Source organism: Serpentinimonas barnesii (assembly GCF_000696225.1).
GTDB lineage: Bacteria > Pseudomonadota > Gammaproteobacteria > Burkholderiales > Burkholderiaceae_C > Serpentinimonas > Serpentinimonas barnesii.
In genome coordinates this window covers 55762-110477 of sequence record NZ_BAWN01000005.1, presented here as the reverse complement: position 1 = coordinate 110477, position 54716 = coordinate 55762, and the positions used below count along the sequence as shown (strand labels likewise).

The window sequence follows — 54716 nt, the reverse complement described above, 5'->3', positions numbered from 1 at the left end:
TTGCGGCTGTGGGCTGGCCGCGCCCTGCGCAGCCTTCCTTGGGCGCACATGAAAATACACCAGCCGCGCCCCCAGATGCTGGCGCTCCACCCATTGCGCCAGCGCCGGGTAGTGGGCCTCGGGCACCAGCAGCGCCAAGCCAAAGCCGCGCAGCAAGCGCTCGGCGGCCCCTTGCCAATCGCGCTCGTCGTCGCGCACCTGCATGAGCTCGCCCGCGAACGGCAGCTCGCCTTCGTCGATAGCCAGCGCCGCGCACAGCGCCTCGCGGATGCGAACCTGGGCGGCGTCGATGTTGCTTTTGCGCCGCTCCAGGCTCTCGATCTCGTCGGATAAGGCGGTGTGTTCCTCACGATCCTTGCGAAAAGCAAAGTCCTGCTCGCGTTCGCGGTTGTCCAGCTCGGCGATTTGCTCGCGCAGGCCTTCGGCACGCTGGGCGATGCCCTGCTGCTGGGCCAAAAAACCGGCTTCATCGCCGGGTGCCGCCTCGTCGATGCGGGCCAGCAGCTCGTGCAAGCGCTCGGAGCGCTTTTGCCGCTGCACCTTGTCCTGCTCCAAGCGGCGTATCTGCGCCGCCAGCTCCTCCAGCCGGTCGCCGCCGTTGTCGCGCAAGGCCCGCTCCAGTTGGCGGACTTCCAGGCGCTCGGCCTCGCGCTGCGCCTCTAGGCGCTCGATCTGGGCCTCGAGCCGGGCGGCATCCTGCGCCAGCAAGGCCAGACGGTGCTCCAGCAGCTCGCCCTTGAGCCGGGCAAAGTAGGGCCGCAGCGCCTCGCGCCCCTCGCGCCAACCCTGAATCTCGGCCAGCAGGGCGCTGTGGCGCTGGCCATCGGCCACCAGCGGTGTGAGCAGCTCCAACTGGCGCTTGGCCTTGAGCACGGCCTGGTGCGCGCGGTCCAGGTCGTCGAAGTGGCGGATCAGGGCCTCGATGCGACTGGCCACATCGAAGGGCTCCAGCATGTGGCTGCGCACAAAATCGGTCAGGTTGCCCACCGACTTCATCGACACCGTCTGATGGAACAGCTCCAGCGCCTGCTCGTGCTCGATGCCAAAGCGGCGGCGAAACCAGGCCCCGTAAGGCGGAAAGCCCTCGAACAGCTCGCAAGCTGCGCCGCGCAGTTGCTTGCGCAAGCCCGCGATATCGCTGCCAAAGCCGCTGAAGTGCTCGGCAATGGCCAGCGCCCGCTCGGCTGCCACGAACAGGCGCGCGGGCTGGCCTTGCGGGTCTTTGAGCCAGAACACCTGGGCCAGCGTCACGGCCTGGTCGTAGCCCTCGTTGCGAAACACCGCCAGGATGACCGAGTAGCTCGACGCATCGCGCAGCGCCACCGGCCTGCTGCTGCCCGTGACCTCGTTGCGCTCGCTCTTGTAGTGGCCCAGCACGTAGGAGCGCAAGCTGCGCTCGCGGGCATCGGCCCCGGCGGCCTTGTTGTAGGCCAGGCGCTGCGGCGGCACCAGCAAGGTCGTGACGGCATCCACCAAGGTCGATTTGCCCGAGCCGATGTCGCCCGTGAGCAGGCCGTTGCGGCCATCGAGCTCGTAGCGCCAGACGCGCTGGTCGAAGGTGCCCCAGTTGAGCACCTCCAGCCGCTGCAGCCTGAAGCCCACCCGGCTCTCGTCGTCCACGAAGTCCAGGCCCAGCGTCGCTGCCTCAAGCATGGGGCGCTCCTTGGTTTGCGGCGGGGCTTGCATCCGGTGCCGCATCGGCCACCGCGGACAGGGCGCTGCGATAGCCCTCCAGCCGCGCCTCGAACTCGGCCAGCCACTGTGCATCGACAAAGGCTTTGAGGATGCGCCGCACCTCGTAGTGGCCGCGCTCCTGCCGCGCTGGCTGGCTGCTGCCGGCCGTGGGCTTGAGGCGGCGCAAAAAGCCCAGTTCCACCACCTTGCCCAAGGTCGCGTCCACCTGGTCGATCAAGCGGGCCTCGTTCGTGCCATCGGGCAGGAACACGCGCACCAGCTCGGCGATCTCGTCGCGCGAGAGCACCAGCCGCGTGTCGCCCGCGCCGGCGTCGAACTCGGCCATGCGCTTTCTGAGCAGGGCCAGCATCAGGCTCACTGGGTAGGAGAGCGGCCGGCGCGCCACCAGCCTGGGCAGACGCGGCGCGCCCTCGGCTTCGTCCGGGTCTGGGCGGCTTTTGAGAAAGGCGTGGCCCTCGGCCTCGTCCAGCAACAGATCCAGCAACAGCACCGCGGCCTGCTCCCGCACCCGCGCCTGCAAGCGCAGCAGGCTGGCCCATAGGCGCTCATCTTCTTCGCGGTAGAGCACGCCCTTGAGCAAATGCAGCAAGAGTTGCGACAGCTCCGGCGCTGCGGGCGCTGCGCTGGGTGCGGCGGCCAGGGCCGAAGCGTGATCGAGTGGGTCATTCATGCTCAATTGCTCTCGATTTCAGCGCGTGAAGATCAAGCGCGGCAAGCGCGCCTGGCGCGTCACGGCAGCGCCTGCTGCGTTGCGGGCCTGCCAAGGGATAGGCTCTTGCACGGTTTCGTCCACCACGGCGCGCAGGCCACCCAAGGCGTCGTTGCCGGCATCGGCATGAGCCAGCTCCAAATAGGCCACCAATTCTGCCAGGCCTTGGCGCAGCGGCTCGGCGTGCAGCAGCTCGCGCAGCGTGATCTGCGGCTGGCGGCGCAGGGCGCCTTGCACGGCCGCGCGCAGGCGCGCCTTGTCCACCACGATCTGGTCGAACAGGCGCGCGGTGTCGATCTCGTCCGCACCCACCTCGAGCGCCAGTTGCGCCAGCAGCGGCTTGGCGCCCGGCGTGTGCAAGGGCCGCTCCAGCGGCAGCTCGATCTCTGCGCCCATGGCGTCGATGTGCATCACCGTGCCCACAGGCAGGGCCGCGCGCAAGCCCAGCGCCCGGCTCTCGATGCCGTGCAGCAAGTCCAGGATGCGGCGGTTTTCCAAAAAGGCGCGGTCGTCCAGAAAGCGGCGCATTTGCTGCGACAACTGCGCCACCGTGCGCTGCGTGTGTTCGCCCGCCTCCAGCCAGTCGTGGTGTACGCGGCGCATGCGCGGCTCGGGCTTGAGCGCCACCACCGCCGGCAGCGCCAGCGCCCGATCGAGCCGCTCGGCCAGCTCCTCTTGGCGCCGGCTGGACAAGAGAAAGTCCCAGAAGCCGCGAAAGCTGCGGCCCTGGTCCGAATCCGTGATGGCATCGCGCTCGCCCATGATCTGGTCCAGCAAGGCCCCTTTGCTGCCGTCCCAGAGCGCGATTTTTTCGCGCACCTTGCGGTCGAGCAGGCGAAAGTTGTGCTCCACCTCGCGAAAATCGGCCAGCAGCTCGCGCGCCAGTTGCTGGAACTGCTGGAAGCGGTCTTTCACCGCCGTGTCGTCGAGCAGCGCCACCTCGCCCGCCTGCACGCGGGCGATCTCGGCCTCCAGCGCGTCGCGCTTCTTGCGCAGCTCGTCGAGGCGCTTGACCGGGTCGGCCTCGGTGCCCTCGCTGATCTGCTCCAGCAGCGCAAACAGCGTGAGCAAGCGCGACTCGGTGCCCACAAACGGCCGCTCGGTGAGCGAGAGCAGCCAAGCGATGGCCTTCTCGGTCGCGGGCGTGAGCTCGAACTGCGCCTCGTCCGTGCCCGGCTTGTAAAACTTGCGCAGCCAGCCCTTGTCCGGGGCGGCCCAGTCGTTCAGGTACTCGCTGGCCGCCTTGGGGTAGGCGTCGGGGCCAAGTTGCTCGCGCAAAGCGTACAGCTCATCTTCCAGCGCCTCGGCCAAGTCGGCCTCGTTCATCACCCGCACATTGGGTGCCACAAACACCCGATGCAAAAAGCTCGCCACCAGCGCCGCATGCGCCGAGGCCAGCAAGCGCCAAGCCGGGTGGCGCTCGCGCAGCAGGGCAAGGGTGGCGTGGTCTAGTGACATCGAGAGATGGTGCGGGGCGCAGAGGGTCTCATTGCATCACGTCAAGGCGGCACTGAACGCAATGCCAGCCTGGCCCGACGGCTGCCCCAAGCCCCGTGTCACTCCCACTCGATCGTAGCCGGTGGTTTGCTGCTCACGTCGTAGGTGACGCGGTTGATGCCGCGCACTTCGTTGATGATGCGCCCCGAGACGCGCTTGAGCAGGCTGTAGGGCAGTTCGGCCCAGTCGGCGGTCATGAAGTCGCTGGTCTGCACCGCGCGCAGCGCCACCACGTAGTCGTAGGTGCGGCCGTCGCCCATCACGCCCACGCTCTTGACCGGCAAAAACACGGCAAAGGCCTGGCTGGTGAGCTCGTACCAGCTCTTGCCGCTGTGCGGCTCGATGGTCGAGCGCAGTTCTTCGATGAAGATGGCGTCGGCGCGGCGCAGCAAGTCGGCGAACTCGGGCCGCACCTCGCCCAGTATGCGCACCCCCAGCCCCGGCCCCGGAAAGGGGTGCCGATAGACCATGGCGGGCGGCAAACCGAGCGCCACGCCGAGCTCGCGCACCTCGTCTTTGAACAAATCCCGCAGCGGCTCCAGCAGCTTGAGGCCGAGCTGCTCGGGCAGCCCGCCCACGTTGTGGTGGCTTTTGATGCTCACCGCCTTTTTGTTCTTGGCCCCGCCAGATTCGATCACATCTGGGTAAATGGTGCCTTGTGCCAACCACTTGGCGCTTGTTTTTGAAGCACCACTTGCCGTGAGTTTGGCGGCCTCGGCCTTGAATACCTCGACGAACAGGCGGCCGATGATCTTGCGCTTTTGCTCCGGGTCGGACACCCCGGCGAGCTCGCGCAAAAACAAGTCGCTGGCATCGACGCGCAGCACGCGCACGTGCAGCCGGTCGGCGAACATCTCCATCACCTGATCGCCCTCGTTGAGGCGCAGCAGGCCGTGATCGACGAAAACGCAGGTGAGCTGCTCGCCGATGGCGCGCTGGATGAGCGCGGCCGCCACGGACGAATCTACCCCGCCCGAGAGGCCCAGGATCACCCCTTCGTCGCCCACCTGGGCGCGGATGCGCTGCACCGCTTCTTCGATGTGGTCGCGCATCACCCAGTCGGGCCGGGCGGCGCAGATGTCGAGCACGAAGCGCTCCAGCAGGGCGCGGCCCTGCACCGTGTGCGTGACTTCGGGGTGAAACTGCACGCCGTAGAAGCGCCGCGCCTCGTCGGCCATGCCGGCTATCGGGCAGGAATCGGTGCTGGCCATGAGTTTAAAGCCCGGCGGCAGCGCGGTGACCTTGTCGCCGTGGCTCATCCAGACCTTGAGCATGCCGTGCCCTTCGGGGGTGTGGAAGTCGGCGATGTCGCGCAGCAGGGCGGTGTGGCCGCGCGCGCGCACCTCGGCGTAGCCAAATTCGCGCTGCGCCGAGCCCTGCACCTGGCCGCCCAACTGCTGCGCCATGGTCTGCATGCCGTAGCAAATGCCCAGCACCGGCAGGCCGAGTTCGAACACCGCCTGCGGCGCCCGGTCCTCGACTTCATAGACGCTGGCGTGGCTGCCCGAGAGGATGATGCCCTTTAAGTGGCCGCTGGCGGCCTGCTGGCGCAACCACTCCTCGCTCACGTCGCAGGGGTGCACCTCGCAATACACGTGCGCCTCGCGCACCCGGCGCGCGATCAGTTGCGTGACTTGGGAGCCGAAATCGAGGATGAGGATGTGGTCGTGGAGCATGGGGGGTCTAGGGAAATGGGTGTCGGTGCCCAGAATCGGCGAGCATGGATTGAACGGCTTGCACCAGTTGGGGTAGTTGGTTTTCAAGCACGCGCAACACCGCCAGTGCATCAATCTCGCCCAAGTAGTTGTGCACGAGGATATTGCGAAAACCGCTGATTTCGCGCCAAGGTATTTGAGTGTGCGAATCCTTCAACTGCTGGGGCAAGGCTTGGGTGGCCTCCGACAGGGTTTGGAGATGCCGCAGCGTAGCCGCATAGAACACCTCATCGGTGAGCAAATCGCCACGATTTCTGATGCCCTCGATTTTTTGGGCTGCATCGAGAATGTGCAGCGCGTAGGTTTGCCAAGGCTTGCTCACAACTCGACGGCCTCCGCCAGCACGCGGGAGCGGATGTGGGGGCTGAGTTCGTGCTCCGGCACCACCTCGACACGGCGTTGCAGCAAGTCGCTCAGGTCTTGCGTCAGGGGCAGGCGCTGCGAAAAAATATCGTATCCACGCGGCAGAACCACCAGAAAATCGACGTCGCTTTGCGGGCTTTCTTCACCGCGTGCCACAGAGCCAAATACACGCAAATGCGAGCCGCCATAGCGCGATGCAAGGCGCTGCAACTCCGGGTTCATGGCTCGCAATTGCTCAAGCAGCATAAGGGCACCCAATCAATCAGCCCGGTAATTCGGCGCTTCCTTGGTGATTTGCACATCGTGGACGTGGCTTTCGCGCACACCGGCGGTGGTGATCTCGACGAACTCGGCTTGCGCGTGCATGTCGGCGATGCTGGCGCAACCGCAGTAGCCCATGGCGGCGCGCAGGCCACCGGCCATTTGGAACAGAATCGACACCACCGAACCCTTGTAGGGCACGCGGCCTTCCACGCCCTCGGGCACGAGTTTGTCGGCGTTGGGGTTGCCGGTGCTGGACTCTTGGAAATAGCGGTCGGCGCTGCCCTGCTGCATGGCGCCGATCGAGCCCATGCCGCGGTAGCTCTTGTAGCTGCGGCCCTGGAACAGCACGATCTCGCCCGGCGCCTCTTCGGTGCCGGCAAACACGCCGCCCATCATCACGCTGCTGGCCCCGGCGGCAATGGCTTTGGCGATGTCGCCGCTGTAGCGCACGCCACCGTCGGCGATCAGGGGCACGCCGGTGCCCTGCAGCGCCGTGGCCACGTTGTCGATGGCGGTGATCTGCGGCACCCCCACCCCGGCCACGATGCGCGTGGTGCAGATCGAGCCCGGCCCGATCCCGACCTTGACGCCGTCGGCCCCGGCTTCCACCAGCGCACGCGCGGCCGCCCCGGTGGCGATGTTGCCCCCAATCACCTGCACCTGCGGATAGTTTTGCTTGACCCAGCGCACCCGATCCAGCACGCCCTTGCTGTGGCCGTGTGCGGTATCGACCACAATGGCATCCACCCCGGCGCGCACCAGCAGCTCCACGCGCTCCTCGGTGCCGGCCCCTACGCCCACGGCGGCCCCGACGCGCAAATGCCCGGCGGCGTCGCGCGCGGCGTTGGGGAAGTTGAGCTGTTTGCGGATGTCTTTGACCGTGATCAGGCCCTTGAGCTCAAAGGCCTCGTTGACCACCAGCAGGCGTTCGAGCTTGTGCTTGTTGAGCAGCGCCTTGGCTTCTTCGGGCGTGGTGCCGTCGGGCACAGTGATGAGGCGCTCGCGCGGCGTCATGATCTCGCGCACCGGCAGTTCGGTGCGGGTCTCGAAGCGCAGATCGCGCCCGGTAACGATGCCCACCACCTTGCCGCCGTCGAGCACCGGAAAGCCCGAAATGCCCAGTTCTTCGGACAGTTGCAACACCTGATAGACCGTGGTCGTGGGTGTGATGACCACCGGGTCGCGCAGCACACCGGACTCGTAGCGCTTGACCTTGGCCACTTGGGCGGCCTGGTTTTGCGGCGTCAGGTTTTTGTGTACGATGCCGATGCCGCCCTCTTGCGCCAGCGCAATCGCCAACCGGGCTTCGGTGACGGTGTCCATGGCAGCCGAGACCAGCGGCAGGTTGAGGGTGATGTCGCGCGTCAGGCGCGTGGCCAGCGAGGTGTCTTTGGGCAGGATATTCGAGTAGGCCGGCACCAACAACACATCGTCGAAAGTGAGCGCTTTTCCGAGCAGGCGCATGGTAAAACTCCAAAACCGCTATTGTAGGCGGGCTGGGGAACGGTTATATTTCACGCCCACCATGAACAGTTTATCCACTGCGTTTTTTCCGTCGGCACACCTGCCCCAGCGTTTGGGCGCAAGACGTGTCCGCGCTTGGCCGGGCCTGCTCGCCCAAATCGGCGCCTTGGCCGCGGGCCTGCTGCTGGCCGCTGCCGCACAGGCCGGCCCGACTTGGGTCTGGCTCGATGAGAATGGCCGCCGTGTGGCCAGCGACATGCCGCCGCCTGCCGCAGTGCCCGACCAGCGCATTTTGCGCCGGCCTGCCGCCCCGGCGTCGGCCGCTGCGCCCACCGCCGCCCCAGCGTCCCCGGCCGACACCCCGGCCCGCCCTGCCCCCGCAGCCGGCGCGGCAGCGGGCCGCCTGACCGACGAGCAACTGCGCCAGCAGGTCGAGCTGCGCAACGCCCAGATCCGGGCCGACAACTGCCAGCGCGCCCGCGCCTCGCTCGAAACCTTGCAGGCCGGGGCCAGCCAGCCCCTGTTCATGGTCAATGAACAGGGCCAGCGCGTGACCATGGACGAAGCCATGAAGCGCGCCGAAACCGTGCGCCTGCGCCAGATCGTGCGCGACAACTGCACGCCGCCTGCGGCCGCCAATCAGGCCGGGGCTGGGGGGGCCGCTGCTCCCGCGGGCGCACCAGCGCTCAGCCCCACTCCCGCTCGGCCCTGAGACCCCCCGGCACCCCCTTTTGTGCGGGCTAGGCCAAGCCTCGAATTGGAGCCTGATCGGGCTTGACAACCGGTTTTGTGTTGCGCTGCCGATAGCGCTCGCGCCGCGCCACTTTGGGGTCCACGCGCAAGGGTCGGTAGATTTCGATGCGGTCGCCGTCGTGCAGCACGGTCGTGGCGGTGGCCGCGCGGCCCCAGAGGCCGAATTCGGCGGCGGTTACGGCGGCAAAGGGCCAATCTTCACCCAGCTTGTAGGCGGCATCAGCCACGTTAGCCCTGTTATCCAGGTCAGCCAAGTTAGCCACGGGCCCCTTGGTACCCTGCGGGCACCCGGACAGCCATAGCCGCTGCGCCTGCTCCAGCGCCTGCGCCAGCGTGCTGCCGGCGGGCAACTCGAGCGCGATTTCGCGCACCTGGCGCGCTGCGCTGGAATAAACCAGTGTGAGTTGAATCGTCATGGCCCATACACCTGATCGGCGCGCTTGACGAAGGCATCGACCAAGTTGGCGGCAATCTTGTCAAACACCGGGCCCACCAAGGCCGACAGGGTGCTGCTGGCAAAGCCGTATTGGAGCGTGAAGTCGATGCGGCAGGCGCGCTGGCTGCCGTCGCCCACCGGCTTGAAATCCCACGTGCCCTCGAGGTGCGAAAACGGGCCATCGACCAAGTCTAGGTGGATGCGCCTATCCTCGACATGGGTGTTGCGGGTGGTAAAACTCTTGCGCAGGCCCGCCATCGACATACCAATCGAGGCCACCATGCCGCTGGGCGTTTGTTCGAGCACCTCGCCCGCGCTGCACCAAGGCAAAAACTCGGGGTAACGAGGCACGTCGCTGACCAGCGCGAACATTTCGTGTGCGCTGTGCCAGATCAGGACCGACTTGTGGACGCTTTTCATACAATGCAAGGCCGTGCCCAGATTGTAGAGGTCTTGGCCGCCCCGCTTGCCCCTGCCCCATGTCCACCCAAAACAAAAACACCGCTGCCAACACGGCCCCCATCGCCGAGAACAAAAAGGCCGCCTTCAACTACTACTTTGAGGAGCGCCACGAGTGCGGCTTGGTGCTGCAAGGCTGGGAGGTGAAGGCGCTGCGCGCCGGCAAGGCGCAGATCACAGAAGGCTACGTGGTGATCCGCGACGGTGAGCTGTTCCTGATTGGCTGCCTCATCAGCCCGCTGCGCAGCACCAGCAGCCACCTGCCGGCCGACAGCGCGCGCACGCGCAAGCTCTTGATGCACAAGGCCGAAATCCAGCGCCTGATCGGCAAGGTGGAGCAAAAGGGTTTTACCTTGGTGCCGCTGAACCTGCACTGGAAAAACGGCAGCGTGAAATGCGAAATTGCGCTGGCCAAGGGCAAGGCCGGGCACGACAAGCGCGACACCCTCAAAGAGCGCGAGGGCAAGCGCGAAGTCGAGCGCGCCATGAAGCAGCGCCAGCGCTGAAGCCGCCCGCGCCCAAGTGAACCTTGGGCAAAACGGCCGCAGCGCAGCCCAGAATCAGGCGAAATTGGCTTCGGCAAAGCGCCAGTTCACCAGCTTGTCGAAGAAGGTTTCGACAAACTTTTGGCGCAGGTTGCGGTAGTCGATGTAGTAGGCGTGCTCCCACACATCCACCGTCAGCAGCGCGGTGTCGGCCGTGGTCAGGGGCGTGCCAGCGGCGCCGGTGTTGACGATATCGACCGAGCCGTCGGGCTTTTTCACCAACCAGGTCCAGCCGGAGCCGAAGTTGCCCACCGCGCTTTTCACGAAGGCTTCACGGAAGGCGCCGTAGCTGCCCCACTTGGCCACGATGGCTGCGGCCAGGGCCCCGCTGGGCTCGCCGCCGCCGCCGGGGCACATGCAGTTCCAGAAAAAGGTGTGGTTCCAGATCTGGGCCGCGTTGTTGTAGATGCCGCCAGACGATTTTTTGATGATCTCTTCCAGCGACAGCGCTTCAAACTCGGTGCCCTTTTGCAGGTTGTTGAGGTTGACGACGTAGGCGTTGTGGTGCTTGCCGTGGTGAAACTCGAGCGTTTCTTGGGAGTAATGCGGCTGCAGGGCATCGATGGCATAGGGCAGCGGGGGCAGGGTGTGTTGCATGGGCAGATGGCTCCAGTTGGGGGTAAACGAGGCGCGTGCCGCAGCGCTTGCCAAGGCGCTTGCTGCGGCCACCACGCATTGTAGGCAGAGGCGCTAGTTCCCCTTGGCGCTGACGGTCAAATCCAAATGGCCGTCGGCCAACCGGGCGCGCAGCGCCTGCCCCGGCTCGACACCGTGGCAGCGCAACACCGGCTGGCCGCTGGCGTCGCTGAGCAGGGCATAGCCGCGCAGCAACACGCTGTGCGGGTCGAGCGCCTGCAGCCGCGCCGCCTGGTGGTCGAGCCGCAACTGGCGCCGCTCAAGATCGCGCGCCGCAGCGGCCGACCAGTCTTGCTGCCAACGCTGCAACTGCGTGCGCTGCTGCGCCAAGTGGCGCGTCACGCCTTGCTGCAAGCGCTGCGCGCTGCGATCAAGCCGGCTCAGTTGGGCGTCGCGCTCGGGCGCGCAGAGTTCGGCGGCGGCGGTGGGGGTGGGGGCGCGCAGGTCGGCTGCAAAATCGGCCAGCGTGAAGTCGGTCTCGTGGCCGACGCCGCAGATCAGCGGCATGGGCATCTGGGCAATCTGGCGCACCAGCGCCGGGTCGTTGAAGGCCCACAAATCTTCCAGCGACCCGCCCCCGCGCACCAGCAGCAGCACCTCGCAGCCAGCGCCGGCTTCAAACTGTGCCGCCGCGGCCTGCAGCGCCTGGCACAGGGCCTGCGGTGCCCCCTCGCCCTGCACCCGGGCCGGATAGAGCCGCACCGGCAGATGCGGCACGCGCCGGCTCAGGGTGGTGCTGACGTCGCGCAAGGCCGCCGCGTCGAGCGAAGTCACCACACCGATGCGCGTGGGCCAGGCCGGCAGCGGGCGCTTGCGCGCCGGGTCGAACCAGCCCTCGGCCTGCAACTGCGCTTTGAGGCGCATGAACTGCTCGAACAGGTCGCCTTGGCCCGCGAGGCGGGCCGCCTCGACGATCAACTGCAACTCGCCCCGCGCACCGTAGATGTCGATCCGCCCTTGCAACTCGACCTGCACCCCGTCGCGCCAGTCGAGCGCCGCGGCGGCCGCCGCACGCCGAAACAGCGCACAGCGCAACTGGCCACGCTCGTCCTTGAGCGTGAAATAGCTGTGGCCACTGGCGGCGCGCACATAACCCGAGACCTCGCCCTTGACGCGCACCGGGTTGAACTGCGCCTGCAGCGCCTGCGCCAGCGCGGCCAGCAGCTCGCCGACCGCCCACAGCGGTGCCGATGCTGGGCGCCCCTCAAAGCGCGCCTCAAAGCGCCCTTCAGCGGCAGCCATACCACCCCGAGTTTTGAAACTGTCCACAAGCAGGGAAAGGCAGGGAAAAAACGACGCAATCCTTAAGACACCTTTGATTCATTTTTTAACCTTATGTTTTGAAATGATTTTTTAATTTATTCGGCAGACTTGAAAAAAATATCACAGCTGCAAGGCCGGGCAAATCTCCAAGCTTTCATGGAATTACCCACAAACTTATCCACAGGCCGCCAGAGGGCTGTGCATCGCCCTGCTGAGTGATAATCAAGGCCCTGCAAGCACCGCGCCGCGGCTGCAAGGAGACCCGCATTGTTTTCGATCATACAAGCCGCCGGCTGGCCCATTTGGCCGCTCATTGCCTGCTCGATCGTGGGGCTGGCATTGATCATCGAGCGTTTTTTGAGCCTGCGCGCCGTGCGCGTGGCGCCGCCGCTGTTGCTCGACGAAGCCATTTCGGTCTCGCAACTGGCCGTACCCACGCCTCAGGTGGTGCAGCAACTGGCTGACAACTCGGTGCTGGGTGAGCTGCTGGCGGCCGGCTTGCGCCAATTGCAACACAAACCGTCCAGCACCGAAGCCGAACTGCGCGCCAGCCTCGAAGCAGCCGGGCGTTTTGCCGCAGCCAAGCTGGAAAAATACCTCGGGGCGCTGGCCACCATTGCCTCGGTGGCCCCACTGATCGGCCTGCTGGGCACGGTGGTGGGCATGATCGAGATTTTTGCCTCGCAAGCCGGTCCGGGCGGCCTCACGCCAGGCGGCGGCAACCCGGAGCAACTCGCGCACGGCATCTCGATCGCGCTCTACAACACCGCCTTTGGCCTGATCATCGCCATTCCAGCCCTGATGTTCTGGCGCTACTTTCGCGCCCGCAACGAGGCCTGGCTGTTGCAGATGGAAGTGGCGGCCGAGCGCTTCGCCCAGCACCTGCTGACGCTGCGCCGTCCCTAAAGGCCAGGAGCCGAGAACATGGCCATCCGCTTCAAGCGCCGCGACCGGGAAGATCCCGAAATCAACCTGATCCCGTTCATCGACGTGTTGCTGGTGGTGCTGATTTTCCTCATGCTCACCGCCACCTTCAGCCGCTACACCCAGTTGCAGGTGCGCCTGCCCGAGGCCGACGCCGACGCGGCACAGGCGCAGGCGCGCGAGATCGTGGTCGAGGTCGGTCCCGATGGCCGCGTCGCCGTGTCGGGCCAAATGCTGGCCGCGTCCGGTGTGCAGGCGCTGACACAGGCGCTGCAACAGGCCGCCCAAGGCCAAACCGAGCCCTCGCTGGTGATCAACGCCGATGCGGCTGCCACCCACCAATCGGTGATTAATGTGATGGAAGCCGCCCGCAACGCCGGTTTGCAGCACATCACTTTTGCCACCCAACAGCCGCGTGGGCGCTGAACCCAAAGGCCACGCGGCGGCGCGCACGCAAGGTGCTTGGGTGCAGACGCTGCAACGCGCCTGGCTCGGTCGCGGCCCACTGGCCTGCCTGCTGTGGCCGCTTTCCCTGCTTTATCGGGCGGTGTGGATGCTGCGCACAGCGCTCTACCGCAGCGGCCTCAAAGGCTCGACCCGGCTGCCGGTGCCGGTGCTGGTGGTGGGCAACGTGGTGGTGGGAGGGAGCGGCAAAACCCCCACGCTGATCGGGCTGGTGCAACACCTGCAGGCCTTGGGCTGGCGGCCGGGTGTGCTCTCGCGCGGCCATGGGCGGCGCAGCACCGGCTGCCTGCCCGTGCAGCCAGACAGCCGCGCCGAGCAAGTGGGCGACGAACCGCTGCTGATTGCCCAATGCACCGGGGTGCCGGTGACCGTGGGCCGCCACCGCGCTGCCGCTGGGCGGGCGCTGCTGGCAGCGCACCCGGAGGTCAACCTGCTGCTGTGTGACGACGGCATGCAGCACTGGGCGCTGGCGCGCGATCTCACGGTGCTGGTCTTTGATGCGCGCGGCTGCGGCAACGGCTGGCTGCTGCCGGCCGGGATGCTGCGCCAGCCTTGGCCTGCGCCGGTCTGGGGCGGTGGACCACTGATCGTGCTGCAAACCGGGCTGCCTGCCGGTGCCCACCCCGACCCGGCGCTGGCCGCCGGGGCCCCGGTCTTTGCCGCCACGCGCCGCTTGGCCGATCAGGCTTATGACGCGCACGGGCAGCGGGTGGCGCTGCAGCACTGGGTGCCGGCGCCCATGCCAGCACGCGCCCAAAGTGAACTGGGGGCGGCTGCGGCTGATGCGCCAGTTCGAGGGCTTGGCGCTGCGCGCTGCGCCGCACTGGCCGGCATCGCCCAACCCGAAGCCTTCTTTGCCTTGCTGCGCCAGCGCGGGCTGCACCTGGAACACACCTTGGCCCTGCCCGACCACGCCGACAGCGCCACCTTGCTGCAGGCTCTTGCACCTTACCCGCCCGAGCTGATCTGGCTGTGCACCGAAAAAGACGCCGTCAAGCTTTTTGCCACGCTGCGGCAGCATGGCGGCCTTGCGCCCAAGGTTTTTGCCGTGGCGCTGGAGCAAGAAGCGCCCAGCGGCTTTTACGCGGCGGTGGCACACGCGCTGCGTCACCCCACCACGCCCTGAGCCCCGCCCGCGCAGGCAGAAAGCGCCCTAGGCAGCCTTGGGGCGCCTCTTCAAGCAAAGCGAACCCCTAAAATCCGCGCATGAGTTCCCGCCCTGCCCCACCCACGCCACACCCCGTCCAGCCACTCGCCCAGTCGGCCGAGGCCGGCTCCCCAACCGAGGCCAAGCCCAGCCACTTCCTGCGCCAGATCATCGAACACGATCTGCAAGCCGGCAGCTACGCCAGCCGGCGCTGGGGCGGCAGCCCCGGCGATGCGGCGCACCACGCGGCTGGCGCGCCCGACCCGGCACGCATCCGCACCCGCTTCCCGCCCGAGCCCAACGGCTACCTGCACATCGGCCACGCCAAGAGCATCTGCCTCAACTTCGGGCTGGCGCGCGACTACGGCGGCGTCTGCCACCTGCGCTTTGACGACACCAACCCCGAAAAAGAGGAGCAAGAATACGTCGATGCCATCGACGCCGCAGTGCGCTGGCTGGGCTTTGATTGGCAATCGGGCGGGGCCGCAGCTAGGGAAACGCACCGCTACTTTGCCAGCGACTACTTCGACTTCATGTACCGCGCCGCCGAATACCTGGTGCAGGCCGGGCACGCCTATGTGGATGAGCAAAGCGCCGAAGCCATGCGCGCCAACCGGGGCGACTTCAACCGAGCCGGAACCGACAGCCCCTACCGCAGCCGCAGCCCGGCCGAGAACCTGGAGCGGCTGCGCCAGATGCGCGCCGGCCAGCACCCCGACGGCGCCATGGTGCTGCGTGCCAAGATCGACATGGCCAGCCCGAATCTGAATCTGCGCGACCCGGCCCTGTACCGCATCCGCCGCGCCACCCACCACCGAACCGGAGACGCGTGGTGCATCTACCCGATGTACACCTACGCGCACCCGATCGAAGACGCGCTGGAGCAGATCACGCACAGCATTTGCACGCTCGAATTTGAAGACCAGCGCCCCTTTTACGACTGGCTGCTGGAGCGCCTGGCCGAAGGCGGCCTGCTGCAACACCCGCTGCCGCGCCAGTACGAGTTCGCGCGCCTCAACCTCACCTACGTGCTCACCAGCAAGCGCAAGCTGGCGCAACTGGTCAGCGAAGGCCGCGTCAGCGGCTGGGACGACCCGCGCCTGCCCACCCTGGCCGGGCTGCGCCGGCGCGGCTACACCCCGAGCGCGATCCGCCTGTTTGCCGAGCGCATCGGGGCCAGCAAGAGCGATTCCTGGATCGACTACGCCACCCTAGAGGGCTGCCTGCGCGAAGACCTGGAGCACAGCGCGCCGCGCGCCATGGCGGTGCTGGAGCCGCTCAAGCTGGTGCTGCAAAACTGGGACGAAATTTATGGCAGCCCGGATGCCACCGAAGGCTGCACCCTGCCCGCGCTGCCGCACACGCCCGAGGGGCAAGAAGCACCACCGCCGCGCCAGTTTCTGCTCGGGCGCGAGTTGTGGATCGAGCGCGACGACTTTGCCGCCGTGCCGCCCAAGGGCTATAAGCGCCTGTACCCGCCGCAAGCGGCCGGTGGCCCCGGCAACCGGGTGCGCCTCAAAGGCGCCTACGTGATCGAATGCACCGGCTACCGCGCCGACGCCAATGGCCACATCACCGAGGTACACGCGGTGCTGCTGCCCGGCACCAAGAGCGGCAGCCCGGGGGCCGACAGCCTCAAGGCCAAGGCCGCCATCACCTGGGTGGCCGCCGCCGACGCCGTGCCCGCCGAGGTGCGCCTGTACGAGCGCCTGTTCAACGCCGCCCAGCCCGAGGCCGGTGGGGCGGACTTTCTGCAAGCCCTCAACCCCGACAGCCTACAAACCGTGCAAGCCTGGCTCGAACCCACGCTGGCGCAGGCACAGCCCGAGCAGCGCTTCCAGTTCGAACGCCACGGCTACTTCGTGGCCGACCGGCTCGACCACAGCCCGGCGCGGCTGGTGTTCAACCGCATTGCCGCGCTCAAAGATTCCTGGGGCAAGTGAGGCGGCCGGCGGCGGCGCAGCCCTCAATAACCTTGAAACAAAAAATCCACTGCAGCGCAGATTTGCGCCTGCTCGTGGGCCAGCGAGTGCATGGCCGCCTTCAAAACCCGCCGTGGCACGGCAGCCATCTTGGGCGTTTCGAGCAAAAAGTCTTGGCCCTCGATGCGCAGCACCGGGGTGAGCCGCGTAGGCAGCCGCACCGCGGGAAAGTGTTGCAGGCTGCGCAGCGGGATCACCACCCGGCTGTCTAGGGCATCGAGCAGATCGCTCTGCACGTCCAGCAGCCAAGGGGTCGAATCGGCATGCGGGCCCTGATTGGCGTACACATCAAAGCGGGCCATCAAAAACTCCGCCACTGTTGCAGGGGCAGGCCTTCGGCCTCGAGCGTGGCGTTGTAGGCGGCAATGAAATCGGAATGCTCTTGGCACCAGCGGCGCTCCTGCTCGCGGCGCACCACTTCGCGCAAGTAGGCATCGCACAGTTGCGAGAGGTTGAGGTCGAGTTGCTTGGCCGCATCGATCACATCGCTGCTCAGGCTCAGATTGGCGGCGCGTTTACCGGCCAAGCCAGAATGGCGCCGCGGGGCTGCTTGAGTGGGTGACATGGTGGGCCTTTATGCGCATGTTTACACGCGCACATGCTAGCACACGGGGCCGCGTCACCGGTGTTGCAACGGGGCCCCACCGGAGCACCCCCGCTGAGCGACAATCCAGCCGATGCACCTGCCCATCGCCGCTGAATTCCTGCTCCTAGCCGCCCTGTGGGGCTCCTCGTTTTTGTTCATGATGCTGGGCGCGGCCGAGTTTGGGCCTTGGGCCACCGCCGGCTTGCGCGTGAGCGTGGCGGCGGCGGCGCTGCTGCCGCTGCTGCTGCTGGCCGGGCATTGGCGTGTGTTGCGCCAGCACGCCGGGGCGATTTTTGTTTCGGGGCTGCTGAGCTCGGCGCTGCCGTTTGCGCTCTTTGCTTGGGCGCTGCTGTCGATTTCAACCGGCTTGTCGGCCATTTTGAACGCCACCACGCCGCTGTTTGGAGCGGTGGTGGCTTGGCTGTGGCTGCGCGAGCGCCTGCCCGCCGGTCGGGCGCTGGGGCTGGCGGTGGGTTTTGCCGGGGTGCTGCTGCTCTCGTGGCCCAAGGCCGATTTTGGTGGCGGCGGCACCGGCTGGGCGGTGCTGGCTTGCTTGGGCGCCACGCTGTGCTACGGGCTGGCGGCCAGCCACCACCGGCGCTACCTGAGCGAGGTGCCGCCGCTGGTGATCGTGGGCGGCAGCCAGGTGGGGGCGGCGCTGGTGCTGGCGCTGCCCATGGCCTGGTTCTGGCCAGCGCAGACGCCCAGCCTAGGGGCTTGGGGCGCGGTGCTGGCGGTCGGGCTGCTGTGCTCGGCGCTGGCCTATCTGCTGTTTTTTCGCCTGATCGCGCGCGCCGGGGCCAGCAAGGCGCTCACCGTGACCTTTTTAATCCCGGTTTTTGCCCTGCTCTACGGCGCGCTGTTGCTGGATGAGGCGGTCACGCTGAGCATGGTCGTGGGCGGCGCCGTGATTCTGCTCGGGGTGCTGCTGGCCACCGGCGCCTTGCGCTGGCCGCGCCAAAAAATCGGCGCACAATCGGGTTTATGAAAAAAATCCTGCTCCTCAACGGCCCCAACCTCAACCTGCTCGGCACACGCGAGCCCGAGCTGTACGGGCACACCACGCTGGCCGACGTGGAGGCGGCGTTCCAGCACTGCGCCGCCAAGCTGGGCTATGCCGCCGAATGCCTGCAGAGCAACTGGGAAGGCGCGCTGATCGACAAGCTGCACGAGTACGGGCAGTTGCAGCGCGCCGGGCAGGCGCTGGGCTGCGTGTTTAACCCCGGTGCCTACACCCACACCTCGGTGGCGCTGCACGATGCCGTCAAGGGCGTGCCGCAGTTGCCGGTAGTCGAGTGCCACATCTCCAACGTGCACGCGCGCGAGCCCTTTAGGCACCACTCCTACCTCTCGCCAGCGGCGGCCGGGATCGTGATCGGCTTTGGCGTAGAGGGCTACCAGATTGCGCTGGAGGCGCTGGTGCGCAAATTCGGGGCTTCTTGAACCCCACCCACCCCACCCGGCTCAGCCCGGTGCCGCCGCCGCAATCGGCGCCTGTTCCAGCCGCACATCGCCGCACTGGGCGCGCTGGCGCAGCGCGTGGTCCATCAGCACCAGCGCCAGCAGCGCCTCGGCGATCGGCACCGCGCGCAGGCCCACGCAGGGGTCGTGGCGGCCCTTGGTGATGACCTCGGTGGGCTGGCCCTGCAGGTCGATCGAGGGGCGCGGCAGCAAGATCGAGCTGGTGGGTTTGATGGCCAGCGCAACCTCAATGTCTTGCCCGCTGCTGATGCCGCCCAGCACGCCACCGGCCTTGTTGCCCACGAAACCGGCTGGCGTGAGCGCATCGCCATGCGTGCTGCCCAAGTCGGCCACGCAGGCAAAACCGGCCCCGATCTCCACCCCCTTGACGGCGTTGAGCCCCATCATGGCGTAGGCGATGTCGGCATCGAGCTTGTCGTAGATCGGCTGGCCCAAGCCGGCTGGCACCCCCTGCGCCACCACGCGCAGCCGCGCGCCGCAGGAGTCGCCGCGCTTGCGCAGATCGAGCAGATAGTGCTCCAGCTCGGCCACATCGGACACCGGGGCAAAGAAGGGGTTGCACGCCACGTGCTCCCAGCCCTCAAAGGGGATTTCGAGCGCGCCCAGCGCCGTCAGGCAGCCCTTGAAAGTGACGCCGTATTGCTGCTGCAGCCACTTTTTGGCCACCGCCCCGGCAGCCACGGTGGGTGCGGTCAGGCGCGCCGAGGAGCGCCCGCCGCCGCGCGGGTCGCGCAGGCCGTATTTGCGCCAGTAGCTGTAGTCGGCGTGGCCGGGGCGAAAGGTCTGGACGATCTCGCCGTAGTCTTTGCTGCGCGGGTCGGTGTTGGGGATGAGCAGGGCGATCGGGGTGCCGGTGGTCTGTCCCTGATAGACGCCGCTGAGGATTTGCACCTGGTCGGGCTCTTTGCGCTGGGTCACGAAGGCGCTGCTGCCGGGGCGGCGCCGATCCAGCTCGGGCTGGATGTCGGCCTCGCTCAAGGCCATGCCGGGCGGGCAGCCGTCGATCACGCAGCCGATGGCCGGGCCGTGGGATTCACCAAAGTTGGTGACGCAAAACAGGGTGCCGAAGGTGTTGCCGCTCATGCGGCCAGATTATCCCAGATCGCCCCCTGTGAGCGCCCTCGTGGGCAATCTCAGGCCTTGTCGGCCGGCTGCGCCTCTTCCTCGGGCCAGTCGCGGATGTAGGCCTTGAGCATTTTGTTCTCAAAGTTTTGCGCTTCCACCACCGCCTTGGCCACGTCGTAAAAGCTGATCACGCCCATGAGCATGCGGTCGTCCATCACCGGCATGTAGCGGGTGTGTTTTTGCAGCATGAGCGGGCGCACCTGCTCCAGGTCGGTCTGGCTGGTGCAGCTCATGGGGTGGTCGTCCATCACGGCGCGCACCGTGCCCGTACCGCAATTGCCGCTGTTTTTGGCCACCGTGTGCAGCACCTCGCGAAAGGTCAGCATGCCCACCAATTCGCCGTGTTCCATCACCGCCAGCGAGCCGATGTCGAGCTCGGCCATGGTCTGCACCGCTTGGCTCAAGGGAACGTCGGGGGAGACGGTGTAGAGCGTGCCACCTTTGACACGCAAAATATCGCTGACCTTCATGGCAAAAACTCCTGTGCTGGCCGACTGGCTGACGGCCTCAAATATAGCCCACAATGGCAGCCCAATCCCCCCACACAAACCCGACCCCAGGAGCACCCCATGAGCGGCTTTGCCGACCCCGGCTTTGATACCCTGGCGCTGCACGCCGGTGCCGCCCCCGACCCCAGCACCGGAGCGCGCGCGCTGCCCATCCACCTAAGCACCTCGTTCGTGTTCGAATCGTGCGACCACGCGGCGGCGCTGTTCAACCTGGAGCGCGCCGGGCACGTGTACAGCCGCATCAGCAACCCCACCAACGCGGTGCTGGAGCAGCGCGTGGCCGCGCTCGAAGGCGGCGTGGGTGCCATTGCCACCGCCAGCGGGCAGGCGGCGCTGCACCTGGCCGTGGCCACCCTGATGGGGGCCGGTGGGCACCTGGTGGCGTCGAGCGCACTTTACGGCGGCAGCCACAACCTGCTGCAGCACACGCTGCGCCGCTTTGGCATCGAAACCACCTTTGTGGCACCGGCCGACCTCGATGGCTGGCGTGCCGCCGTGCGCCCCAACACCCGGCTGTTTTTTGGCGAGACGCTGGGCAACCCTGGGCTGGACGTGCTCGACGTGCCCGCCGTGGCGCAGATCGCGCACGAGGCCGGCCTGCCGCTGCTGCTCGACAGCACGCTCACCACCCCGTGGCTGATGCAGCCGCTGGCGCTGGGGGCCGACTTGGTGCTGCACTCGGCCACCAAGTTCCTCAGCGGCCACGGCACCGTGATCGGCGGCGTGCTGGTCGATGGCGGCAGCTTCGACTGGGAGCGCGCCGGGCGGCACCCGGAACTGTGCGCGCCCTACGCCGGTTTTCATGACATGGTATTCAGCGAGGAAGCCACGGTCGGGGCCTTTTTGTTGCGCGCGCGGCGCGAGGGACTGCGCGACTTTGGCGCCTGCCTGAGCCCGCACAGCGCCTGGCTGATTTTGCAAGGCATCGAAACCCTGCCGCTGCGCATGGCGCGCCACGTGAGCAACACCGAACAGGTGGTGCAATTTTTGGCGCGCCACCCCTTTGTGGGCCGCGTCGGTCACCCGCTGCTGGAGTCGCACCCCAGCCACGCCCTGGCCCAGCGGCTGCTGCCACGCGGGGCTGGCAGCGTGTTCAGCTTCGACCTCAAGGGCAGCCGCGCCCAAGGCCGCGCCTTCATCGAGGCGCTGCAAATTTTTAGCCACCTGGCCAATGTGGGCGACTGCCGCAGCCTGGTCATCCACCCGGCCAGCACCACGCACTTTCGCTTGAACGACGCCGAACTGGCGGCAGCCGGCATCGGGGCCGGGACGATCCGGCTCTCGATCGGGCTGGAAGACCCGGCCGACCTGATCGACGACCTCAAGCGCGCCCTGAAAGTGGCCGAAAAAGCTGGAGCCTAAACACCATGCGCATAGCCCTGCCCGACGGCCCCCTGTACGCCTACAGCGGCGGCCGCCCCTTCGACCCGGCCCGCCCCACGGTGCTGTTCATCCACGGCGTGCTCAACGACCACAGCGTCTGGATTTTGCAAAGCCGCTACCTGGCGCACCACGGCTACAACGCGCTGGCCATCGACCTGCCCGGCCACGGCCGCAGCGGCGGCACGGCCCCGGCCAGCGTGCAAGAAGCCGCCGCCAGCGTGCACGCCCTGCTGGATGCGCTGGGCATCGAGCGCGCGGCGCTGGTCGGCCACAGCTGGGGCTCGCTGATCGCGCTGCAAGCCAGCGCCGAAGCCCCGGCGCGCATCAGCCACCTGGCGCTGGTCGGCAGCGCCTACCCGATGCGCGTCGCGCCCGCCCTGCTGCAACTGGCCAGCGATGAGCCGCTGCAAGCCATCGAGCGCATCAACCAATACAGCCACAGCAGACTGGCCAGCGGGCCTACGGTGCTCGGCCCCGGCACCTGGCTGCGCGGCAGCGCGCGTGCGCTCATGCGCCGGGTGCTGGCCAGCAACGCGCAAACAAACCTGCTGCAGCGCGGCTTTACGGCCTGCGACCGCTACGACCAAGGCTTGCAAGCCCTGCAGCGCCTGAGCCGCCCGGTGCTGTTCATTCTGGGCAAGCTGGACCAGATGACGCCGCCCAAAGCCGCCCAGAGCCTGATCGACGCCGCCCCAGCCGGCAGCCGCGTGCTGCGCCTGGAGGCCGGTCACGCCCTGATGAGCGAAGCCCCGGATGCGGTGCTGCAGGGCTTGCGCGAATACCTCGCCCAGCCCTAATCAAACCGTGGGGTGCGGCAGCAGATCGGCCAGCCGCGCCTCGCTCCAGCGGCTGCGCTGCCACAGCGCCAGCGTGCCCGGCTCGACCGGCAGCAACAGGCTTTGCAGCAGCGGTGAGGCGGCGGTGTGCGCCGGGTCCACCAGCAGCACGAAGCGCTCGCCGCCCTCGTCGAGGCGCCCCACCCAATCGAGCGCCTGCAGCGCCTCCAGCGGGGCTTCGAGTTGCAGCGCATCCACGCGCAGCCGCGCCGCCAGCGCGTCCAGCGCCAGCCCGCGGCCACCGGCCTGGCGTTCGAGCTGCAACTGGGCCAGCGCCTCCAGCGCCAGTTGCATCGGCCAGCCGGGTGAGTCGCCGCGCCGCGCCACCCCGGCCAGCAAACTGGGCAGGTAAGCCGCCACCACCGCGCCCAGCAGCACGATCGACCACACCAGATAAACCCAAAACAGCAAAATCGGCAGCGTGGCCAGCGTGCCGTAAAGCAGCGAGAGCGTGGGCATGGCCACCAGATACCAGGCCAGCAGCCCCTTGACCAATTCCACCCCCAACGCGGCAAACAGGCCCCCGGCCAGCGCATGACTCCAGCGCACGCTGGCATTGGGCACGTAGCGAAACATGGCCCCAATGGCCAGCACAATCACCCCAAACTCCAACCCTTCCAGCAAGGTGAACAGCAAGCCATGCACGCCCGCCACCCAGCCCTGCGAGACCGAGAGCGCATAAGAAGTCAGGCTCAGGCTCAGGCCGATCAGCAGCGGGCCCAGCGTGAGCAGGCTCCAGTAGATCAGCAGCCGCTGCATGAACGAGCGCATGCGGCGCACGCGCCAGATTTCGTTGAGCTTCAAGTCGATGGACCAGACCATCACCAGCACCGTGAGCAGCAGGCCGATGGCCCCGACACCGCCCATCTGCGCCGCGTGCGCCGAAAACTGCGACAGATACTGCGCCATGGGCTCGGCAATGTGCGGCGGAATTAAGCCGCTGAGCAGCCACTGGCGCACCTGCAGCTCGATGCGGGCAAAGGCCGGAAACAGGCTAAACACCGCCATCGCCACGGTGATGAAGGGCACCAGGGCAAAGGCGGTGGTGAACGAGAGGCTGGCGGCGGCGTTGCTGAGGTCGTCGGCACGAAAGCGCTCGCGCAGCGTCTGCACCGTGGTGCGCCACGGAAAATGCCGCAGCCCATCCCACAGGGTCTGGGCCGGGCGGCGCAGAATATGGGCCGCACCCACGGCAGTCGATGACAGTTTCGATACCCGCATCCGGCTATCATGCCACGGTCTTTGCCCCCTGATTCATGAACCCAAGCACCTCCACCGATTACGAAGGCAGCGCCGACCACTTGGCGCTCACCTCCACCCCCCCCAGCGCGGCGGCGCGGCGCACCCGATTCATCGCGGTTGCCAGCGTGCTGGGCTTGATCGTGCTCGGCTTGGCCTGGGAGCTGTGGCTGGCGCCGCTGCGCGAAGGCGGCTCGTGGTGGGCGCTCAAGGTGCTGCCGCTGCTGCTGCCGCTGCCGGGCCTGCTGCGCCTGCGCATGTACACCTACCGCTGGGTGAGCCTGCTGGTGTGGCTGTATGTGCTCGAGGGCGTGATGCGCGCCACCACCGAAACCGGCTGGTCGCAGGCGCTGGCTGCGCTGCAGGTGCTGCTGTGCGTGGCCTTGTTTACGGCCTGCGCCATGCACATCAAACTGCGGCTGCAAGCGGCCAAGGCGCTGCGCGAGGCCGCCGCGGCTGGCAGCCCGCCTCCATGAGCCCCCCACCCGACCCCCTGCTCGACGCGCTGCGCGCCTGCGTCGGCGCCCCCTACGTGCTGGCGCCCGATGCGCCCCCGGCCGAACTCGAACCCTACGAGCGCGACTGGCGCGGCCGCCAGCGCGGTCGTGCGCGCGCCGTGGTGCGCCCGGGCAACACCGCCGAAGTAGTGGCCGTGGTGCGCGCCTGCGCCGCCGCCGGGGCCGCCATCGTGCCCCAAGGCGGCAACACCGGGCTGGTGCTGGGCGGCGTGCCCGACCCCAGCGGCACCGAGGTGCTGCTGTGCACACGGCGCCTGAACCGCATCCGCGCGCTCGATGCCGCCAACCTCACCCTCACGCTCGAAGCCGGCTGCGTGCTGCAAACGGCGCAGCAAGCCGCCGCCGACGCCGGCCTGTGGCTGCCGCTGAGTTTGGCTTCGGAAGGCAGTTGCACCATCGGCGGCAACCTGGCCACCAACGCCGGCGGCACCCAAGTGCTGCGCTTTGGCAACGCACGCGACCTGTGCCTGGGGCTCGAAGTGGTCTGTCCCAGCGGCGAAGTCTGGCACGGGCTGGGCGGCCTGCGCAAAGACAACACCGGCTACGACCTGCGGCATCTCTACATCGGCAGCGAGGGCACGCTGGGCATCCTCACCGCCGCCACGCTCAAACTGCAGCCGCAAGCAGCGGCGCAAGGCTGCGCCTGGGTTGGCGTGCCCAGTCTGCAAGCGGCGCTGGACTTGCTGGCGCTGGCGCAGCGCCAGCTCGGGCCGGGCCTAAGCGGCTTTGAGCTCATGGGCCAGTTGGCGCTGCAACTGGTGGCGCAGCACTTTCCCGAGCTGCGCCCGCCCTTGTGGCCGCACTGGCCCTACTGCGTGCTGATCGAGCTCAGCGAAAGCGCCGCGCCCGAGCAGGCGCAGGCCTTGGTGCACAGCCGCTTGCAGGCGCTGCTGCAAACCGCGCTGGAGCAAGGTTGCGCTGCGGATGCGGTGCTGGCCGAAACGCTGGCGCAGGCGCAGCGCCTGTGGCACATGCGCGAGTGCATCCCGCTGGCGCAGGCGCAAGAAGGGCTCAACGCCAAGCACGACATCAGCCTGCCGATCTCGCGCATACCGGCCTTTTGCGCCGAGGCCGAGGCCCTGCTGGCGCAAGCCCTGCCGGGTGCGCGCCTGGTCAACTTCGGCCACCTGGGCGACGGCAACCTGCACTACAACGTTCAGTGCCCCACCGGCGCCGACGCCGCCGCCTTTTTGCGCCAGCACGAGGCGCGCATCAACGCGCTGGTGTTCGACTGCGTGCAGCGCCACGGCGGCTCGATCAGCGCCGAGCACGGCATCGGCACCCTGCGCGCAGCCACCCTGCCGCGCTACAAAGACGCGCAGGCGCTGGCCCTGATGCGCCAGATCAAGCAGGCGCTGGACCCACTGGGCCTGCTCAATCCGGGGCGGGTGTTGGTGCGGGCTTGAGTGGCGCCGCCCGTGGCTTCGTCAGCGCTCAGGGTGAAGCTGCTCTGCTATCCTTTGCAAAATGGCCATCCCAGACTACCAAACGTGCATGCTCCCGCTCCTTGGGGCTCTTGCAGACGGCGCTGAGCACACTTTGCGCGTGGTCGAAGACCGTCTGGCCGAGCACTTCATGCTCACGCCTGCCGAGCGGGCCGAGCTGCTGCCTTCGGGCCAACAGGGTATCTTTAGGAATCGAGTCGGTTGGGCGCGAACGTACCTCAAAAAAGCCGCGCTCCTTGAATCGCCCAAGCGCGGCACCTGCAAAATCACCGCACGCGGATTGAAGACCTTGGCGTCGAGCCCAAGCCGGATCGACGTCAAGTTTTTGGAGCAGTTCCCCGAATTCGTCGAGTTTCGGATTGCCTCGAAACCCGAACAGACCCCAAGCGCTACCGAGGCCGCAGAGCTTGCTCAGGCTAAAACCACGCCCGAAGAAGCGATTGAGGACGCCCATCAAGACCTGCGGGCACAACTCGCTACCGAACTGCTCAATCGAATACTGGGCTGCAGCCCGGTATTCTTTGAACAACTTGTCGTCGAGCTGCTGGTCAAAATGGGCTATGGCGGCTCGCGCCGCGACGCCGGCGAGCGGATCGGCCAAACTGGCGATGGCGGCATCGACGGCATCATCAAAGAAGACCGACTGGGCCTCGACACCATCTTCATACAAGCCAAACGGTGGCAAGGGTCGGTGGGCAGGCCCGAGATTCAAAAATTCGTGGGCGCCTTGCAGGGCCAGCGTGCAAAAAAAGGCGTTTTCATCACCACCGCAAGCTACACCGCCGAGGCCACCGACTACGCCACGCGCATCGACACCAAAGTCGTTTTGATCGATGGCAAGCAACTCGCTGGTCTGATGATTGACTTTGATGTGGGCGTCGCCCCGGCCGCCACCTATGTGGTCAAGCGCATCGACTCGGATTACTTCGAAGAGTCTTAAGACATCGACCGCTCTCGGCCTTGACGGGCCCCAAACCAACCCACGCCAACCCCCTTATGGAACCGCTACCCAATCACGCCTGCCCCCTGTGCGGGGCACCCAACCGCTGCGCGGTAGCGGCCGAGGGCAGCTTCGCGGTCGATTGCTGGTGCGCCAGCGTGCGCATCAGCGCGCAAGCGCTGGCGCGGGTGCCCGAGCCTTTGCGCGGCAAAGCCTGCCTGTGTGCCGCCTGCGCGACCGGCGGCCGGGCGGCCGAGGCCGAGGCCGAGGCCGAGGCCGAGGCCGAGGCCGAGTCCAAGCCCAAGCCCGCTGCCTTGCCCGATAGATAATCCACCCCCATGAGCCCGCGCCCCATCCGCACCCAGTACGAAGACCTGCTGCGCCACGTCTACACCCACGGCGTGGCCAAGGGCGACCGCACCGGCACCGGCACGCGCAGCGTGTTTGGGCACCAGTTGCGCTTCGACCTGAGCGAAGGCCTGCCCCTGGTGACCACCAAAAAGGTGTTCCTGAAAGCCGTAATCGTCGAGCTGCTGTGGTTTTTGCAGGGCGGGCGCAATGTGCAGTGGCTGCAAGAACGCGGCTGCAGCATCTGGGACGAATGGGCCGGCCCCGACGGCGATCTGGGGCCCGTCTATGGCGTGCAGTGGCGCAGCTGGCCCACCCCCGGCGGCGGCCAGATCGACCAGATCAGCGAACTGGTGCAGCAGCTCAAGCTCAACCCCGACAGCCGCCGCCACCTGGTGAGCGCTTGGAACGTGGCCGACCTGCCGCAGATGGCGCTCATGCCCTGCCATGTGCTGTTTCAGTTCTACGTGAGCCCGGCCACGGCGCAGCAGCCGCGCCCGCGCCTGAGCTGCCAGCTCTACCAGCGCAGCGCCGATTTGTTCTTGGGCGTGCCCTTCAACATCGCCAGCTACGCCCTGCTCACGCACATGCTGGCGCAGCAGTGCGGCTACGAGCCGGGCGAATTCATCTGGTGCGGCGGCGACTGCCACATCTACGACAACCACCTCGAGCAGGTGCAGTTGCAACTGAGCCGCGCGCCCTACCCCTACCCGCTGCTGCGGCTGGCGCGCCACCCGGCTTCGATTTTCGACTACGAACTGGCCGACTTCGAACTGCTCGACTACCAGCACCACCCGGCCATCAAGGCGCCGGTCGCGGTATGAACCGAGATTGCCCATTAGGCGCACCTACCGGTGCTGTTTGGGTGCAAGCGGCGCATGGGCGGCCAGTTTTGCCCTTCATCGTTGTCCATAGCACCAGCTATGGACGCCTCTGTCAGGACAAAACTACCTCGCCCCTGCATCCGCCTGCCCGCCAAACCCTAATGGGCAATCTCGGTTGAATCCCCTGCCCTAAACACGCCCCCATGCTCAACCGCCAGCAACTGGTCGGCTTGGTTGCGCTCACACTCATGTGGGGCGTCAACTGGCCCATGATGAAGCTCTCGCTGCAAGAGCTCACGCCGCTGTACTTTCGCGCCTTCACCATGACCGGCGGCACGCTCTGGCTGGCGGTGTTTTTTTATATGCGCGGGGTGCGCATGCTGCCGCAGGGCAGCGAGTGGCGCAGCGTGGTCGTGCTGGGCTTGCCCAATCTGCTGGGCTGGCACACGCTCTCGATTTTTGGCGTGCAGGCGCTGGCCAGCGGGCGCGCCGCCATTCTGGGCTTTACCATGCCGGTCTGGACGGTGCTGCTGGGCGCGCTGTTCTTTCGCCAGCACCTGACCCGGCGCAGCGTAGCCGCCGCGCTGGCGGTGCTGCTGGCGGTTGCGTTGCTGTTGGCCGACGAATGGGGCAACCTGGCCGGCAGCCCCTTTGGCGTGGCCGTGATGCTGGGTGCGGCCATGTGCTGGGCCATCGGCACCCTGATGATGCGCCGCGCCCACCTGACGCTGCCGGTGGAGGCGCTCACGGTGTGGATGATGGCGCTCACCAGCGTCTGCATGTGGGTGCTGGCGGCCATGAGCGAGCCGTGGCCGCAGTTCCACTTTAGCGTGCCGATGTGGATCAGCCTGGCCTACGGCGTGGTGTTCAACTACGGCTTTGCGCAGATCATCTGGTTTTCGCTGGCGCGGCATCTGCCACCCGCCACCAGCGCCATGAGCGTGATGATGGTGCCCCTGATCGGCACCGCCAGCGCCACCCTGATCATGGACGAATGGCCGCGCTGGCAAGACGGCGTGGCGGTGATCTGCGTCATGGTCGCGATTGCGGCGGTGCTGCTGCCGCCGGGCAGCCTGCGCCGGCTTTGGCCGCGCTGAAGAGCGCAGGCACCGGCGGGCACCGGGGCTGGCTCAGGCGCGCCGCCGCCACGCCAACCAACGCGGCGTGATCAACACCAGCAGCACCACCAGCAGCAACGCCAGCGAGAGCGGGCGTTCGATGAAGACCGACCAGTTGCCCTCGCCAATCGAGAGCGCGTTGCGCAACTGCGCCTCGGCCAGCGGGCCCAAAATCAGGCCCACGATCACCGGCGCAATCGGGAAATCGAAGCGCCGCATCAGCACCCCCAGCATGCCCACGGCAAACATCAGGAACAGATCAAAAGCGCTCTGGCGCATGCCGTACACCCCGACCGTGGCAAACACCATGATGCCCGCGTACAGCATCGGTTTGGGCACCAGCAGCAGCTTGACCCAGAGCCGGATCAGGGGCAGGTTGAGCAGCAGCAGCATCACGTTGCCAATGTAGAGCGAGGCGATCAGCGCCCACACCAGCGCCTCCGAGGTCTGGAACAACTGCGGCCCCGGATTGAGCCCGTAGTTTTGCAGCGCCGTCAGCAGAACCGCAGTCGTGACCGAAGTCGGTATCCCCAAGGCCAGCAAGGGCACCAGGGTGCCGGTGGCGGCGGCGTTGTTGGCGGCCTCCGGGCCCGCCACGCCCTCGATCGCGCCGGTGCTGCCAAACTCGGCCCGGTGCTGCGGTGCTATCAGCTTGCGCTCGGTGGCGTAGCTCAAGAAGGTGGGAATCTCGGTGCCGCCGGCCGGAATGGTGCCAAACGGAAAGCCCATGCCCGCCCCGCGCAACCACGCCGGCCACGAGCGGCGCCACTCGCTACCGGTCATGCGCACCCGGGTCAGGCGGTTCATGGTGCTGGTGCTGCGGCCCTCGTACATGGCGTTGTAGATCGCCTCGGCCACTGCAAACAGGCCCACCGCCACCAGCACCACCTCAATGCCGTCCATGAACTCGAGCACGCCACCGGTGTAGCGCACCTGACCGGTGATCTGGTCCATCCCCACCAGCCCCAGCGCCAGCCCGAGAAATAGGGCGGTGAGGCCGCGCAGCGCGCTTTTGCCCAACACCGTGCTGACGGTGACAAAAGCCAGCAGCATGAGGGCGAAGTACTCGGGCGGCCCGAGCTCTACCGCCCAATTAGCGACTGCGGGCGCAAACAGGGTCAGCAACACGATGGCTATGGTGCCGGCCACGAAGGAGCCGATCGCCGCTGTGGCCAAGGCGGCTCCAGCGCGCCCGCTCTTGGCCATCTTGAAGCCCTCCAGCGCCGTCACCATGGTGCCGGTCTCGCCCGGGGTGTTGAGCAAAATGGAGGTGGTCGAGCCGCCGTACATGGCCCCAAGGTAAATGCCGACGAAAAAAATCAGCGAGCCGGTGGGTTCCACCTGGGCCGTGATGGGCAGCAGCATGGCCACCGTCACGGCCGGCCCCAAACCCGGCAACACCCCGATCGCCGTGCCCAGCGCGCAGCCCAAAAAGGCCCACATCAGGTTGGACGGGGTCGCGGCGGTGGCAAAACCGCTCATCAAGAGGTCAAAAGTTTCCATCGCGAATGCCGCTAGGCGCGGCCCAAAGGTAGGCTCAGATCCAACCGGTATCGGTCAGGCCGGGCAGGTTGACCGCCAGCAGTTGGGCAAACAGCCAGTACACCGGGGCCGCCAGCAGCAGGCCGATGGCTGCGTCGCGCAGCAGCCCCATCAGACCGCCAGTGGGCTTGCCTTCGGCAATGCGCAAGCCGCGCACGGCCAGCATGAAGCACAGGGCGCAACTAAGCACGAAACCGATGTGCTCGATCAGCGCCGCGTTGGCCAGCACCCCGGCCGAAACCCAGGCCCAAGCATGCCAGTCGGCGCGCGGCGCCCCCGAGGCCTCGTCGAGGTCTTGGAAGCCACCCGTGAGGGCCTGGCGCAACAGCAAGCCCCCACACACCAGCAGGGCCGCCGCCACCACCCAAGGCAAAAAGTTGGGCCCGATGCCCGCATACCCGGCCTCGGAGGGAATCTGCGTTGCGCCGTAAGCCAGCAGCGCCGCCACCGCCAACACCCCCAGCGCCAGCAGCACCTGCAGCGCGACCGAGTGCGAGGAATGCGCGGAGTGCGCGGGTTGTGGCAGCTGCGGCGATTCGGAGGCTTGCGTCATGGCTTGGATCCGTGAACGCGGTTCAGATCATGCCCGACATCGCCATGACGGCGCGCAGGCGGGCAAAATCGCGCTCGACGAACTGGTCAAAAGCCGGCCCGGACAAGAACGCCGGTGTCCAGCCATTGGTTTGCAAGGCCGTGCGCCAGGTCTGGCTTTCGGTGGCGCGCTGCACCCGCACGGTCAGGGCGGCGCGTTGCGCAGGGGTGATGCCCGCCGCGCCATAGACGCCGCGCCAGTTGCCGATCACCACGTCGATGCCCTGCTCACGCAGGGTCGGGATGTTGTGCCCAGGCAGGCGCTGCTCGGAGGTGACGGCGATGGCGCGCATGCGCCCGGACTGAATGTGGGGCAAAAATTCGCTCAGGCCGCTGCCGCCGACCGTCACGTTGCCGCCCAGAATGGCCGCAACCGCCTCGCCACCGCCGCGAAACGGCACGTAGTTGATGCGCCCGGCATCGACGCCCGCGGCGCGGGCAATCAGGGCCGCCGCCACGTGTTCGGTGGCCCCGCGCGAACCGCCGCCCCATTTGACGCTGCCCGGGTCGCGCCGCAACTGCTCGACCACATCGCGCATGGTGCGCAGCGGCGAATCGGCGGGCAGCACGAACACGTTGAACTCGGTCGTCAGGCGCGCGATCGGGGTGATTTGGGTGATGCTCACCGGCGGCCGGCCGGTGATGATGCCCCCCAGCATCACCGCCCCCATCACCATCAGGGCGTCGGGGTCGGCGCGGCGCGCGTTGTAAAACTGCGCCAGCCCGATCGTGCCCGCAGCCCCACCGCGGTTTTCAAAGGTGACCGACTGTGCCTGCCCCGCATCTTGCAGGGCTTGGCCAAGGGCGCGTCCGGTCAGGTCCCAGCCACCGCCGGGGTTGGCCGGAATCATCAGGCGCAGCGCTGACTGTGCCGATGCTGTGAGGGGCAAGCCGGTGGCGCTGACCGCCGCCAGTGCTGTGAGGGATTTGAGAAAGGTGTCGCGTCGCATGGCATGTCTCCGGTTGGTTTTGGAATGACGCCATGGTGCGCCACCAGGCTGTCAAAGCGCTGTCAGCCAGATCGGTGTTTACCCTCATGCTGCGGCCTGTGCAAGCCCCTGCACGCCCCTGCAGGCATGCGATCGAACGATAATTCCCCCGACACCATGAAGCTGCTGCTGATCGAAGACAACCCCGCCATGCAGGCCAGCTTGCAGCGCTCCTTGCAGCGGCGCGGCATCGAAGTGGCCTTGTGCGGCGACGGCCGCCAAGCCCTTGATGCATGGGCCGCCAATGCCCCCGACGTGGTGCTGCTCGACCTGACCCTGCCCGGGCTGGACGGTTTGCAGGTGCTGCAAAAGGCGCGGCAAGCTGGCTTTGCCGCCCCGGTCATCATCCTCACCGCCCGCGGCACCGTGGGCGACCGCGTGCTCGGCCTCAAAACCGGCGCCGACGACTACCTGCCCAAGCCCTTTGACCTCGACGAACTTGAGGCCCGCGTGCGCGCCCTGCACCGGCGCAGCCAGAGCAGTTCCGCCACCAAGCCCGGCAGCGCAGCCGGCGTTGGCACACTGCCCGCGTTTGGCGGCCTGCGCGCCGACCCCGACAGTGGCGCGGTGTATTTCGAGGGCCAGGCGCTCGATCTGGCACCGCGCGAAGCGGCGCTGCTGCGCGCCCTGCTGGAGCGCCCGGGGCGGGCCATCGCCAAGGAGCAATTGCTGGAGCGGGTGTTTCCCCACGCCGACGAGATCCAGCCCGATGCGGTCGAGGTGGTGGTGTACAGGCTGCGCAAGAAAATCGCCCACCTCGGCGTCGAGCTCGTGACCTTGCGCGGCTTGGGCTATTTGCTCAAGGCTCCGGCATGAACCTATTGCCCCCACGCTCGCTGCGCAACCAGTTGCTGCTGGGCATTTTGCTGCCGGTGCTGGCTTTTCTGGTGCTCAACACCTATGTGCTCTACCAGCAGGCCCTGAGTGCGGCCGACACCGCCTACGACCGCACCCTGCTGGCCAGCGCCAAAGCCATTGGCGAGCAACTCGAGGTGGTGCCCGATGCCACACTTGGCCACCGGCTGCTGGGCTCCCTCACCTACGCCGCGCTGGAAGCCTTCGAGGCCGACAACCGCAGCCGCTTGTACTACCGCGTCACCGGCTTCTCGGGCGAACTGGTGTCGGGCTTTGCCGACCTGCCGCCATGGGATGGCACGCTGCCCCAGCGCACCCTGTACGCCGCGCTGGTGCACTTCTACGACGACCACTTCCAAGGCGTGCCAGTGCGCGTGGCGGTGTTGCTGCAACCCGTGGCCGGCGTGCATGGGCTCGGCATGGCCACCATCCAGGTGGCCGAAACGCTGGAACTGCGTCAAACTCTGGCGCGCCAGATCTTGCTCGATACGGTGTGGCGCCAGAGCCTCTTGATTGCCCTGATCGGCCTGGTGGTGTACGTGGCGGTGCAGCGCGCCACCTTGCCGGTGCGCCGCCTCAGCGCCGCCTTGGCCGAACGCCCGGAAAACGACCTCAGCCCGCTCGACAGCACCGCCGCCCCAACCGAGCTGCTGCCCTTGGTGCAAGCCACCAACCAACACATGGCCCGTTTGAGTGAGCTGTTGCAGCACCAAAAGCGCTTCATACGCGACACCTCGCACCAGATCAAAACACCGCTGGCGGTGTTGCGCACCCAACTGCAATCGGCCCTGCGCGGCGACGTCGACACCCAGTTGGCGCTGCGCGAAATGATGCAGACCGTCGATGGCGCCACCGAGCTGGCCAACCAGATGCTGGCGCTGGCCAAAATTGAGCAATTGCGCATTCAGTCCGACGTGCCGGTGGTCGTCTGGGCCGAGGCCTTGCGCACGGTGGCGCTGGATGTGGCCGCGCTGGTGGCCGACAAGCAGCTCGACTTCGAATGGCTGCTCGACCCCGCAGCCGCAACCATGCGCGTGCGGGCGCACGAATGGTCGCTCAAAGAGCTGGCGCGCAACCTGCTGCACAACGCCATTCGCCACTCGGCGGCGGGCGGCGCGCTGCGCATCGAACTGCAAACCCAGCCCGGCACTGGGTGGGGCCAGCTCACCATCGAAGACAGCGGCGGTGGCCTGCCGCAGGATCTGCTCGACAACCCCTTTCAGCCCTTCCACAGCGCCGCCCACGCGCCGCATGGATCGGGCCTAGGGCTGGCCATATGCCACGGCATCGTGCAAACGCTGGGCGGTCAGATCACATTGCAGAATCGGCTCGACGAGCGCGGCCACGCCCTTGGGCTGCGCGCCTGCGTGCGGCTGCCCCTAGTGGAGCCACCCTACTCCACGATCACATAAACCTTTAGCACCGGCTCGAGCACCTGAAACGAGCCAGTGAAGCCGGGCGGGATGTGCAGCGTCTGGCCGGGGCCGGCTTCTTCGTGGCTGCCGTCGTCGCGCCGGATGCGGCAGCGCCCCTCCAGCACGGTAAACACCTCGCGCTCGGTCGGGCCAAAGGCAATCGCCCACTCGCCCACCTCGCTGCGCCACAGGCCGGTGCTGAAGGTGCGCGCGCCCTGCAGGGGCGCATCGAGCAAGTCCCAAGTTTGGCGCAGCGGCCGCCCATCGATGATGCGGTCGCGGCGCGGGTAGGAGCGCTCGGGCTCGCCGCTGGGCTGCGGGCCAAAGCTGAACAAATCGAGATCGGACATGGCAGCTTGACTCAGTTGGCCCGCGTTGATGGAGGTACCCGCCTAGGCGCGCGGCAGCGTCACCCCATGCTGGCCTTGGTATTTGCCGCCCCGGTCTTTGTAAGAGACCTCGCACACCTCGTCGCTCTCGAAAAACAGCACCTGGGCGCAGCCCTCGCCGGCATAGATCTTGGCCGGCAGCGGCGTGGTGTTGCTAAACTCCAGCGTCACATAGCCCTCCCACTCGGGCTCGAAGGGCGTGACGTTGACGATGATGCCGCAGCGCGCGTAGGTGCTTTTGCCCAGGCAGATGGTGAGCACATTGCGCGGTATGCGGAAATACTCCACCGTGCGCGCCAGCGCAAAGCTGTTGGGCGGGATGATGCAGTGCGGGCCATCAAAGTCCACAAAACTCTTGGCGTCGAAGTTTTTTGGGTCCACCACCGTGCTGTGGATGTTGGTGAAAACCTTAAACTCGCCCGCGCAGCGGATGTCGTAGCCGTAGCTGCTGGTGCCGTAGCTGATGATTTTTTGTCCGTCCGCCTGGCGCACCTGCCCCGGCTCGAAGGGCTCGATCATGCCGTGCTGCTCGGCCATGCGGCGGATCCATTTGTCGCTTTTGATGCTCATAGCTGCACTCCGTTTGCCACGGATTGTAGGGCCGCAGAGGGCGCCGCCTGCCACTCGGCTTGGCCCGCATCGTTGGCGCATTCAAGTTCCGTGCAAACTCCCGAAGAACCCGCTACAATACCCCTACCCGTTTTTTTTGGAGTTTCTCATGCTGCGTTTCGACGTTCCCCAAGTCTGGTCCAACGTGATCCGGCTCGAAGCTTTCATCACTGCCGCCGTCGCCGCGCTGGCGCTGGCGCTCAATCAACCGTGGCTGATGGCCCTGTTGGTCGCGCTGGGGCTGGTGCGCGGCTTCGTCGGTCACCACCGCTGCCCGTCGCACTACGTCTGGAAAGGGCTGATGCTGCGCCTGAATTGCGCCGGCAAGCTCGAAGACGCCGGCGCCAAAATGTTTGCCAACAAGGTGTTGTTCATTGCCAGCAGCGTGTCGCTGGCGCTGTTCCTCTCGGGCAGCAACCTGTGGATGGTGCCGGCTGCCATGCTGGTGGTTTTTGCCACACTTGAGTGGGCATTCTCGTTTTGCGCCGCTTGCTGGGCCTATGGGGCTTGGTACAAAAAGTTTCCTCCTGCTGGGGCCTGAAACCCCGGACGGCTTGCCCGGTCCGCGCCAGCCTTGCTTAATGCGGGGCTGGTGCAGGCGGCAGCGGGCGCAGCACGCGCTCGAAAGGCGGTAGCCCGGCCAGCATCTGCTGGCCAAAACGGCTCTGGTGCAGGCGACGGTCGTAGCAATAGACCTGCGCCTGGTCGTCTTCGGTGCGAATGGCGCGCCCCACCCACTGCGCCAGCCGGATCGCGGCGGCGGGCAGCACCAGTTCCTGAAACGGATCGCGCCCGGCAGCGCGCAGCCACTCGGCGCGCGCCTGACCCACTGGGTCATCGGGCGGGGCAAAGGGCAACTTGGTAATAAACAGGTCTTCGCACAGTTGGCCCGCCAAATCCAGCCCTTCGCCAAAGGACTGCATCCCAAAAATGATTGAGGGCTGCCCGGCCGCCACCCGCTCGGCGTGCAGGCGCAGCAGGCGCTGACGCGGCCGCTCGCTTTGCACCAGCACGCGCTCGCGCAGGGTAGGCGGCAGCGCCTCGCAAGCCAGCCGCATCTGCAGGCGCGAGGTGAACAGCACCAGCGCCCCATGCCGCACGTCGGCCAAATCCTGCAACAGGCTGCGCACCAGCTCGGCATTGAAGGCGCCGGCGTCTTTGGGGTCGGCGTGTGTGCTGGCCAGCACGATGCGCCCTTGGCGGCTGAAATCAAAGGGGCTGGGCACCTCAAGGGCACAAACGTCGGGGTCTTGATCGAGGCCGGATTCGCGCAAAAAATAATCAAAACGGCCCGCGCTGCTCAAGGTGGCCGAGGTCAGCACCGCCGCCCGCACCGAGCCCCACAGGTGCTGGCGCAGGGTGCTGCCAGGCAAAGTGGGGCTGGCGTGCGCCATCAGCGCCGCATCCGCCCCCGCCGACTGCCAGCCGAACCACTTGGCCACCGGCTCGGTGCCCTCGGTGGGTTGTTGCAACAGCAGGCGCGCGGTCTCGTGCGCGGCCTCAAGGCGCGGCGTCAAGCTGCCCAACTGGGCGTACTGGGTGGCCAGTTGGCGCGACTGCTGGGGCTGATCGCGCATTTCGGCGCGCAAGGCCTTGGCCAGCAGCCGCAACAAATCGATAAATGCACCCGCGCTGCGCAGCAAAGCGTTCAGGGGTTCCAGCAGCGCGGGTGGCGTTAGGCCTGCACCAAGGCGGGCCACGCGCTCGGGCGCAAAACCCGTGGCTGCCGCCCCCAAGGCTGCGACTGCGGTCTGGCGGCCACCCAGGCTGGCTTGGGCGCCTTGTGAATGCGGCGCGCCGCCCAGTTCGGCACCAAATTCGAGCACCACCAAACGCGCCAGCTCTTGCATCGCCGAGCGCAGCGCCGCCGCATGTCCGGGCACGGCGGCCAACTCGTCCAGCCCCAGCGCGGCACCCGTGCGCAGGGCGCGCTGAGCCAGCCGCTCGATCCAGCCCAAACGGCTCAAGTCCATGCGGCTGGCAAACTGCTCCAATGCGACGGCTGGCAGGTGGTGCGCCTCGTCAATCACCAGCAGGCAGTTGTCGAGCTCGGGCAAGGTGCGCGAGCCCAAGGTGCTGAGCAACAAATCGTGGTTGACCACGATCACCTGCGCCCCCACCAGCTCCTTGCGCTGCTGAAAATAGCTGCACTGGTGGTAAACGGGACAATGGCGCGCCGCACACGAACTGGCCTGCACCGCCACCGACTGCCACACGCGGCCATCCGGGGCCTGGCTCAAGGTGTCCAAATCGCCCCCCCAGCGACCGCTGGCCAATTCGGCTTGCAGGGCCGACAAAACGGCCAAGTCGTCGGATGGGCCCTGCGGCGTCGGCTGGCCCTCGAGAAACCAATCGTCTTCGTGCGAATCCTCCTCGGCGCCGCCGTCACTGGTGCGCGCCCCGCCCAAGCGGGACAACTGACGCTCCAGCTTGAGCTTGCACACGTAGCGCCCACGCCCCTTGGCCAAGGCAAACCGAAACGGTTGCTCCGACTGCGCCGCCAGCGCGGGCAAATCCTTGTGCACCAGTTGCTCCTGCAGGGCCACGGTGGCGGTGCTGATGAGCAAGCGCGTGTTGCGCTCCAGCGCCATGGCAAGGGCCGGCGCACAGTAGGCCAATGATTTTCCGACCCCAGTACCGGCCTGGATGACCGCCACGGCACGCGCTGGTTTGACCCCGGGCAGCGTCGGTGCAGCCGCCGACTGGCCCAGATCGGCCAAGCTAAAGGTTTGCGCCACTTGTTCCGCCATCAGGCGCTGCCCCGGCCGCGGCCGCAACCCGGGGTCGAGTTGCAGCAGCCGGTCGTAGCTGGCCAGCGCATGGCGCGCCAGTTCGGGTTTTTCCATAAGCGCCAGAGTGTGGCACAAGTGCGGGTGCGGGTGCGGGTGCGGGTGCGGGTGCGGGTGCGGGTGCGGGTGCCCAATTGGGTGATTTTGGACGCATAATCCGGCCTGTGTCGAAAGGGAGCAAACATCACACCGGGTCCAACCCAGTTTATGCCTCCACTTTCGCTCCCATCGTCGCTTCGGCTGCCTCGCCTCAATCAGGGCTTGGACCGTTTGCTGCTGGGGCTTTCGGTTTTTTGGCTTCCGGTATTGTTCGGCCTGCTGACCCTGTGGGCGCTCTGGAACTGGCACAGCCCCTACACGGCCGCTCAAGGCAAGGCCTTGAATTTTCAGGTGCTGCAAGATGCGCAAGGAAATTGGCAAGCCTCCCATGCGCTGCAGCAACTGAGGCAAACTTCGCCGGCCCCCATTCCACAGCAAGACACCGATTTGCAGGAATCGCCCTTTTGGCTGTTGCTGCAGCCCTTGCCTGCAACGCAGCCCATCCGGATTGAATTCCCCTCGCGCCATGCCTATAGCCTGAGTTGCTGGAATGCCAATACTCTGCAAAGCCTAGGCGCTGCTTCGCGCACCACGCCGCCGCAAGGATCGATCCTGCCGGTTCGCGCCGGCTTTGCCATTGACCCCAGCGGGGCACCAGCCCTGCTGTGCCGCACCGTGCTGGTGGGCCCGGGGCGCATCAGTGCCCTGCAGTGGGATGCGGCCGAACTGTCCTCGCGCGAATTGCAATTCCACCGCGGCTCGGGCCTGCTCGATGGCGGCATTCTGGTGCTGGCGCTCTTTACCCTGATTGCCGGCTTCATCAACCGCAACCGCACCTACATCCTGTTTGCTGCCTGGTTGGTGGTGAACCTGCGCATGGCCGCGCTCTCAATGGGCTGGGATCAGCAGTGGCTGGGGCAAACCATTCCGTTTGAATGGCAGCAAACCATGCGGCCGTTGACGCTGGCTTTGTATTACATGGTAACTTTTACCTTGTTTACTTCTCTATTTAAGGAAGAACTCAGTGGAGTTGGTTATAAAATATTGATCAATGCCGCAAAATGGTCCTGTCCACCCTTGCTGCTGCTGGCGCTCACCCTACCCTATGCAAATTTTTTACCATTAATCTGGGTCTTTACTGGTTTGGGCGTGGCTATTTTGCTATTCATGCTCACCCGAATATTGCTTCGCACCCAATCTCGAGTGGCCTTGTGGTACGCAGCATCAATTGGCATCGCCCTTTTTGCAAGCCTTTATGAAGTAGCCGCTGCCGCATTAGGCCTCAAGGGCTGGATCGGCAGCTTCAACAGCCTCACCGCCGCCTTGGCATCCAGCTTGCTCGCCTCGCTGGCCATTGCGGAACAGATGCGGCAAGCCCATCTACAAAAATTGGCTGCGCAGGCCGAGCTGCAACACACCTATGAAGTGATACCCATCGGTCTGTTCACCCTTGATTTGGATGGAAGCCTGAGCAGCGCCAATCCGGCCTTGCTGCACATGCTCGATACGAGCGAACCGGCATTGCGCGAACAAACCTGGCCGCAACGCTTTGGTTCAGCGCACTGGCAAGCCATGCTCGAGCAAACCCAAACCCGCTCGACCGCCGAACTCGAGGTGCTGATCCAGCACCCCGATCAAGCGCCACGGCGCTTCCAGGTGCGCGCCACCCGCGCGGGCGACAAAATCGAAGGCACTTTCCAAGACATCACTGAAAAGTCCCTGGCCACCGAAAACCTGAAGTTCCTGGCCCATCACGACACCTTAACCAAGGTGCTGAACCGGCACGGCATCGAGCAGGTACTCAATTCCAGCATCGCCGACATTGGGCGCGGCAAGCCATTGGCTGTCGCCTACCTCGATCTGGACCGATTCAAGCTCATCAACGACCTCTACGGTCACGCGGCTGGCGATTCGGTGCTGCAGACCGTTTGCCAGCGCGCCCAAATTCCTCTGGGGCCACACATGCACCTTGGCCGCGTAGGCGGAGATGAGTTTCTGTTTGTGATGCCCAATACCCCGCTGGCAGTTGCCGAAGCCACGTGCCGGGAAATCCTGCAGCAGATTGGCGGCAGCGCCTGCCAGGTTGGTGAACGCGCCTTTCAGGTGCGCAGCTCGATCGGTTTGATTGAAGTGGCAGCGGGAAGCCTGGCCAAAGATGTGGTCTCGACCTCTGATCATGCCTGCCGCATGGCAAAAAAAGGCCAGGGCAACGCGCTGGTGGTGTTCGACCGCCACTCCAACGTTTTTACAGACCACGAGACCGAACTGCTCTTGGTCGAGCAGCTGGCCAGTCAGACATCCATAGACGGACTGTTTCTGGAAATGCAGCCCATTATGTCGCTGCGCAGCCCTTACGAATCATTCAACTTTGAGGTCTTGCTGCGCATGCAAGACGCCCATGGAGCGCCCATCCCCACTTCGCGCCTGATTCATGCCGCCGAAATTGCTGGCCGCATGGGCATGATTGATCGCTGGGTTTTATCCAAGACCCTGAACTGGCTGGAGCAGCATCAGGAACAGCTGTCGCTCAACCGCTTTGTCTGCTTGAATTTGAGTGGTGCCTCGCTCAACGACGAACGCTTCATAGACGATGTGTTCATCATGCTCGAACGCCACCGCAGTGTGGCGCCGAGAATTTGCCTCGAAATCACCGAGAGCGTGGCCTTGCACGACATGGAAAACACGCGCCGATTCATCGACCGGGTGCGTGCCGTGGGCGCCAAAGTGGCGCTGGACGACTTTGGCGCCGGCTACACGTCGTTTTCCTATCTCAAGGAATTGCCAGCCGATTTACTCAAGATTGACGGCAGCTTTATCGTCAACATGAACCAGCACCCGGCCAACATAGCCATCGTCGAGGCGATCGTCAGCTTGGCACAAAACCTAGGCATGAAAACCATCGCCGAGTGGGCCGAGGATTTTGCAACGGTGGAAACGCTGGCCGAAATTGGGGTCGACTACGTGCAGGGGTTCGTGGTGGCCCGGCCGCAGCCCCCCGATGCGATTTTGCGGGCCCAAAGCGGCGCCGATTTCATAGCCGATGCACAGCTCATGGCCTACCTCAGCACCCTCAGGCCGGATGAGCTTGAGCACGTCGATTTGGTGCTGGGAGCTGACCCACCGCATGCCTCACCCACACCGCGCACCTGAAAACATCTTGCAACTTCAGAGTTGCAGATCAGGATGCCTTGTGTGGCACATAAAATCCAGCATCGGATGTCCCACCTCCTCCCACTGTTCACGCACGTTTTGCACATCCAAATTCAAAACCCGGTGCGGCAAATTGAACACATGCGAGAGCGGAATGTAGCCCAGATGCGGATACACGTCTTGGAACAGCATGCGTTCGTACTGACGGTCCAACGGTGATCGGGCGGTGATGACCATGTAGCGGATGCCGGCTTGCAAACAATACAGGTAATAGGCCTTGAACAGGGCCACCTTGACCAAGCGCGCCGAACCCTCTATGCTCACCCCTAGGCGCGTGGCTTCGGCCAGCGGCAAGCCCTGCATCCATTGCGGCAATTGCACCGATTGCTCCAGTGCCAGCGCCTGCGCCCGGTTGGTCTGAATGCGCATGGTTCCCATGGGCGAGCCGTCGAGCTTGGATTCGGCCAGCAGCATGACCACCCCTTCTGCGCGGTCCATCGCCTCGGGTTGGCGCAGCGAAGCGCTCAAGGCCTCTGGCAAATGGCGGGCGTAGGCGCTGTGTCGAATCTCCAACACCTTGGCCATATCCTGCTCACCGCTGGCCAAACGCACCGTGAACGGCCAATGTTCGGTTCGCTGGACCGACGCTTCGGTATGCACCGGAAACCGCCGTGGCCGTTGCAGCGCATCGGCTCTGACGCCTGTGGCGTCGCTGATCATCACCATGTCATGACCTCCAGCATTTGCGGGTGCACCGTGCGCCCTGCTTGGTTTTGACTGTAGGCCGCCCACGCAATGTCATGAGTCAGAAAATGGCTGGAGATGCAGTCAGAAAATCCCTGACAGACCAATCCCTGCCAGCCCCCCCCTACTGGCACCTCCTGCGGCTCCCCTTGCAGCTTACAATCGGCGCTCTTGTGCAGGGTTAGGGGAAGCGTGGCAGAGTGGTCGATTGCACCGGTCTTGAAAACCGGCAACGGGTAACCCCGTTCGTGAGTTCGAATCTCACCGCTTCCGCCAGCAGGCGCATGGGCTGCACGGGCTTATGGCTGCGGCGCCCCAAGGTCTGCAGGGTGTTGCGCCAGCGCCCAGCGCACGTGCTCGCGCACCAGCGGGCTGGGGTCTTCGGTCCGTCCAGTTAATGCCGCCTTGATGGCTGCCGCCTGCTGTGGCCCTAGGCCCTCGCTGGCCAGCGCATTGCCCAAGGCCACCGCCACGTTGCGCAGCCAGCGCTCGTGGCCGATGCGCCGGATCGGGCTGCCCTCGGTGTGGCGCTCGAACTCGGCCCGGCTCCAGGCCCAAACACGCAGCAGCTCGGGCGCCTGCAAGGCGGCGCGCGGCTCGAAATCGGGCACGCGGGCGCGCTGGGCGTACTTGTTCCATGGGCAGATCAATTGGCAGTCGTCACAGCCGTAGATGCGGTTGCCGATCAGGGGCCGCAGCTCGGTGGCAATCGGCCCGGCGTGCTCGATAGTCAGGTAGGCGATGCAGCGGCGCGCATCGAGCCGGTAGGGGGCCACGATGGCCTGCGTTGGGCACACATCGAGGCAGGCTTGGCATTGGCCGCAGTGGGCGCTGGTCGGCGCCGTGGGGGGCAGCTCGAAATTGAGAAAAATCTCGCCCAAAAAAAACATCGAACCGGCCTCGCGGCTCAAGGCCAGCGTGTGCTTGCCGCGCCAGCCGAGGCCGCTGCGCTGCGCCAGCTCGACCTCCAGCACCGGGGCCGAGTCGGTAAATGCGCGCCACTGCAGGGGGGGGTGCGAGGCAGCGGGTGAGGTGGCGGGTGAGGCGGTGTGGGCGCCTAGGTGCGCTGCCGTGAGCGCAGCGGCCACCGACGCAGCCTGATGGCTCTGCGCTTGGGCCGCGGCCTGCGCCAGCAAAGCTTGCTCGATGCGCTCGGCCAGCCGCCGCAGCCGCTGGCGCAGCACCTTGTGGTAGTCGCGCCCCCGGGCGTACAAGGCCACGTTGGCTTGCAGGGGCTGCTGCAAGGCCTGCCATTCTTGCTCGCGCCAGTCGGGGCTGCGGCTGGCAGGCAGATAATCCATGCGAGCGGTGATCACGCTCAGGGTGCCGGGCACCAGCTCGGCCGGGCGGGCGCGCTTGAGGCCGTGCGCGGCCATGTAGTGCATCTGGCCGTGAAATCCGGCCTGCAGCCACTGCAACAGCCCCGCTTCGGCGTGGCGCAAATCGACACCGGCCACGCCGATTTGCGAGAATCCCAATTCCCGGCCCCAGCCTTGAACCTGTGTAACGAATTGAGCCGCATCGAACATACCCCACCGATTGTAGGAAGCGCAGCCGCCGCCGCGCAGCCGCTGGCTTGTACGACCCTGCTGCTGGCCGACGAAAGCGCCACTGCAGCGCTCGCCGCCCGGCTGGCCGACTGCCCCCAGATCGACCACGCCCACTTGCACTGGCGCGGCGATTTGGGCAGCGGCAAAACCACCATGGTGCGCCATTTGCTGCGCGCCTTGGGCGTGACGGGCCGCATCAAAAGCCCGAGCTACGCCATCGTCGAGACCTACTGCCTCGATGCAGGCCCCCGCCGGGGCACTGAAATTGATGCCGTGCACGCGGATTTTTATCGATTTATCAACCCTCAAGAGTGGGAAGATGCGGGACTGCGTGAACTTTTTTCGCAACCCGGCCTCAAGTTGGTGGAGTGGCCCGAAAAAGCCGCCGGATTGCTGCCCATGCCCGACCTCGACCTGCACCTCGAAACCTTGGCCGACGAACAACGCCGGCTGCGGCTGTGTGCGCACAGCGCCTTGGGCTTGCGCCTGCTGGAGGCTTTGCAGGCATGAGGCGCCGCCACGCCCTGCAGTGGCTGGGTTCGAGCCTCGTGCTCACGCTCGGCCCGCACCAACTGGCCTGGGGTGCCGGCATCGTGGCGGTGCGCTTGTGGCCTGCGCCCGACTACACCCGCATCACCATCGAGTCTGACGCGGCCCTGCAAGCCACACCCCATTTCCTGAACGACCCGCCCCGGGTGGCGCTGGACCTAGAGGGGATCGAGCTGGCGCCGATGTTGCAGCAGTTGTCGGGCAAGGTGCGCCCCGACGACCCCAACGTGGCCGCGATTCGCGTCGGGCAACACGCCGACCGGGTGGTGCGGCTGGTGGTGGACCTGAAGCGCCCGATCAACCCGCAGGTGTTCCAGCTCAGCCCGGTGGCGGCCTTCCAGCACCGCCTCGTTCTCGACCTATACCCCGCACAGGCGCGCGACCCCTTGGATGAGCTGATCGCGCACCGGCTGCGCGAGCTCGACGCGGCACCCAACCCGGCTCCACCCCCGGCACCGGCCAACACGGGCAGCGCAGGCGCTATCGCCCCCCCTGCGCCAGCCCCTGCCCGAGCGGCCGACCCGCTGGGCGAACTGATAGCCCGCTTGCCCGCCGAGGCCAGCCAAGCCACGGCGGGCTTGGGGACCATCCGGCTGCCGCCCCCTCCTACAGCAAACGCTGCCACCGCCACCGCCCCCCCTCGCCCGGCCCCACCGGCTGCGCCCACAGTTGCCCCGGTCTTGACCCAGAGGCCGGCGAGCACCCCAGCCGTTCAGCCCGTGCCCGCGAGCGCAGCGGCCCCGACCACTGCACGGCCACGCGCCCCCCACGGCAGCACCGGCGGGCGCAGCGATCGCTTGCTCGTGATCGCCATCGACGCCGGCCACGGCGGCGAAGACCCGGGCGCCATCGGTCCCGGCGGCACCCAAGAAAAGGACGTGGTGCTGTCGATAGCCCGCAAACTGCGCGATCGCGTCAACCGCACCCAGGTCAACGGCTATACCCTGCGCGCCTTCATGACGCGCAACGGCGACTACTTCGTGCCGCTGCGGGTGCGGGTGCAAAAAGCGCGCCGGGTGCAGGCCGATTTGTTTGTGAGCGTGCACGCGGATGCGTTTTTCACACCACGTCCGCGCGGCTCCAGCGTGTTTGCCCTAAGCGAGCGCGGCGCCACCAGTGCCGCCGCCCAGTGGATGGCCAACCGCGAAAATGCGGCCGACCAAGTGGGCGGAGTCAACTTGCGCGAGCAAGAAGGCGTGCTGCAACGCACCCTGCTCGACATGAGCACCACAGCGCAGATCAACGACAGCCTGCGCGTGGGCGACGTGATGCTGCGCGAGATTGGCCGCGTGGGCCGCCTGCACAAGCCGCGCGTCGAACAAGCCGGCTTTGCCGTGCTGCGCGCGCCCGACATCCCCAGCCTGCTGATCGAAACCACCTTCATCAGCAACCCAGAAGAAGAACGCCGCCTGCGCGACCCGCGCTTTCAGAACCACATGGCCGACGCCATGCTGCGCGGCATCGTGGCCTATTTCGAGCGCAACCCGCCGCTGGCGCGCCGGCGCGAGGTTTGAGGCCGCACACCGCCACAAGCTCCCGTTCCACCCGGCCCCAATCGGTTATGATGCAGGCCCGTTGACCGAGTGCAACGGGCTGCGCGGGCGTCGTTCAATGGCAGGACCTGAGCTTCCCAAGCTCAAGACGTGGGTTCGATTCCCATCGCCCGCTCCAGTTGCGCGCAGTGGCCATCTTGCCCTGCTGCCCCACCGCCATGCACCAAAGCCGTTTGAACAGCCCCTTGGGCGAATTGCTCTTGGCCGCGCGCGCCGACCGCTTGGCGGGCTTGTGGTTTGCCGACCAGACCGCCATTCCGGCTTGGGCCACGGATGCAACGCCCAGCCCCGATCAGCCGCTGCTGCGGCAAGCTGCGACCCAACTGGACGAATACTTTGGCGGCATGCGCCAGCGCTTCGAGCTGGCGCTCGACTGGAGCCGTGGCAGCGCCTTTGAACAGGCGGTCTGGGGCGCCTTGGCGGGCATCGCGCCGGGCCAAACGTGCTGCTATCAGGATATCGCCAACGCCATCGGGCGGCCCCGGGCCGCGCGTGCCGTGGGCGGCGCGCTGGGGCGCAACCCGCTCGGCATCGTGCTGCCCTGCCACCGCGTGCTGGGCCGCAAGGGTCAGCTCACCGGCTACACCGGCGGGCTTGCACGCAAGCAGGCTTTGCTGGACTTGGAAGCGCGCTGGGCGTTGGCCTGAGCAGCCCCCTGAAAGGGGCTTGGGCGCATCCTAAGCGTCTGACCCGTCGTCGTCGGATACCCGCCCCGACTGCACCGCCTCCTTGAGCTTGGGGCTGGCGTGGAAGGTCACCACACGCCGCGCCGCAATGGCCACCGCTTCGCCGGTGCGCGGGTTGCGGCCAGGCCGGGGGGCTTTGGTGCGCACCTGAAAATTGCCAAAACCCGACAATTTCACGTCGTCACCCTGAATCAGGCGTTCGGAAATCTGATCGAAAAAGGCATCCACCAAGTCTTTGGATTCGCGTTTGTTGAAGCCTATTTGTTGGTACAGCAGCTCGGCCAGTTGGGCTTTGGTCAAGGTGTCGGCGTCTGGCGCAGGCTCGCTCAGATCGGTGTCGGGCAGGGGGTGGCTTGGGCTCACAGCGAAGGTCTCCAACAGGGTGGGGGTATCAGGCGCGCAAGCGCGCTTGCAGCTGCGCCGACAGCGCAGCCAGCACGGCCTGCACCACCGACTCGATCTGCGCATCGGTGAGGTTGGCGTCGTCGCGCTCCAGCGTCAGGCGCAAGGCACAGCTTTTCTCGCCTTCGGCCACGCCGCTTGCACCCGCATTGTGCCCCAGCTTGGGGCGGTAAATGTCGAACAGGCAGACGTCTTTGAGCCAGCCCGAGCCGTCGGCAGCGCGCACCACGCCCAGCAATTCATCGTGCCCGACGCGCTCGGGCAGCACCACCGCCAAGTCGCGCTGCACCGGCTGGTGCCGTGGCACCGGCTGCGCCTGCACCAGCTCGCGCTGCAGCAGGGGGGCGAGATCGAGCTCGAACAACACCGGGGCCTGCTGCCAACCCTCTTGCTGGCGCCAGCGCGGGTGCAGCTCGCCGATATAGCCTATGGCCTGCCCGTCGAGCCACACCTGGGCGCAGCGGCCCGGGTGCAGCGCCGGGTGCGATGCCGGCTCGAAACGGGGTTGGCGCGGGGCCAGCAGGGCCTGCAAATCGCCTTTGAGGTCATAGAAATCGACGCTGCGCGCCGCCACGCCCCACTGCTGCGGTTGCGCATCGCCCCAAGCCAGCGCGGCCACGCGCAGGGGCTGCGCCACACCGGCCACGCTATAGGGGCCGTCGGGCACCGCCGCGTCGTGGGCAAACACACGCCCGAGCTCGAACACGCGCACGCGCTCGGCCTTGCGGTCGGTGTTGAATTTGAGCACCGCCAGCAAGCTGCCCATGAGCGAGGAACGCATCACGCTCATCTGGCTGGCGATGGGGTTGAGCAGGGCAATCGGCTCGGCGTTGCCGGCCCAGTCGCGCTCCCAGCGCTCTTGCACGAAGCTGAAGTTGATGGTTTCTTGGTAGCCCCGTTGCGCCAGTTGGCGCCGCAGCGCATAGGGCCCACGGCGGCGCTCCGGGCGCACCAGCGCCGTCACCGGGGCCTGTGGCGGGGTGTGCGGTAGGTTCTGGTAGCCGATCAGGCGCGCCACTTCTTCGATCAGGTCTTCTTCGATCTGCAAATCGAAGCGGTGCGGGGGCGGGGTCACGCTCAATGTGCCCTGCTCTTCGCTCACTTCCAGCCCCAGCCGGCGCAACGCCTGCGCGGACTGGGCTTGCGTGAGCGGCATACCGATCACCTTGGCTGCGCGCGCCACCCGCAGCGCGACAGGCTGCGGCTGCGGCACGTTGATGACCTGGTCGGCGATCGGGCCGGGCTGGCCGCCGCAGATCTGCACGATCAGCTCGGTGATGCGCTCCAGGTGCTGCACCGTGGTGGCGGGATCGACGCCGCGCTCGAAGCGGTGCCCGGCGTCGGTGCTGAAGTGGTAGCGGCGCGAGCGCCCGGCGATGGCCTGCGGCCACCAGAAGGCGGCCTCGACGAACACATCGCGCGTGGCCGCTCCCACCGCCGTCGCCGCCCCGCCCATGATGCCCGCCAGCGACTCCAGCGCCTGCGCGTCGGCGATCACACCCACCTGCTCATCCACCGCCACGGTCTGGCCGTTGAGCAGTTGCAGCGTCTCGCCGGCGCGGCCCCAGCGCACCTGCAAGCCGCCCTCGATCTGCGCCAGATCGAAGATGTGCGAGGGGCGGCCAAACTCGAACATCACGTAGTTGGAGATGTCCACCAGCGCCGAGACGCTGCGCTGGCCGCAACGCGCCAGCCGCTGCACCATCCAGCCCGGTGTGCGCGCCTGCGGGTCGATGCCGCGCACGATGCGGCCGCTGAAACGCCCGCACAGATCGGGGGCCTGCACCTGCACCGGCAGCACCTCGGTGTGGGTAGCCGCTACCTGCGGCCAGGCCGGAGTGTGCAGCGGCGCCCCGGTGAGCGCGGCCAGCTCGCGCGCCACGCCATAGACGCTCAGGCAATGCGCCAGGTTGGTGGTGAGCTTGAGGGTGAAAATTGCATCGTCGAGTTGCAGGTACTGGCGCACATCCTGCCCCACGGGGGCCTCGGCGGGCAGCTCCAGCAGGCCGGCGGCGTCGTCGGCTATGCCCAGCTCTTGCGCCGAGCACAGCATGCCGTGGCTGGGCACCCCGCGCAACTGCCCCAGCCCAATGTGCAACGGTTGGCCGTCGGCAGCAGGGGGCAGCACCGCCCCCACGAGGGCGCAAGGAGCCACCAAGCCGACGCGCGCATTGGGCGCCCCGCAAACGATTTGCAGCCGCTCAGCAGTGCCCACATCCACCTGGCAAACGCGCAGGCGCTCGGCCTGCGGGTGCGGCTCGATGTGCTCAATGCGCGCCACCACCACCCCGGTAAACGGCGGCGCGGCGGGGCGGCATTCTTCCACCTCCAGCCCGGCCATGGTCAGGGTGTCGGCCAGTTGCTGGCTGCTCAGCGGCGGGTTGCAAAACTCACGCAACCAGGATTCGGGAAATTGCATCGTGTGCTCTCGTGCGTAGGCGTGGCAGGGGTCAACGAATCAGGCGATGGGCTAGGCTCACTGGAACTGGCTCAAAAAACGCAGGTCGCCATCGAAAAACAGGCGCAGGTCGTTGACGCCGTAGCGCAGCATGGTGAGCCGGTCCGGCCCCATGCCAAAGGCAAAGCCCAGGTAGCGCTCGGGGCACAGGCCCATGTGGCGCAGCACATTGGGGTGCACCTGCCCGGAGCCCGCCACTTCGAGCCAGCGCCCGGCCAGCGGGCCGGACTGAAACTGGATGTCGATCTCGGCGCTGGGTTCGGTAAAGGGAAAGAAGCTGGGGCGAAAGCGCAGCACCAGATCGTCGGACTCAAAGAAGGTGCGGCAAAAATCGGTGAACACGAACTTCAGGTCTTTGAAGCTCACGTTTTCGCCAATCCACAGCCCCTCGCACTGGTGAAACATGGGCGAGTGCGTGGCGTCGCTGTCCACGCGGTAGGTGCGCCCGGGGGCAATCACGCGAATTTCGGGCATGGGGCCATCAAACAACGCCGTGGCGCTGGCCCCCGCCTGCTGCTTGTGGCGCTGCACGTGTTGCAGCGCGTGGCGGATTTGCATCGGGCTGGTGTGGGTGCGCAGCAAATAGGGCTCGGGCTGCGTGCCGGCGCGCACGTAAAAGGTGTCGTGCATGGAGCGCGCCGGGTGGTCGGCGGGCGTGTTCAGGGCGGTGAAGTTGAACCAGTCGGACTCGATCTCGGGGCCGTCGGCCACCTCAAAGCCCATGGAGCCAAAAATCGCCTCAATGCGCTCAAGGGTGAGGCTCACCGGGTGCAGCCCACCGCCGCCGCTGTGGCGGCCGGGCAGTGTCACGTCCAGCGCCTCGGCCTGCAACTGGCGCTGCAACTCGGCCTCGGCCAGTTCGGCGCGGCGCTGGTTGAGCGCCGCCTCCACCGCCTGCTTGGCCACGTTGATGGCCGCGCCACGGGTTTTTTTCTCGTCCACGCTCAGGCTGGCCAGCCCCTTCATCAGCTCGGTCAGGCGGCCGTTTTTACCCAAGTACAGGGCCTTGGCGTTTTCCAGCTCGGCGGGGCTGTGGGCCTGCGCAAACTGCGCGCGCGCCGATTGCTCAAGGGAATCGAGTTCGTTCATCGAAATATCCGTTCCGAGGTGCGCGGGGCGGGCTGTGGACAAAATGGGGCCAAGCATAGGGCTTAAGCACATAAAACAAAAAGGGCCAGTGCCGTGCAGCGCTGGCCCTCAAGGGTCGGGGGCCGGATGGCGGCCTAAACGCCTCCATCCACCCCGACAACCCTCAGCTAGATCAGGCCGCCACCGGGGCAGCAGCCGCTGCCAAATGCGCGCGCGCCTGCTCGACGATGCGGCCAAAGGCTGCCTTGTCGTTCACGGCCAGATCGGCCAGCACCTTGCGGTCGATGGCAATGTTGGCTTTTTTCAGGCCGTTGGCAAACTGGCTGTAGCTCAGGCCCAGCTCGCGCGCACCGGCGTTGATGCGCGCAATCCAGAGCTGGCGGAACACCCGTTTGCGGGCGCGGCGGTCGCGGTAGGCGTACTGGCCGGCCTTCATCACCGCCTGTTTGGCGATGCGATAGACATTGCCGCGGCGGCCGCGGAAACCTTTGGCCAAAGCCAACACTTTTTTATGACGGGCACGTGCCGTTACACCACGTTTAACGCGAGGCATGGTTGATTCCTTGTTCGTCGGGTTGAATTACAGGCCAGCGTAGGGCAGCATCTGCGCCATGTGACCCATATTGGTCTCATGCACATTCACCGCACCGCGCAACTGGCGCTTGTTTTTGGTGGTCTTCTTGGTCAGGATGTGACGCTTGAAGGCCTGACCGCGCTTGACGGTGCCACCCGGACGAACGCGAAAACGCTTTTTCGCACTGCTCTTGGTCTTCATTTTGGGCATGGTGTGCTCCTTCTTGAATTGTGCTCGTGAGGCGCCGCGATACCCACCGCGGTCTTGCTGGCCCCGAGCCACGAATAAAGCCGTGCGGGCGACCCACCCACACAGCTTTTGCACCCCGTGCGGCGATTAAGCCGACTGGGCGACGGCAGCCGTTTCCGGTGCCGGTTTGGCGACCCCGGCCTTTTTGCGGCCAGGGGCTATCATCATGATCATCTGGCGCCCTTCGAGCTTGGGGAACTGCTCCACCACGATCAGGTCGCCGAGTTCTTCGCGGATGCGCTGCAACAGCGCCAGCCCGATTTCTTGGTGCGTGATCTCGCGGCCCCGAAAACGCAGCGTCACCTTGCACTTGTCGCCTTCTTCGAGGAAGCGGCGGATGTTGCGCATTTTGATGTGGTAGTCGCCGTCGTCGGTGCCAGGGCGGAACTTGATTTCCTTGACCTCGATGACTTTTTGCTTGGACTTGGCTTCAGCGGCCTTCTTCTGCTCCGCGTACTTGAACTTGCCGTAATCGATCAGGCGGCACACCGGCGGCTTGGCCACGGCTGCGATCTCGACCAGATCGACATCCATTTCGCCAGCCATGCGCAGCGCCTCTTGGATGCTGACGACGCCGATCGACTCGCCTTCGGGGCCCATCAGGCGCACTTCGGGAACCAGAATCTCGCGGTTCAGGCGGTGGGCGCGTTCTTCGCGGTGGCGGCGATCGCGAAAGTTCGGAGCAGTCGTAGCGATGGTGAAATCCTTTGGTTCAAACGAAATGGAGGCTTGCAAAAGCGCTGGCTTACTCGCCTAGGCACGGCCTAGGACTCAAGACTTGGTGTCAAGCTCTTGCTGCAAACGCTGGGCGAAATCTTCGAAGGCCATGACGCCCAAGTCTTGGTTGCCACGCGCTCGCACGGCAACCGTCCCGGCGGCCTTCTCTTTGTCGCCCACGACGATCAGGTAGGGCAGCTTTTGCAAGGAAAACTCTCGGATTTTATACGTGATTTTCTCGTTGCGCAAATCCAGCGCCACTCTAAAGCCCAAGTCCTCGAGTTTTTTGGCAATTTCGCGACAGGTATCGGCCTGCGCGTCGGTGATGTTGAGCACCGCCACCTGGCGCGGCGCCAGCCACAGCGGCAGCGCACCGGCGTGCTGCTCGATCAAGATGCCGATGAAGCGCTCCAGGCTGCCCACGATGGCGCGGTGCAAAATCACCGGCGCGCGGCGGCTGCCGTCTTCGGCCACGTACTCGGCGTCCAGCCGCTCGGCCAAGTTGAAATCAACCTGGATGGTGCCGCACTGCCACTCGCGCCCGATCGCGTCTTTGAGCGTGTACTCGATCTTGGGGCCGTAAAAAGCCCCCTCGCCGGGTGAGATCTGGAACTCGCAGCCAGCGTGGCGTAGGCTGTCGATCAGCGCCTGTTCGGCCTTGTCCCACTGCGCGTCGGAGCCGATGCGCGCCGCCGGGCGCGTCGAGACCTTGTACAAGATGTCGTGAAAGCCGAAATCGGCATAGACCTTGCGCAGCACCTGGGTGAAGGTGTCGCACTCGGCCAAAATCTGCTCTTCGGTGCAAAAAATGTGGCCGTCGTCTTGGGTGAAGCCGCGCACGCGCATGATGCCGTGCAGGCCGCCCGAGGGCTCGTTGCGGTGGCACTGGCCAAACTCGCCGTAGCGCAGCGGCAGGTCGCGGTAGCTCTTGAGGCCCTGTTTGTAGATCAGGATGTGGCCGGGGCAGTTCATGGGCTTGAGCGCATAGTCGCGCTTTTCGCTCTCGGTGATGAACATATTGTCGCGGTACTTGTCCCAGTGGCCGGTTTTCTCCCACAGGGTCTGCTCCAGTATCTGCGGCGCCTTGACCTCGTGGTAGCCGTGCTGGCGGTAGATGCGGCGCATGTACTGCTCCACTTGCTGCCACAGGGCCCAGCCCAGCGGGTGCCAGAACACCAGCCCGGGCGCGTGCTCGTCGATGTGGAACAAATCCAGCTCGCGCCCCAGGCGCCGGTGGTCGCGCCGCTCGGCTTCTTCGAGCCGCCGCAGGTAGGCTTGCAAGTCTTCCTTGCTGGCCCAGGCGGTGCCGTAGATGCGTTGCAGCATCTCGTTGCGGTGGTCGCCGCGCCAGTAGGCCCCGGCCACTTTCATGAGCTTGAAGTGCTTGAGGCGCCCGGTGCTGGGCACGTGCGGGCCGCGGCACAGGTCCTCAAACGCGCCTTCGCGGTACAGGCTCAGGCCCTCGTTGCTGGGAATGCCGGCGATGATCTCGGCCTTGTAGTGCTCGCCCATGCCCTTGAAGTGCGCCACGGCCTCGTCGCGGCCCAGCAGGCGGCGCTCGATTTTCTCGTCTTTGGCGGCGAGTTCGAGCATTTTTTTCTCGATCGCCTCCAGGTCTTCGGGCGTGAAGGGGCGTTTGTAGGCAAAGTCGTAATAAAACCCGTGCTCGATCACCGGGCCGATGGTCACTTGCGCGTCGGGGAACAGCGTTTTGACGGCGTAGGCCAGCAGGTGCGCGCTGGAGTGGCGGATCAGCTCCAGCCCCTCGGGGTCTTTGGCGGTGACGATGGCCAGTTGGGTGTCTTGCTCGATCAGGTAGGCGGTGTCAACCAGTTCGCCATTGACCTTGCCACCCAAAGCGGCCTTGGCCAGCCCGCTGCCGATGGAGGCGGCCACGTCGGCCACGGTGAGCGGGCCGGAGAACTGGCGCTGCGAGCCGTCTGGGAGGGTGATGTTGAGCATGACTATGTCCACAAAAACAAACGCGGCTCACCGCCGCTGTATCCATTTTCCCACAAAAAAAGCCCAAGGCGGCTGCCTTGGGCTTGGGCTCTCCCCTGCCTTGTTAGATCAGTGGCGCCCGGCCGCCCGAAGCCACTGATGCGCCCCCTCGGGGGGCAGCGAGCAACGCGAGCGTGGGGGCATTCTCATTTCAGTGGCGCCCGGCCGCCCGAAGCCACTGATGCGCCCCCTCGGGGGGCAGCGAGCAACGCGAGCGTGGGGGCACGTTCTTTTAGATTAATGAAACTGCTCTTCTTCGGTCGAGCCGGTGAGGGCCTTGACGCTGGAGGAGCCGCCCTGGATCACGGTGGTCACGTCGTCGAAGTAACCCGCGCCCACTTCCTGCTGGTGCGACACAAAGGTGTAGCCCTGCTGGCGCGCCGCGAACTCGGGCTCTTGCACCATGTTCACGTAGTGCTTCATGCCCTCGCCGCGCGCATAGGCGTGGGCGAACTGGAAGGTGTTGAACCAGTTGATGTGGATGCCCGCCAGCGTGATGAACTGGTACTTGTAGCCCAGCGCCGAGAGTTCTTCTTGGAACACGGCAATGGTCTTGTCGTCCAGGTTTTTCTTCCAGTTGAAGGAGGGCGAGCAGTTGTACGACAGCAGCTTGCCGGGGCAGGCGGCGTGTACGGCCTGCGCGAACTCGCGCGCAAAGCCGAGGTCGGGGGTGCCGGTTTCGCACCAGACCAGGTCGGCGTAGGGGGCGTAGGCCACGCCACGGCTGATGGCTTGCTCCAGGCCGTTCTTGACGCGGTAGAAGCCCTCTTGGGTGCGCTCACCGGTGAGGAAGGGCTGGTCGTTGGCGTCGTGGTTGCTGGTGATCAGGTTCGCGGCTTCGGCGTCGGTGCGCGCCAGAATGAGGGTGGGCACGCCCATGGTGTCGGCGGCGAAACGCGCGGCCAGCAGTTTCTCGATCGCCTCTTGCGTGGGCACCAGCACCTTGCCGCCCATGTGGCCGCATTTTTTCACGGCGGCCAACTGGTCTTCGAAGTGCACGCCGGCGGCCCCGGCGGCGATCATGTTCTTCATCAGCTCAAAGGCATTGAGCACGCCGCCAAAACCGGCTTCGGCGTCGGCCACGATGGGCAGGAAGTAGTCGATGA

At 66.3% G+C, this 54716-nt stretch carries 55 protein-coding genes and 2 tRNA genes (2 of these 57 only partly in view); 25 read left to right on the top strand and 32 right to left on the bottom strand.

The window, feature by feature from the left end:
• From SRAH_RS01770 to guaB, 7 genes are all read right to left on the bottom strand, one after another.
• Window positions 1-1653, bottom strand: the 5' end (the start) of a protein-coding gene (locus SRAH_RS01770) for an ATP-binding protein (protein ID WP_045475823.1). 1782 nt of this gene lie to the left of the window's left edge; 1653 of the gene's 3435 nt are visible here — the first part of the coding sequence; the start codon lies at window positions 1651-1653; the stop codon falls past the left edge of the window.
• Window positions 1646-2365, bottom strand: a complete 720-nt coding sequence (locus SRAH_RS01765) for a DUF4194 domain-containing protein (protein WP_045475800.1) — start codon at window positions 2363-2365, stop codon at window positions 1646-1648. Before SRAH_RS01765 ends, SRAH_RS01770 begins: the two co-directional genes overlap by 8 nt.
• 18 nt (window positions 2366-2383) lie before the next feature.
• Entirely contained in the window at window positions 2384-3862 is a 1479-nt protein-coding gene (locus SRAH_RS01760) for a DUF3375 domain-containing protein (protein WP_029461639.1), read from the bottom strand.
• Window positions 3863-3960: 98 nt separating this feature from the next.
• Window positions 3961-5577: a glutamine-hydrolyzing GMP synthase gene (gene guaA / locus SRAH_RS01755; protein ID WP_029461638.1), complete on the bottom strand. Its 1617-nt coding sequence runs from the start codon at window positions 5575-5577 to the stop codon at window positions 3961-3963.
• A gap of 7 nt (window positions 5578-5584) precedes the next feature.
• Window positions 5585-5938, bottom strand: a complete 354-nt coding sequence (locus SRAH_RS01750) for a HepT-like ribonuclease domain-containing protein (protein ID WP_029461637.1) — start codon at window positions 5936-5938, stop codon at window positions 5585-5587.
• Window positions 5935-6201 (bottom strand): nucleotidyltransferase family protein, encoded by a 267-nt coding sequence (locus SRAH_RS01745; RefSeq protein ID WP_232840962.1) that lies wholly within the window; start codon window positions 6199-6201, stop codon window positions 5935-5937. The genes SRAH_RS01750 and SRAH_RS01745 overlap by 4 nt, the downstream gene beginning before the upstream one ends.
• Before the next feature lie 36 nt (window positions 6202-6237).
• The gene (gene guaB / locus SRAH_RS01740; RefSeq protein WP_029461635.1) at window positions 6238-7707 is read right to left on the bottom strand and encodes an IMP dehydrogenase; all 1470 of its coding nucleotides are present in this window, start codon (window positions 7705-7707) and stop codon (window positions 6238-6240) included.
• 61 nt (window positions 7708-7768) lie between these two features.
• Between guaB and SRAH_RS01735 the strand changes: the two genes are divergently transcribed.
• Window positions 7769-8419: a DUF4124 domain-containing protein gene (locus tag SRAH_RS01735; protein WP_171816015.1), complete on the top strand. Its 651-nt coding sequence runs from the start codon at window positions 7769-7771 to the stop codon at window positions 8417-8419.
• Window positions 8420-8447: 28 nt separating this feature from the next.
• Here SRAH_RS01735 and SRAH_RS01730 read toward each other — a convergent pair whose 3' ends face one another.
• Together SRAH_RS01730 and SRAH_RS01725 are read right to left on the bottom strand one after the other, a co-directional pair.
• A complete protein-coding gene (locus SRAH_RS01730; RefSeq protein ID WP_029461633.1) occupies window positions 8448-8876 on the bottom strand; it encodes an RnfH family protein in 429 nt (142 codons plus the stop codon).
• A complete protein-coding gene (locus SRAH_RS01725; RefSeq protein ID WP_029461632.1) occupies window positions 8873-9316 on the bottom strand; it encodes a type II toxin-antitoxin system RatA family toxin in 444 nt (147 codons plus the stop codon). Before SRAH_RS01725 ends, SRAH_RS01730 begins: the two co-directional genes overlap by 4 nt.
• Window positions 9317-9375: 59 nt before the next feature.
• On the opposite strand from SRAH_RS01725, the gene smpB reads away from it, so the two are divergent.
• The gene (smpB, locus tag SRAH_RS01720; RefSeq protein ID WP_029461631.1) at window positions 9376-9861 is read left to right on the top strand and encodes an SsrA-binding protein SmpB; all 486 of its coding nucleotides are present in this window, start codon (window positions 9376-9378) and stop codon (window positions 9859-9861) included.
• Window positions 9862-9915: 54 nt separating this feature from the next.
• Here the strand turns inward: smpB and SRAH_RS01715 are convergent, their stop codons facing one another.
• Window positions 9916-10497, bottom strand: a complete 582-nt coding sequence (locus SRAH_RS01715) for a superoxide dismutase (RefSeq protein ID WP_029461630.1) — start codon at window positions 10495-10497, stop codon at window positions 9916-9918.
• A gap of 93 nt (window positions 10498-10590) precedes the next feature.
• Window positions 10591-11778, bottom strand: coding sequence for an exodeoxyribonuclease VII large subunit (gene xseA / locus SRAH_RS01710; protein WP_029461629.1), 1188 nt, complete (start codon window positions 11776-11778; stop codon window positions 10591-10593).
• Between the two features lie 288 nt (window positions 11779-12066).
• Between xseA and SRAH_RS01705 the strand changes: the two genes are divergently transcribed.
• From SRAH_RS01705 to SRAH_RS01690, 4 genes are all read left to right on the top strand, one after another.
• Complete coding sequence (locus SRAH_RS01705; RefSeq protein ID WP_029461628.1) at window positions 12067-12705, top strand: MotA/TolQ/ExbB proton channel family protein; 639 nt, start codon at window positions 12067-12069, stop codon at window positions 12703-12705.
• Between the two features lie 24 nt (window positions 12706-12729).
• Entirely contained in the window at window positions 12730-13149 is a 420-nt protein-coding gene (locus SRAH_RS01700; RefSeq protein ID WP_029461627.1) for an ExbD/TolR family protein, read from the top strand.
• Window positions 13139-14314, top strand: coding sequence for a tetraacyldisaccharide 4'-kinase (gene lpxK, locus SRAH_RS01695; protein WP_232840961.1), 1176 nt, complete (start codon window positions 13139-13141; stop codon window positions 14312-14314). The genes SRAH_RS01700 and lpxK overlap by 11 nt, the downstream gene beginning before the upstream one ends.
• Before the next feature lie 80 nt (window positions 14315-14394).
• Window positions 14395-16278: a glutamine--tRNA ligase/YqeY domain fusion protein gene (locus SRAH_RS01690; protein ID WP_029461625.1), complete on the top strand. Its 1884-nt coding sequence runs from the start codon at window positions 14395-14397 to the stop codon at window positions 16276-16278.
• Window positions 16279-16301: 23 nt separating this feature from the next.
• On the opposite strand, the gene SRAH_RS01685 is transcribed toward SRAH_RS01690, so the two are convergent.
• A complete protein-coding gene (locus SRAH_RS01685) occupies window positions 16302-16619 on the bottom strand; it encodes a CcdB family protein (protein ID WP_029461624.1) in 318 nt (105 codons plus the stop codon).
• Window positions 16619-16882 carry a type II toxin-antitoxin system CcdA family antitoxin gene (locus SRAH_RS01680; RefSeq protein WP_029461623.1) on the bottom strand — a complete coding sequence of 88 codons (264 nt, stop codon included), beginning with the start codon at window positions 16880-16882 and terminating at the stop codon, window positions 16619-16621. The genes SRAH_RS01685 and SRAH_RS01680 overlap by 1 nt, the downstream gene beginning before the upstream one ends.
• Before the next feature lie 112 nt (window positions 16883-16994).
• Here SRAH_RS01680 and SRAH_RS01675 point away from each other — a divergent pair, with 112 nt between their 5' ends.
• Window positions 16995-17891 carry a DMT family transporter gene (locus SRAH_RS01675; protein ID WP_029461622.1) on the top strand — a complete coding sequence of 299 codons (897 nt, stop codon included), beginning with the start codon at window positions 16995-16997 and terminating at the stop codon, window positions 17889-17891.
• Window positions 17888-18346: a type II 3-dehydroquinate dehydratase gene (aroQ, locus tag SRAH_RS01670; protein WP_029461621.1), complete on the top strand. Its 459-nt coding sequence runs from the start codon at window positions 17888-17890 to the stop codon at window positions 18344-18346. Before SRAH_RS01675 ends, aroQ begins: the two co-directional genes overlap by 4 nt.
• Window positions 18347-18367: 21 nt before the next feature.
• Here aroQ and aroC read toward each other — a convergent pair whose 3' ends face one another.
• Together aroC and SRAH_RS01660 are read right to left on the bottom strand one after the other, a co-directional pair.
• Complete coding sequence (gene aroC / locus SRAH_RS01665; protein ID WP_029461620.1) at window positions 18368-19468, bottom strand: chorismate synthase; 1101 nt, start codon at window positions 19466-19468, stop codon at window positions 18368-18370.
• 50 nt (window positions 19469-19518) lie between these two features.
• Complete coding sequence (locus SRAH_RS01660; RefSeq protein ID WP_029461619.1) at window positions 19519-19980, bottom strand: CBS domain-containing protein; 462 nt, start codon at window positions 19978-19980, stop codon at window positions 19519-19521.
• A 99-nt stretch (window positions 19981-20079) separates the two neighbouring features.
• On the opposite strand from SRAH_RS01660, the gene SRAH_RS01655 reads away from it, so the two are divergent.
• The gene (locus SRAH_RS01655) at window positions 20080-21381 is read left to right on the top strand and encodes an O-acetylhomoserine aminocarboxypropyltransferase (RefSeq protein ID WP_029461618.1); all 1302 of its coding nucleotides are present in this window, start codon (window positions 20080-20082) and stop codon (window positions 21379-21381) included.
• A 5-nt stretch (window positions 21382-21386) separates the two neighbouring features.
• Entirely contained in the window at window positions 21387-22199 is an 813-nt protein-coding gene (locus SRAH_RS01650) for an alpha/beta fold hydrolase (protein WP_029461617.1), read from the top strand.
• Here the strand turns inward: SRAH_RS01650 and SRAH_RS01645 are convergent, their stop codons facing one another.
• Window positions 22200-23429: a YihY family inner membrane protein gene (locus SRAH_RS01645; protein WP_045475797.1), complete on the bottom strand. Its 1230-nt coding sequence runs from the start codon at window positions 23427-23429 to the stop codon at window positions 22200-22202.
• A gap of 65 nt (window positions 23430-23494) precedes the next feature.
• Between SRAH_RS01645 and SRAH_RS01640 the strand changes: the two genes are divergently transcribed.
• From SRAH_RS01640 to SRAH_RS01615, 6 genes are all read left to right on the top strand, one after another.
• Complete coding sequence (locus SRAH_RS01640) at window positions 23495-23953, top strand: DUF2069 domain-containing protein (protein ID WP_082210008.1); 459 nt, start codon at window positions 23495-23497, stop codon at window positions 23951-23953.
• Entirely contained in the window at window positions 23950-25401 is a 1452-nt protein-coding gene (locus SRAH_RS01635) for an FAD-binding oxidoreductase (protein WP_029461614.1), read from the top strand. Before SRAH_RS01640 ends, SRAH_RS01635 begins: the two co-directional genes overlap by 4 nt.
• 61 nt (window positions 25402-25462) lie before the next feature.
• Window positions 25463-26380 (top strand): restriction endonuclease, encoded by a 918-nt coding sequence (locus tag SRAH_RS01630; RefSeq protein WP_029461613.1) that lies wholly within the window; start codon window positions 25463-25465, stop codon window positions 26378-26380.
• Window positions 26381-26436: 56 nt separating this feature from the next.
• Window positions 26437-26709 (top strand): cysteine-rich CWC family protein, encoded by a 273-nt coding sequence (locus tag SRAH_RS01625; RefSeq protein WP_076606954.1) that lies wholly within the window; start codon window positions 26437-26439, stop codon window positions 26707-26709.
• A gap of 9 nt (window positions 26710-26718) precedes the next feature.
• A complete protein-coding gene (locus SRAH_RS01620; protein WP_029461611.1) occupies window positions 26719-27552 on the top strand; it encodes a thymidylate synthase in 834 nt (277 codons plus the stop codon).
• A 203-nt stretch (window positions 27553-27755) separates the two neighbouring features.
• Window positions 27756-28649, top strand: coding sequence for a DMT family transporter (locus SRAH_RS01615; RefSeq protein ID WP_029461610.1), 894 nt, complete (start codon window positions 27756-27758; stop codon window positions 28647-28649).
• A 33-nt stretch (window positions 28650-28682) separates the two neighbouring features.
• On the opposite strand, the gene SRAH_RS01610 is transcribed toward SRAH_RS01615, so the two are convergent.
• The 3 genes from SRAH_RS01610 to SRAH_RS01600 are packed head-to-tail and all read right to left on the bottom strand — an operon-like array spanning window position 28683 to window position 31753.
• Window positions 28683-30173, bottom strand: coding sequence for a tripartite tricarboxylate transporter permease (locus tag SRAH_RS01610; protein WP_029461609.1), 1491 nt, complete (start codon window positions 30171-30173; stop codon window positions 28683-28685).
• A gap of 34 nt (window positions 30174-30207) precedes the next feature.
• Entirely contained in the window at window positions 30208-30765 is a 558-nt protein-coding gene (locus SRAH_RS01605) for a tripartite tricarboxylate transporter TctB family protein (protein ID WP_082210007.1), read from the bottom strand.
• A 22-nt stretch (window positions 30766-30787) separates the two neighbouring features.
• Complete coding sequence (locus SRAH_RS01600) at window positions 30788-31753, bottom strand: Bug family tripartite tricarboxylate transporter substrate binding protein (protein ID WP_029461607.1); 966 nt, start codon at window positions 31751-31753, stop codon at window positions 30788-30790.
• Window positions 31754-31909: 156 nt separating this feature from the next.
• On the opposite strand from SRAH_RS01600, the gene SRAH_RS01595 reads away from it, so the two are divergent.
• Together SRAH_RS01595 and SRAH_RS01590 are read left to right on the top strand one after the other, a co-directional pair.
• Window positions 31910-32608 (top strand): response regulator transcription factor, encoded by a 699-nt coding sequence (locus SRAH_RS01595; RefSeq protein WP_029461606.1) that lies wholly within the window; start codon window positions 31910-31912, stop codon window positions 32606-32608.
• The gene (locus SRAH_RS01590) at window positions 32605-34059 is read left to right on the top strand and encodes a sensor histidine kinase (RefSeq protein ID WP_029461605.1); all 1455 of its coding nucleotides are present in this window, start codon (window positions 32605-32607) and stop codon (window positions 34057-34059) included. Before SRAH_RS01595 ends, SRAH_RS01590 begins: the two co-directional genes overlap by 4 nt.
• Here the strand turns inward: SRAH_RS01590 and SRAH_RS01585 are convergent.
• Window positions 34041-34412, bottom strand: coding sequence for a cupin domain-containing protein (locus tag SRAH_RS01585; RefSeq protein ID WP_029461604.1), 372 nt, complete (start codon window positions 34410-34412; stop codon window positions 34041-34043). The genes SRAH_RS01590 and SRAH_RS01585 overlap by 19 nt on opposite strands.
• Before the next feature lie 42 nt (window positions 34413-34454).
• Window positions 34455-35021 (bottom strand): dCTP deaminase, encoded by a 567-nt coding sequence (gene dcd / locus SRAH_RS01580; RefSeq protein ID WP_029461603.1) that lies wholly within the window; start codon window positions 35019-35021, stop codon window positions 34455-34457.
• 148 nt (window positions 35022-35169) lie between these two features.
• Here dcd and SRAH_RS01575 point away from each other — a divergent pair, with 148 nt between their 5' ends.
• Window positions 35170-35601, top strand: coding sequence for a DUF4395 family protein (locus SRAH_RS01575; RefSeq protein WP_029461602.1), 432 nt, complete (start codon window positions 35170-35172; stop codon window positions 35599-35601).
• Window positions 35602-35638: 37 nt separating this feature from the next.
• On the opposite strand, the gene dinG is transcribed toward SRAH_RS01575, so the two are convergent.
• A complete protein-coding gene (dinG, locus tag SRAH_RS01570; RefSeq protein ID WP_045475794.1) occupies window positions 35639-37906 on the bottom strand; it encodes an ATP-dependent DNA helicase DinG in 2268 nt (755 codons plus the stop codon).
• Between the two features lie 150 nt (window positions 37907-38056).
• Here dinG and SRAH_RS01560 point away from each other — a divergent pair, with 150 nt between their 5' ends.
• Window positions 38057-41038: an EAL domain-containing protein gene (locus tag SRAH_RS01560; protein WP_082210006.1), complete on the top strand. Its 2982-nt coding sequence runs from the start codon at window positions 38057-38059 to the stop codon at window positions 41036-41038.
• Between the two features lie 15 nt (window positions 41039-41053).
• Here the strand turns inward: SRAH_RS01560 and SRAH_RS01555 are convergent, their stop codons facing one another.
• Window positions 41054-41764: an N-acyl amino acid synthase FeeM domain-containing protein gene (locus SRAH_RS01555; RefSeq protein ID WP_052369039.1), complete on the bottom strand. Its 711-nt coding sequence runs from the start codon at window positions 41762-41764 to the stop codon at window positions 41054-41056.
• Between the two features lie 204 nt (window positions 41765-41968).
• Between SRAH_RS01555 and SRAH_RS01550 the strand changes: the two genes are divergently transcribed.
• Window positions 41969-42058: transfer RNA gene (locus SRAH_RS01550), tRNA-Ser, on the top strand.
• 23 nt (window positions 42059-42081) lie between these two features.
• On the opposite strand, the gene queG is transcribed toward SRAH_RS01550, so the two are convergent.
• Complete coding sequence (gene queG, locus SRAH_RS01545; RefSeq protein ID WP_045475792.1) at window positions 42082-43311, bottom strand: tRNA epoxyqueuosine(34) reductase QueG; 1230 nt, start codon at window positions 43309-43311, stop codon at window positions 42082-42084.
• Between queG and tsaE the strand changes: the two genes are divergently transcribed.
• From tsaE to SRAH_RS01525, 4 genes are all read left to right on the top strand, one after another.
• On the top strand, window positions 43276-43842 hold the full coding sequence (tsaE, locus tag SRAH_RS12525; protein WP_232840959.1) for a tRNA (adenosine(37)-N6)-threonylcarbamoyltransferase complex ATPase subunit type 1 TsaE: 567 nt from the start codon (window positions 43276-43278) through the stop codon (window positions 43840-43842). The two genes, queG and tsaE, sit on opposite strands and share 36 nt — an antisense overlap.
• Complete coding sequence (locus SRAH_RS01535; RefSeq protein WP_029461596.1) at window positions 43839-45395, top strand: N-acetylmuramoyl-L-alanine amidase; 1557 nt, start codon at window positions 43839-43841, stop codon at window positions 45393-45395. The genes tsaE and SRAH_RS01535 overlap by 4 nt, the downstream gene beginning before the upstream one ends.
• Before the next feature lie 83 nt (window positions 45396-45478).
• A tRNA-Gly gene (locus SRAH_RS01530) sits at window positions 45479-45552 on the top strand.
• Between the two features lie 40 nt (window positions 45553-45592).
• On the top strand, window positions 45593-46081 hold the full coding sequence (locus SRAH_RS01525; protein ID WP_029461595.1) for a methylated-DNA--[protein]-cysteine S-methyltransferase: 489 nt from the start codon (window positions 45593-45595) through the stop codon (window positions 46079-46081).
• Window positions 46082-46111: 30 nt separating this feature from the next.
• Here the strand turns inward: SRAH_RS01525 and SRAH_RS01520 are convergent, their stop codons facing one another.
• The 8 genes from SRAH_RS01520 to aceA form a co-directional block, all read right to left on the bottom strand.
• Window positions 46112-46483, bottom strand: a complete 372-nt coding sequence (locus SRAH_RS01520) for an integration host factor subunit alpha (RefSeq protein WP_029461594.1) — start codon at window positions 46481-46483, stop codon at window positions 46112-46114.
• Window positions 46484-46511: 28 nt separating this feature from the next.
• On the bottom strand, window positions 46512-48941 hold the full coding sequence (gene pheT / locus SRAH_RS01515; RefSeq protein WP_029461593.1) for a phenylalanine--tRNA ligase subunit beta: 2430 nt from the start codon (window positions 48939-48941) through the stop codon (window positions 46512-46514).
• Between the two features lie 57 nt (window positions 48942-48998).
• Complete coding sequence (gene pheS, locus SRAH_RS01510; protein ID WP_029461592.1) at window positions 48999-50069, bottom strand: phenylalanine--tRNA ligase subunit alpha; 1071 nt, start codon at window positions 50067-50069, stop codon at window positions 48999-49001.
• 172 nt (window positions 50070-50241) lie between these two features.
• Window positions 50242-50622, bottom strand: a complete 381-nt coding sequence (gene rplT, locus SRAH_RS01505) for a 50S ribosomal protein L20 (protein WP_029461591.1) — start codon at window positions 50620-50622, stop codon at window positions 50242-50244.
• 27 nt (window positions 50623-50649) lie between these two features.
• Entirely contained in the window at window positions 50650-50853 is a 204-nt protein-coding gene (gene rpmI, locus SRAH_RS01500) for a 50S ribosomal protein L35 (RefSeq protein WP_029461590.1), read from the bottom strand.
• Between the two features lie 126 nt (window positions 50854-50979).
• On the bottom strand, window positions 50980-51588 hold the full coding sequence (gene infC / locus SRAH_RS01495; protein WP_076606959.1) for a translation initiation factor IF-3: 609 nt from the start codon (window positions 51586-51588) through the stop codon (window positions 50980-50982).
• 75 nt (window positions 51589-51663) lie between these two features.
• Window positions 51664-53571 (bottom strand): threonine--tRNA ligase, encoded by a 1908-nt coding sequence (thrS, locus tag SRAH_RS01490; RefSeq protein ID WP_029461588.1) that lies wholly within the window; start codon window positions 53569-53571, stop codon window positions 51664-51666.
• A gap of 276 nt (window positions 53572-53847) precedes the next feature.
• Window positions 53848-54716, bottom strand: the 3' portion of a protein-coding gene (gene aceA / locus SRAH_RS01485; protein ID WP_029461587.1) for an isocitrate lyase. Its footprint extends 463 nt past the window's final position; the window shows 869 of its 1332 coding nt (coding positions 464-1332); the start codon falls outside the window, past its right edge — the gene reads right to left on this strand; the stop codon is at window positions 53848-53850.

What these genes read in the sequence shown, in the direction of transcription:
- aroQ (WP_029461621.1), top strand. Translation starts at nt 17,888, where the DNA reads ATGAAAAAAATCCTGCTCCTCAACGGCCCCAACCTCAACCTGCTCGGC.
- SRAH_RS01575 (WP_029461602.1), top strand. Translation starts at nt 35,170, where the DNA reads ATGCTGCGTTTCGACGTTCCCCAAGTCTGGTCCAACGTGATCCGGCTC.
- SRAH_RS01560 (WP_082210006.1), top strand. Translation starts at nt 38,057, where the DNA reads ATGCCTCCACTTTCGCTCCCATCGTCGCTTCGGCTGCCTCGCCTCAAT.
- SRAH_RS01650 (WP_029461617.1), top strand. Translation starts at nt 21,387, where the DNA reads ATGCGCATAGCCCTGCCCGACGGCCCCCTGTACGCCTACAGCGGCGGC.
- SRAH_RS01725 (WP_029461632.1), bottom strand. Translation starts at nt 9,316, where the DNA reads ATGAAAAGCGTCCACAAGTCGGTCCTGATCTGGCACAGCGCACACGAA.
- SRAH_RS01715 (WP_029461630.1), bottom strand. Translation starts at nt 10,497, where the DNA reads ATGCAACACACCCTGCCCCCGCTGCCCTATGCCATCGATGCCCTGCAG.
- SRAH_RS01615 (WP_029461610.1), top strand. Translation starts at nt 27,756, where the DNA reads ATGCTCAACCGCCAGCAACTGGTCGGCTTGGTTGCGCTCACACTCATG.
- guaA (WP_029461638.1), bottom strand. Translation starts at nt 5,577, where the DNA reads ATGCTCCACGACCACATCCTCATCCTCGATTTCGGCTCCCAAGTCACG.
- thrS (WP_029461588.1), bottom strand. Translation starts at nt 53,571, where the DNA reads ATGCTCAACATCACCCTCCCAGACGGCTCGCAGCGCCAGTTCTCCGGC.
- SRAH_RS01585 (WP_029461604.1), bottom strand. Translation starts at nt 34,412, where the DNA reads ATGTCCGATCTCGATTTGTTCAGCTTTGGCCCGCAGCCCAGCGGCGAG.
- SRAH_RS01600 (WP_029461607.1), bottom strand. Translation starts at nt 31,753, where the DNA reads ATGCGACGCGACACCTTTCTCAAATCCCTCACAGCACTGGCGGCGGTC.
- dcd (WP_029461603.1), bottom strand. Translation starts at nt 35,021, where the DNA reads ATGAGCATCAAAAGCGACAAATGGATCCGCCGCATGGCCGAGCAGCAC.
- SRAH_RS01735 (WP_171816015.1), top strand. Translation starts at nt 7,769, where the DNA reads ATGAACAGTTTATCCACTGCGTTTTTTCCGTCGGCACACCTGCCCCAG.
- pheT (WP_029461593.1), bottom strand. Translation starts at nt 48,941, where the DNA reads ATGCAATTTCCCGAATCCTGGTTGCGTGAGTTTTGCAACCCGCCGCTG.
- guaB (WP_029461635.1), bottom strand. Translation starts at nt 7,707, where the DNA reads ATGCGCCTGCTCGGAAAAGCGCTCACTTTCGACGATGTGTTGTTGGTG.
- SRAH_RS01590 (WP_029461605.1), top strand. Translation starts at nt 32,605, where the DNA reads ATGAACCTATTGCCCCCACGCTCGCTGCGCAACCAGTTGCTGCTGGGC.
- dinG (WP_045475794.1), bottom strand. Translation starts at nt 37,906, where the DNA reads ATGGAAAAACCCGAACTGGCGCGCCATGCGCTGGCCAGCTACGACCGG.
- SRAH_RS01555 (WP_052369039.1), bottom strand. Translation starts at nt 41,764, where the DNA reads ATGGTGATGATCAGCGACGCCACAGGCGTCAGAGCCGATGCGCTGCAA.
- queG (WP_045475792.1), bottom strand. Translation starts at nt 43,311, where the DNA reads ATGTTCGATGCGGCTCAATTCGTTACACAGGTTCAAGGCTGGGGCCGG.
- SRAH_RS01690 (WP_029461625.1), top strand. Translation starts at nt 14,395, where the DNA reads ATGAGTTCCCGCCCTGCCCCACCCACGCCACACCCCGTCCAGCCACTC.
- SRAH_RS01765 (WP_045475800.1), bottom strand. Translation starts at nt 2,365, where the DNA reads ATGAATGACCCACTCGATCACGCTTCGGCCCTGGCCGCCGCACCCAGC.
- SRAH_RS01675 (WP_029461622.1), top strand. Translation starts at nt 16,995, where the DNA reads ATGCACCTGCCCATCGCCGCTGAATTCCTGCTCCTAGCCGCCCTGTGG.
- SRAH_RS01525 (WP_029461595.1), top strand. Translation starts at nt 45,593, where the DNA reads ATGCACCAAAGCCGTTTGAACAGCCCCTTGGGCGAATTGCTCTTGGCC.
- SRAH_RS01610 (WP_029461609.1), bottom strand. Translation starts at nt 30,173, where the DNA reads ATGGAAACTTTTGACCTCTTGATGAGCGGTTTTGCCACCGCCGCGACC.
- SRAH_RS01635 (WP_029461614.1), top strand. Translation starts at nt 23,950, where the DNA reads ATGAGCCCCCCACCCGACCCCCTGCTCGACGCGCTGCGCGCCTGCGTC.
- SRAH_RS01680 (WP_029461623.1), bottom strand. Translation starts at nt 16,882, where the DNA reads ATGTCACCCACTCAAGCAGCCCCGCGGCGCCATTCTGGCTTGGCCGGT.
- smpB (WP_029461631.1), top strand. Translation starts at nt 9,376, where the DNA reads ATGTCCACCCAAAACAAAAACACCGCTGCCAACACGGCCCCCATCGCC.
- rplT (WP_029461591.1), bottom strand. Translation starts at nt 50,622, where the DNA reads ATGCCTCGCGTTAAACGTGGTGTAACGGCACGTGCCCGTCATAAAAAA.
- SRAH_RS01685 (WP_029461624.1), bottom strand. Translation starts at nt 16,619, where the DNA reads ATGGCCCGCTTTGATGTGTACGCCAATCAGGGCCCGCATGCCGATTCG.
- SRAH_RS01655 (WP_029461618.1), top strand. Translation starts at nt 20,080, where the DNA reads ATGAGCGGCTTTGCCGACCCCGGCTTTGATACCCTGGCGCTGCACGCC.
- SRAH_RS01730 (WP_029461633.1), bottom strand. Translation starts at nt 8,876, where the DNA reads ATGACGATTCAACTCACACTGGTTTATTCCAGCGCAGCGCGCCAGGTG.
- pheS (WP_029461592.1), bottom strand. Translation starts at nt 50,069, where the DNA reads ATGAACGAACTCGATTCCCTTGAGCAATCGGCGCGCGCGCAGTTTGCG.
- SRAH_RS01595 (WP_029461606.1), top strand. Translation starts at nt 31,910, where the DNA reads ATGAAGCTGCTGCTGATCGAAGACAACCCCGCCATGCAGGCCAGCTTG.
- SRAH_RS01630 (WP_029461613.1), top strand. Translation starts at nt 25,463, where the DNA reads ATGGCCATCCCAGACTACCAAACGTGCATGCTCCCGCTCCTTGGGGCT.
- SRAH_RS01605 (WP_082210007.1), bottom strand. Translation starts at nt 30,765, where the DNA reads ATGACGCAAGCCTCCGAATCGCCGCAGCTGCCACAACCCGCGCACTCC.
- SRAH_RS01535 (WP_029461596.1), top strand. Translation starts at nt 43,839, where the DNA reads ATGAGGCGCCGCCACGCCCTGCAGTGGCTGGGTTCGAGCCTCGTGCTC.
- rpmI (WP_029461590.1), bottom strand. Translation starts at nt 50,853, where the DNA reads ATGCCCAAAATGAAGACCAAGAGCAGTGCGAAAAAGCGTTTTCGCGTT.
- SRAH_RS01745 (WP_232840962.1), bottom strand. Translation starts at nt 6,201, where the DNA reads ATGAACCCGGAGTTGCAGCGCCTTGCATCGCGCTATGGCGGCTCGCAT.
- aroC (WP_029461620.1), bottom strand. Translation starts at nt 19,468, where the DNA reads ATGAGCGGCAACACCTTCGGCACCCTGTTTTGCGTCACCAACTTTGGT.
- SRAH_RS01760 (WP_029461639.1), bottom strand. Translation starts at nt 3,862, where the DNA reads ATGTCACTAGACCACGCCACCCTTGCCCTGCTGCGCGAGCGCCACCCG.
- SRAH_RS01660 (WP_029461619.1), bottom strand. Translation starts at nt 19,980, where the DNA reads ATGAAGGTCAGCGATATTTTGCGTGTCAAAGGTGGCACGCTCTACACC.
- SRAH_RS01620 (WP_029461611.1), top strand. Translation starts at nt 26,719, where the DNA reads ATGAGCCCGCGCCCCATCCGCACCCAGTACGAAGACCTGCTGCGCCAC.
- xseA (WP_029461629.1), bottom strand. Translation starts at nt 11,778, where the DNA reads ATGGCTGCCGCTGAAGGGCGCTTTGAGGCGCGCTTTGAGGGGCGCCCA.
- SRAH_RS01640 (WP_082210008.1), top strand. Translation starts at nt 23,495, where the DNA reads ATGAACCCAAGCACCTCCACCGATTACGAAGGCAGCGCCGACCACTTG.
- SRAH_RS01625 (WP_076606954.1), top strand. Translation starts at nt 26,437, where the DNA reads ATGGAACCGCTACCCAATCACGCCTGCCCCCTGTGCGGGGCACCCAAC.